This window comes from Parasphingorhabdus sp., assembly GCF_036963705.1.
Lineage (GTDB): Bacteria > Pseudomonadota > Alphaproteobacteria > Sphingomonadales > Sphingomonadaceae > Parasphingorhabdus.
This window is the reverse complement of record NZ_JBALUT010000002.1, coordinates 57,672-103,730: the sequence shown is the minus strand read 5'-3', so window position 1 is coordinate 103,730 and position 46,059 is coordinate 57,672. Positions and strand designations below refer to the sequence as shown.

Annotated in this window: 46 protein-coding genes (1 of these 46 cut by a window edge); 34 read left to right on the top strand and 12 right to left on the bottom strand. The window is 57.2% G+C overall.

The features are described from left to right. The 6 genes from V7680_RS01040 to thiE form a co-directional block, all read left to right on the top strand. A partial coding sequence (locus V7680_RS01040) for a transketolase-like TK C-terminal-containing protein (RefSeq protein WP_442954950.1) occupies positions 1–250 on the top strand: 250 nt, incomplete at its 5' end. 38 nt (positions 251–288) lie between these two features. Further along, entirely contained in the window at positions 289–1,293 is a 1,005-nt protein-coding gene (gap, locus tag V7680_RS01035) for a type I glyceraldehyde-3-phosphate dehydrogenase (RefSeq protein ID WP_335651424.1), read from the top strand. A 19-nt stretch (positions 1,294–1,312) separates the two neighbouring features. Next, positions 1,313–2,518 (top strand): phosphoglycerate kinase, encoded by a 1,206-nt coding sequence (locus V7680_RS01030; RefSeq protein WP_335651423.1) that lies wholly within the window; start codon positions 1,313–1,315, stop codon positions 2,516–2,518. Between the two features lie 13 nt (positions 2,519–2,531). Continuing rightward, complete coding sequence (locus V7680_RS01025) at positions 2,532–3,419, top strand: fructose bisphosphate aldolase (protein WP_335651422.1); 888 nt, start codon at positions 2,532–2,534, stop codon at positions 3,417–3,419. 23 nt (positions 3,420–3,442) lie between these two features. Further along, positions 3,443–4,120, top strand: a complete 678-nt coding sequence (locus V7680_RS01020; RefSeq protein WP_335651421.1) for an O-methyltransferase — start codon at positions 3,443–3,445, stop codon at positions 4,118–4,120. Positions 4,121–4,126: 6 nt separating this feature from the next. Further along, positions 4,127–4,756, top strand: coding sequence for a thiamine phosphate synthase (thiE, locus tag V7680_RS01015; protein ID WP_335651420.1), 630 nt, complete (start codon positions 4,127–4,129; stop codon positions 4,754–4,756). 4 nt (positions 4,757–4,760) lie between these two features. Here the strand turns inward: thiE and V7680_RS01010 are convergent, their stop codons facing one another. Continuing rightward, positions 4,761–5,006, bottom strand: a complete 246-nt coding sequence (locus tag V7680_RS01010) for a hypothetical protein (protein WP_335651419.1) — start codon at positions 5,004–5,006, stop codon at positions 4,761–4,763. A gap of 165 nt (positions 5,007–5,171) precedes the next feature. Between V7680_RS01010 and efp the strand changes: the two genes are divergently transcribed. The 20 genes from efp (at position 5,172) to V7680_RS00910 (ending at position 25,323) form a co-directional block, all read left to right on the top strand. Then, complete coding sequence (gene efp / locus V7680_RS01005) at positions 5,172–5,735, top strand: elongation factor P (protein ID WP_335651418.1); 564 nt, start codon at positions 5,172–5,174, stop codon at positions 5,733–5,735. A 128-nt stretch (positions 5,736–5,863) separates the two neighbouring features. Beyond that, on the top strand, positions 5,864–6,682 hold the full coding sequence (locus tag V7680_RS01000; protein WP_335651417.1) for an inositol monophosphatase family protein: 819 nt from the start codon (positions 5,864–5,866) through the stop codon (positions 6,680–6,682). Positions 6,683–6,786: 104 nt separating this feature from the next. After that, positions 6,787–7,161: an NADH-quinone oxidoreductase subunit A gene (ndhC, locus tag V7680_RS00995; RefSeq protein WP_335651416.1), complete on the top strand. Its 375-nt coding sequence runs from the start codon at positions 6,787–6,789 to the stop codon at positions 7,159–7,161. 47 nt (positions 7,162–7,208) lie between these two features. After that, positions 7,209–7,724, top strand: a complete 516-nt coding sequence (locus V7680_RS00990) for a NuoB/complex I 20 kDa subunit family protein (RefSeq protein WP_176279511.1) — start codon at positions 7,209–7,211, stop codon at positions 7,722–7,724. A 1-nt stretch (position 7,725) separates the two neighbouring features. Continuing rightward, positions 7,726–8,508, top strand: a complete 783-nt coding sequence (locus V7680_RS00985) for an NADH-quinone oxidoreductase subunit C (RefSeq protein ID WP_335651415.1) — start codon at positions 7,726–7,728, stop codon at positions 8,506–8,508. A 108-nt stretch (positions 8,509–8,616) separates the two neighbouring features. Beyond that, positions 8,617–9,849, top strand: a complete 1,233-nt coding sequence (locus tag V7680_RS00980; protein ID WP_335651414.1) for an NADH-quinone oxidoreductase subunit D — start codon at positions 8,617–8,619, stop codon at positions 9,847–9,849. Then, on the top strand, positions 9,849–10,514 hold the full coding sequence (locus V7680_RS00975; RefSeq protein WP_335651413.1) for a complex I 24 kDa subunit family protein: 666 nt from the start codon (positions 9,849–9,851) through the stop codon (positions 10,512–10,514). Before V7680_RS00980 ends, V7680_RS00975 begins: the two co-directional genes overlap by 1 nt. A gap of 209 nt (positions 10,515–10,723) precedes the next feature. Beyond that, positions 10,724–12,058, top strand: a complete 1,335-nt coding sequence (nuoF, locus tag V7680_RS00970; protein ID WP_335651412.1) for an NADH-quinone oxidoreductase subunit NuoF — start codon at positions 10,724–10,726, stop codon at positions 12,056–12,058. A 2-nt stretch (positions 12,059–12,060) separates the two neighbouring features. After that, entirely contained in the window at positions 12,061–14,076 is a 2,016-nt protein-coding gene (gene nuoG / locus V7680_RS00965) for an NADH-quinone oxidoreductase subunit NuoG (RefSeq protein WP_335651411.1), read from the top strand. Between the two features lie 154 nt (positions 14,077–14,230). Next, positions 14,231–15,289, top strand: coding sequence for an NADH-quinone oxidoreductase subunit NuoH (gene nuoH / locus V7680_RS00960; protein ID WP_335651410.1), 1,059 nt, complete (start codon positions 14,231–14,233; stop codon positions 15,287–15,289). Further along, a complete protein-coding gene (gene nuoI / locus V7680_RS00955; RefSeq protein WP_176279037.1) occupies positions 15,286–15,771 on the top strand; it encodes an NADH-quinone oxidoreductase subunit NuoI in 486 nt (161 codons plus the stop codon). The genes nuoH and nuoI overlap by 4 nt, the downstream gene beginning before the upstream one ends. A gap of 187 nt (positions 15,772–15,958) precedes the next feature. Further along, the gene (locus V7680_RS00950; RefSeq protein ID WP_335651409.1) at positions 15,959–16,582 is read left to right on the top strand and encodes an NADH-quinone oxidoreductase subunit J; all 624 of its coding nucleotides are present in this window, start codon (positions 15,959–15,961) and stop codon (positions 16,580–16,582) included. Beyond that, positions 16,579–16,884, top strand: coding sequence for an NADH-quinone oxidoreductase subunit NuoK (nuoK, locus tag V7680_RS00945; protein ID WP_067198924.1), 306 nt, complete (start codon positions 16,579–16,581; stop codon positions 16,882–16,884). Before V7680_RS00950 ends, nuoK begins: the two co-directional genes overlap by 4 nt. A gap of 4 nt (positions 16,885–16,888) precedes the next feature. After that, positions 16,889–18,889 carry an NADH-quinone oxidoreductase subunit L gene (gene nuoL / locus V7680_RS00940; protein ID WP_335651408.1) on the top strand — a complete coding sequence of 667 codons (2,001 nt, stop codon included), beginning with the start codon at positions 16,889–16,891 and terminating at the stop codon, positions 18,887–18,889. Then, on the top strand, positions 18,889–20,427 hold the full coding sequence (locus V7680_RS00935; RefSeq protein WP_335651407.1) for an NADH-quinone oxidoreductase subunit M: 1,539 nt from the start codon (positions 18,889–18,891) through the stop codon (positions 20,425–20,427). The genes nuoL and V7680_RS00935 overlap by 1 nt, the downstream gene beginning before the upstream one ends. Continuing rightward, entirely contained in the window at positions 20,427–21,881 is a 1,455-nt protein-coding gene (gene nuoN / locus V7680_RS00930; RefSeq protein WP_335651406.1) for an NADH-quinone oxidoreductase subunit NuoN, read from the top strand. Before V7680_RS00935 ends, nuoN begins: the two co-directional genes overlap by 1 nt. Beyond that, positions 21,800–22,591, top strand: a complete 792-nt coding sequence (locus V7680_RS00925; RefSeq protein ID WP_335651429.1) for a biotin--[acetyl-CoA-carboxylase] ligase — start codon at positions 21,800–21,802, stop codon at positions 22,589–22,591. Before nuoN ends, V7680_RS00925 begins: the two co-directional genes overlap by 82 nt. A 15-nt stretch (positions 22,592–22,606) precedes the next feature. Beyond that, a complete protein-coding gene (locus tag V7680_RS00920; RefSeq protein ID WP_335651405.1) occupies positions 22,607–23,389 on the top strand; it encodes a type III pantothenate kinase in 783 nt (260 codons plus the stop codon). Beyond that, positions 23,386–25,026, top strand: a complete 1,641-nt coding sequence (locus V7680_RS00915) for a ribonuclease J (protein WP_335651404.1) — start codon at positions 23,386–23,388, stop codon at positions 25,024–25,026. Before V7680_RS00920 ends, V7680_RS00915 begins: the two co-directional genes overlap by 4 nt. A gap of 6 nt (positions 25,027–25,032) precedes the next feature. Beyond that, the gene (locus V7680_RS00910; RefSeq protein WP_335651403.1) at positions 25,033–25,323 is read left to right on the top strand and encodes a DUF1467 family protein; all 291 of its coding nucleotides are present in this window, start codon (positions 25,033–25,035) and stop codon (positions 25,321–25,323) included. Here V7680_RS00910 and V7680_RS00905 read toward each other — a convergent pair. Continuing rightward, positions 25,320–27,656, bottom strand: coding sequence for a hypothetical protein (locus tag V7680_RS00905; protein ID WP_335651402.1), 2,337 nt, complete (start codon positions 27,654–27,656; stop codon positions 25,320–25,322). The genes V7680_RS00910 and V7680_RS00905 overlap by 4 nt on opposite strands. 69 nt (positions 27,657–27,725) lie before the next feature. On the opposite strand from V7680_RS00905, the gene V7680_RS00900 reads away from it, so the two are divergent. From V7680_RS00900 to V7680_RS00885, 4 genes are all read left to right on the top strand, one after another. Beyond that, positions 27,726–28,034 carry an Hpt domain-containing protein gene (locus V7680_RS00900; protein ID WP_335651401.1) on the top strand — a complete coding sequence of 103 codons (309 nt, stop codon included), beginning with the start codon at positions 27,726–27,728 and terminating at the stop codon, positions 28,032–28,034. Between the two features lie 120 nt (positions 28,035–28,154). Further along, positions 28,155–29,360: a hypothetical protein gene (locus tag V7680_RS00895; RefSeq protein WP_335651400.1), complete on the top strand. Its 1,206-nt coding sequence runs from the start codon at positions 28,155–28,157 to the stop codon at positions 29,358–29,360. 51 nt (positions 29,361–29,411) lie between these two features. Further along, positions 29,412–30,473, top strand: a complete 1,062-nt coding sequence (locus tag V7680_RS00890) for a hypothetical protein (protein ID WP_335651399.1) — start codon at positions 29,412–29,414, stop codon at positions 30,471–30,473. Beyond that, positions 30,470–31,852 (top strand): sensor histidine kinase, encoded by a 1,383-nt coding sequence (locus tag V7680_RS00885; protein WP_335651398.1) that lies wholly within the window; start codon positions 30,470–30,472, stop codon positions 31,850–31,852. Before V7680_RS00890 ends, V7680_RS00885 begins: the two co-directional genes overlap by 4 nt. Positions 31,853–31,902: 50 nt before the next feature. Here the strand turns inward: V7680_RS00885 and V7680_RS00880 are convergent, their stop codons facing one another. Continuing rightward, a complete protein-coding gene (locus V7680_RS00880) occupies positions 31,903–33,186 on the bottom strand; it encodes a citrate synthase (RefSeq protein ID WP_335651397.1) in 1,284 nt (427 codons plus the stop codon). 27 nt (positions 33,187–33,213) lie between these two features. Beyond that, positions 33,214–34,617 (bottom strand): glutamate--tRNA ligase, encoded by a 1,404-nt coding sequence (gene gltX, locus V7680_RS00875; RefSeq protein WP_335651396.1) that lies wholly within the window; start codon positions 34,615–34,617, stop codon positions 33,214–33,216. 100 nt (positions 34,618–34,717) lie between these two features. Here gltX and V7680_RS00870 point away from each other — a divergent pair, with 100 nt between their 5' ends. Next, a complete protein-coding gene (locus tag V7680_RS00870) occupies positions 34,718–36,910 on the top strand; it encodes a ComEC/Rec2 family competence protein (RefSeq protein ID WP_335651395.1) in 2,193 nt (730 codons plus the stop codon). Here the strand turns inward: V7680_RS00870 and lexA are convergent. Then, positions 36,904–37,593: a transcriptional repressor LexA gene (gene lexA / locus V7680_RS00865; RefSeq protein ID WP_335651394.1), complete on the bottom strand. Its 690-nt coding sequence runs from the start codon at positions 37,591–37,593 to the stop codon at positions 36,904–36,906. The genes V7680_RS00870 and lexA overlap by 7 nt on opposite strands. Positions 37,594–37,899: 306 nt before the next feature. Between lexA and V7680_RS00860 the strand changes: the two genes are divergently transcribed. Together V7680_RS00860 and V7680_RS00855 are read left to right on the top strand one after the other, a co-directional pair. Then, complete coding sequence (locus tag V7680_RS00860) at positions 37,900–38,604, top strand: hypothetical protein (RefSeq protein ID WP_335651393.1); 705 nt, start codon at positions 37,900–37,902, stop codon at positions 38,602–38,604. Beyond that, positions 38,601–39,581, top strand: a complete 981-nt coding sequence (locus V7680_RS00855) for a hypothetical protein (protein WP_335651392.1) — start codon at positions 38,601–38,603, stop codon at positions 39,579–39,581. Before V7680_RS00860 ends, V7680_RS00855 begins: the two co-directional genes overlap by 4 nt. 114 nt (positions 39,582–39,695) lie before the next feature. Here V7680_RS00855 and V7680_RS00850 read toward each other — a convergent pair whose 3' ends face one another. The 5 genes from V7680_RS00850 to V7680_RS00830 are packed head-to-tail and all read right to left on the bottom strand — an operon-like array spanning position 39,696 to position 43,699. Further along, positions 39,696–40,880: a molybdopterin molybdotransferase MoeA gene (locus V7680_RS00850; protein WP_335651391.1), complete on the bottom strand. Its 1,185-nt coding sequence runs from the start codon at positions 40,878–40,880 to the stop codon at positions 39,696–39,698. Next, positions 40,877–41,347 carry a cyclic pyranopterin monophosphate synthase MoaC gene (gene moaC / locus V7680_RS00845; protein ID WP_335651390.1) on the bottom strand — a complete coding sequence of 157 codons (471 nt, stop codon included), beginning with the start codon at positions 41,345–41,347 and terminating at the stop codon, positions 40,877–40,879. Before moaC ends, V7680_RS00850 begins: the two co-directional genes overlap by 4 nt. Then, positions 41,344–42,135 (bottom strand): indole-3-glycerol phosphate synthase TrpC, encoded by a 792-nt coding sequence (trpC, locus tag V7680_RS00840; RefSeq protein ID WP_335651389.1) that lies wholly within the window; start codon positions 42,133–42,135, stop codon positions 41,344–41,346. Before trpC ends, moaC begins: the two co-directional genes overlap by 4 nt. Then, positions 42,132–43,118 (bottom strand): anthranilate phosphoribosyltransferase, encoded by a 987-nt coding sequence (trpD, locus tag V7680_RS00835; RefSeq protein ID WP_335651388.1) that lies wholly within the window; start codon positions 43,116–43,118, stop codon positions 42,132–42,134. The genes trpC and trpD overlap by 4 nt, the downstream gene beginning before the upstream one ends. Beyond that, positions 43,115–43,699 carry an anthranilate synthase component II gene (locus V7680_RS00830; RefSeq protein ID WP_335651387.1) on the bottom strand — a complete coding sequence of 195 codons (585 nt, stop codon included), beginning with the start codon at positions 43,697–43,699 and terminating at the stop codon, positions 43,115–43,117. Before V7680_RS00830 ends, trpD begins: the two co-directional genes overlap by 4 nt. A 199-nt stretch (positions 43,700–43,898) precedes the next feature. On the opposite strand from V7680_RS00830, the gene V7680_RS00825 reads away from it, so the two are divergent. Continuing rightward, on the top strand, positions 43,899–44,201 hold the full coding sequence (locus V7680_RS00825) for a polyhydroxyalkanoic acid system family protein (RefSeq protein WP_335651386.1): 303 nt from the start codon (positions 43,899–43,901) through the stop codon (positions 44,199–44,201). A 90-nt stretch (positions 44,202–44,291) separates the two neighbouring features. Here the strand turns inward: V7680_RS00825 and V7680_RS00820 are convergent, their stop codons facing one another. Then, complete coding sequence (locus tag V7680_RS00820) at positions 44,292–44,648, bottom strand: hypothetical protein (protein WP_335651385.1); 357 nt, start codon at positions 44,646–44,648, stop codon at positions 44,292–44,294. Positions 44,649–44,729: 81 nt separating this feature from the next. After that, positions 44,730–46,059 carry the 3' portion of an anthranilate synthase component I gene (trpE, locus tag V7680_RS00815; protein WP_335651384.1) on the bottom strand. Its footprint extends 221 nt past the window's final position, so only the last 1,330 of its 1,551 coding nucleotides appear in the window; the start codon falls outside the window, past its right edge — the gene reads right to left on this strand; its stop codon occupies positions 44,730–44,732.

The window sequence follows — 46,059 nt, the reverse complement described above, 5'->3', positions numbered from 1 at the left end:
GATGCCATGCGCTGAATTATTTGACGGGCAAAGCGATGCCTATCGCAGTGAACTGCTTGGCGGTGACGCTGTGCTGCGGGTCTCGATCGAAGCCGGCACGACTATCGGCTGGGAACGCTATACCGGCCTGAACGGAATGCGGTTCGGTATCGACTCTTTCGGAGCCTCGGCGCCGATCGACGACCTGTTCGCCCATTTCGGCTTGACCGTGGATGCGATTACCCCGCAGATATTAAAGAAAATTGGCTGAATTTCGCCGGTAAATTTGAATTCAAAGGAGCAAAATAGATGACGAAAGTAGCAATTAACGGATTTGGCCGGATCGGCCGCCTTGTGGCCCGCGCAATTCTCGAACGTGATGATGATGGCCTTGAGCTGGTCGCGATCAACGATCTCGCGGATGCCGAATCTAACGCGCTGCTTTTTGCCTATGACAGCGTTCATGGCCGCTTCCCCGGCGAAGTGACCGCCCATGGCGATCATATCATGGTCAATGGCCAGAAAATCGCCGTAACCTCCGAGCGCAATCCTGGTGATCTGCCGCACGCAGCGATGGGCGTGGATATCGTGCTCGAGTGTACCGGCTTCTTCCAGTCCAAGGATGCAGCGCAGCCGCATATCGATGCCGGCGCGAAGCGCGTATTGATCTCGGCACCGGCCAAGGGTGATCTGAAAACGGTTGTCTTCGGGGTCAACCATGACGTCCTGACGTCATCGGATGTCATTGTTTCTAATGCTTCTTGTACAACAAACTGCCTGGCGCCGGTCGCCAAGGTGCTCAACGATACCGTCGGCATCGAACGCGGTTTCATGACCACGATCCATAGCTATACCAATGACCAGCGGATGCTCGACCAGATCCACAGCGATATGCGTCGCGCCCGCGCCGGTGCGGTCAACATGATCCCGACGACCACGGGTGCAGCCCGGGCCGTTGGTCTGGTGTTGCCGGAACTGAACGGCAAGCTCGACGGCTCGTCGATCCGCGTCCCGACACCCAATGTCAGCCTGGTCGATCTGGTGTTCACGCCGGGCCGCGATACCAGCGTCGAGGAAATCAACGGAGCGCTGAAAGCCGCGGCAGACGGCCCGATGAAGGGCGTATTGGTGTTTGAAGACAAGCCGCTGGTTTCCAGCGATTTCAACCATCAGCCCGCGAGCAGTTCGGTCGACAGTCTCGAAACAACGGTGATGGACGGCAAGCTTGTCCGCGTCGTCAGCTGGTATGACAATGAATGGGGCTTCTCCAATCGCATGATCGATACCGCCAAAGTGATGGCCGGCTTGATCTAAATCATAAAGGCTCTCAATAATGTCTTCTAAAGACTTTAAAACGCTGGATGATATCGGTGACGTTCAGGGGAAGCGCGGCTTGGTCCGCGTCGACCTGAACGTCCCGATGGCGGACGGCAAGGTGACCGACGATACGCGGCTGCAGGCTTTGTTGCCGACGGTCATCGAATTGGCGGATAAGGGTGCAAAACTGCTGTTGCTGGCGCATTTCGGTCGCCCCAAGGGCGAATATAGGCCGGAATTTTCGCTCGAACCGGTGGTCGCTCCTTTGGCTGCGGTCCTCGGCCGGGATGTGGGTTTCATGCAACGCCCGGACGCGGACGCGATTGCCGCTCTGCCCAATGGCAGCATCACGGTGATCGAAAACAGCCGCTTTGCTGCGGGTGAAGAGAAAAATGATCCCGCCATGGCCAAGATGATCGCGTCCTTCGGCGACTTTTACGTCAATGATGCTTTCTCGACCGCGCATCGCGCTCATGTCACCACCGAGGGGATTGCCCATTATCTGCCGTCTTACGCCGGTCGTTCGATGGAACGCGAATTAACTGCGCTTGATAAAGCTCTGGGAAACCCCGAACATCCGGTCGCAGCAGTGGTCGGTGGCGCCAAGGTTTCGAGCAAGCTCGACGTCTTGCGGCAAATGGTTGAAATAGTGGACCATCTGATTATCGGCGGCGGCATGGCCAATACGTTTCTCGCCGCGCGCGGCGTGAATGTCGGCAAATCCTTGTGCGAGCATGATCTGGCGGATGTCGCGAATGAAATATTGGCAGCCGCTGACAAGGCCGATTGCACGGTTCATCTGCCTTATGATGTGGTGGTCGCCAAGGAATTCAGGGCCAATCCGCCAACCCGCACGGTCAATGTTCACGAGGTCGAGGCCGACGAAATGATCCTGGATATCGGTCCGGCTGCGGTTGAAGCTTTGTCCGACGTGCTCAAGACCTGCAAGACTCTGGTCTGGAATGGTCCGCTGGGTGCATTTGAAACACCGCCTTTTGATATGGCGACGGTTGCTCTGGCAAGAACAGCGGCGGCGCTGACCAAAGAAGGGCAATTGCTTTCGGTTGCCGGCGGTGGCGATACGGTGGCCGCGCTCAACCAGGCGGGCGTAGCGGACGACTTTAGCTTCGTGTCGACTGCCGGTGGCGCTTTCCTTGAATGGATGGAGGGCAAGGTGCTGCCCGGCGTGGAAGCACTGAAACAGTCCGATAAAAAAATATAATGGGAATCGAAAAATGGCGAATAGCGAAATGATGAAGAAAATTGAAAATGGTCAGGGCTTTATCGCCGCGCTGGACCAGAGCGGTGGCTCGACGCCAAAAGCACTGGCCGGCTACGGCATTGGCGAAGATGCGTTTTCGAATGATGACGAAATGTTCGGGCTGATCCACAAGATGCGCAGCCGCATCATCACCGCGCCAAGCTTTGGCAGCGGCAAGGTTATCGGTGCGATTCTGTTCGAGAAAACCATGAACGGTGAAGCCGACGGCAAGCCGGTTCCGGAAGCTTTGTGGGATCGCGGCGTTGTGCCTTTTCTGAAGGTCGACAAAGGACTGGCCGACGAAGAAAATGGCGTTCAGCTAATGAAGCCGATCCCCGATCTCGACGATCAGTGCAAGAAGGCCGTCGCCAAAGGCATGTTCGGGACCAAGATGCGTTCGGTCATCAACAAGGCGAATGCCAAGGGCATCGCCGCCAATGTCGCGCAGCAATTCGAATTCGGCAAACAGATATTGGCCAACGGACTTGTGCCGATCATCGAACCGGAAGTGAATATCAAGAGCGACGAACGCGCGGAATGCGACAAGATATTGCTCGGCGAACTGACCAAGCAGCTTGATGCCCTGGCCGACGACCAGCGGGTGATGCTGAAATTGTCGATCCCGGTCGAGCCCAATTTGTACAAATCCCTGGTCGACCATCCGAAAGTGGTCCGTCTGGTAGCGCTGTCGGGTGGTTTCTCGACCGATGACGCTTGCGAAGGACTGGCTCAGAATGAAGGCATGATCGCCAGCTTCAGCCGCGGATTGCTTCAGGATTTGCGCGTTTCGCAAAGCGATGAGGAATTTGATGCCGTGCTCGGAAGCGCGATCGACAAGATCTACCGGGCGTCGATTGCTTAATTGCCGAACCTGAGGAATTCACCTTGCAGAGCGCCGATCCCAGCTGGTCCGATGTTGACGATTATATCGTCAATCATTTGATTGGCGAGGATCCGGCGCTCGATGCTTGTCTGGCCGCCAATGCCGCCGCAGGACTGCCACCGATCGATGTCTCGATAACCCAGGGGCGGATGCTGGAATTGCTGGCGCGCGCCAATCGGGCGGAGAATATCCTCGAAATCGGGACTTTGGGTGGATTTTCGGCGATTAGCCTGGCGCGGGGTCTTGGTCACAGCGGGAAACTGGTCACGCTTGAGCTAGAGCCGGATTATGCCGCTGTAGCTCGTCGGAATCTGGACAATGCGGGACAGGGCGAAAAGGTCGATATCCTTGTTGGAGAAGCGCTGGCAACGTTGCACGGCCTGGTAGAGCAGAGGCGGGCGCCTTTTGATCTGGTCTTTGTTGACGCCGACAAGCAGAATTACGCTTCCTATCTTGACTATGCGCTAAAATTGGCGCGTCCCGGCGCTTTACTGATTTTCGATAATGTTGTCCGCGAAGGTCGTGTCCTTGACCCAAGCAGCGATGATCCGAAAGTCCCGGGCACGCGCAAACTGTATGAAATGCTGAAAAACCACCCGCAACTGGACGCCACGGCTATACAGACCGTCGGAGCCAAGAAATGGGATGGTTTCCTGATGGCCGTCGTCCGGGAAGAGTGAACGAACATGATTGATCCGCGTTGCCAACTTTATCTGATCTCGCCGCTCGAAACCGGCGGTGATTTTCCGCAACAGCTGAAAGAAGCGCTGGAAGCGGGACCGGTCGCTGCGTTCCAGTTTCGGGTGAAAGATATTGACCAGCAGGAAGCGGCCCGGCTTGCCGCGCCGCTAAAGGCCCTGTGTGATGAACATGATGTCGCCTTCATCGTCAACGACGATATCGCGCTGGCCAAACAATTGGGCGCGGATGGCGTGCATCTGGGGCAAAGTGACGAGAATCTGAAAAATGCCCGCGCCGAACTGGGGCTGGATGTCCAGATCGGCATCACCTGTCACGATAGCCGCCACCTTGCGATGGAAGCGGGCGAGGGCGGTGCCAATTATGTGGCTTTCGGCGCATTTTTTCCAACCGAGACCAAGGAAACATTCCACACGCCGGACCTGGATATCCTCAAATGGTGGACGGCGATGATGGAAATTCCCAGCGTAGCAATCGGCGGGATCACGCCGGAAAACTGCCAGCCGCTGATCGAGGCCGGCGCTGATTTCCTCGCAATATGCGGCGCGGTCTGGAATGACCCTGAAGGTCCGGCCCACGCTGTCCGCGGTTTCAACGAGATTCTGGAAAGCAGCTAGCTTGCTAGGAAGAGCTGCGGGTCTTGCCGATGTTCGATGACAGATATTGGGCGACGAAACTGCTGACCGATGGCAGTGGAAAGCTGGGCATCTGTTCCATGTCGCGCAGATAGCCTTCAGTTGGCTTGAACGAACGCATCTCGCCGTTGCAAATCGAATAGCCGAACAGGCCAGCAGCCAGTACTCTTCCTTCGCGGGGAGCCACTTTTGTAAGATCTCCCGGGGATCGGACGATTTCTCTTTGCGTCATGATTCGGTAATAGCTCGCGAGCCTTTGGTCGTATTGTATGAAAAAGACCTGTGCCGGAATCTTGAAGCCTTTCCCGAAAGTCTTTCAGTGTCACCGGGCTTGCCTATTATCGGCCAGCAGATTACAGCGCCGCTCAATCAAACAAACGATCGAGCGAGACAAGCGATGAAAATCAGCGGTGTGGATATCCGTCCGGGCAATATATTGGAATATGAAGGTGGCTTGTGGAAGGTCGCCAAGATCCAGCATACCCAACCGGGCAAAGGCGGCGCCTATATGCAGGTCGAGATGAAAAATCTCATCGATGGCCGCAAGACCAATGTCCGTTTCCGCAGCGCGGATACGGTCGAGAAGGTCCGGCTTGATACCAAGACCTTTCAATATCTGTTCGCAGATGGCGACATGCTGACCTTCATGGACAAGGAAAATTACGAACAGCTGACATTGCCAGCCGATTTGCTTGGCGATGCGGTCGAGTTTTTGCAGGATGGCATGGATGTGCAACTAGAGCTTTACGACGAGAAGCCGATCTCCGTACAGCTGCCCGACCAGATCGAGGCATTGATTGTCGAAGCCGATGGCGTGGTCAAGGGCCAGACGGCTTCTTCCAGCTACAAGCCCGCTGTTCTCGACAATGGCGTCCGCGTGATGGTGCCACCGTTCATTTCGGCAGGAACCCGGATCATCGTTGACGTTTATGCCCGCGAATATGTTGGCAAGGTTTCCTAGGAATAATTCCCCTTCCCGGTTGCGGGAGGGGGCAGGGGCGGGCATGACTATGTTGCTCACCCGCTCTTTGAAAAATAGATAGACCCACCCACAGCCCCTCCCGTAAGCAGGAGGGGGGAGATAATTAAATGCCAGCACATTCCGCCCTTATCACCGTCATGGAGCGCGCTGCGCGCAAGGCGGGTTCGCGCCTGCGCCGGGACTTTGGTGAAGTCGAGCATCTCCAGGTGTCTAAAAAAGGCCCCACCGATTTCGTGTCCAAGGCGCATATGCACGCCGAGCGTATTCTCTATGACGAATTGTTGAATGTTCGACCCGGCTGGGGCTTCGTTCTCGAAGAGGGGGGCATGATTGAAGGCGAAGAAGGCAAGCCGCGCTGGATCATCGATCCGCTCAACGGCACGACCAATTTTCTCCACGGCATTCCGCATTTCGCGATTTCGATCGCGGTACAGGAGCCCTCGCTCGACGGGCGTGGCTGGGGCAAGATTACCAGCGGCCTGATCTACGAACCGCTCAGCGACCAGACATGGTGGGCGGAAATGGACAAGGGCGCGTGGCTCGGCGAGCGCCGTTTGCGCGTGTCGGCCCGTCGCGATATGTCAGAAGCCCTTATTGCCACCGGCATTCCCTTCAAGGGCCATGGCGATCTTAGCGAATGGGCGCGCATTTTCGGTGCCGTGGCACCACAGGTGGCGGGTATCCGGCGCAACGGTTCGGCCGCGCTCGATCTCGCCTGGCTGGCAGCCGGTCGTTATGACGGCTTTTTTGAAGCGGGGCTAAAAGTCTGGGACGTTGCTGCGGGCATTTTGATGGTTCGCGAAGCCGGTGGTTTTGTCACCGACTATACCGGCGGCGATCAGCCAATCGGTCAGGGTGAAATATTGGCATCGAATGAAGCGCTGCACAGCAAGCTGCACCGGATATTGGCGAAGTCGCTGCTGTAAGTGCGAATGGCTCGCAAATGGCCGCAAATTTAAGCCATTTCGACCTTGCGGCATGGGGAACCACTGCCTAAAAGCAGCCCGAATATTAGCGAAACGAGTCTATTGTGGTCGATCTTTCCGAATATGCACCTATTTTGTTGTTCCTGTTCGTAGCCGTTGGCTTGTCGACAGCCTTCGTGTTTCTGCCAATGGGCGTCTCGCGATTGACCGGAACCCATAATCCCAGCGCTGAAAAGCTCTCGGAATATGAATGCGGCTTTCCCGCCTTCGAAGATTCGCGCAGCCAGTTTGACGTGCGCTTCTATCTGGTCGCGATCCTCTTTATCATTTTTGACCTCGAAGCGGCGTTTCTATTCCCGTGGGCAGTGTCGCTTGATCTGACCGGCTGGGTTGGCTGGTCGACGATGATGGTGTTCCTCGCGGAATTGATCATCGGTTATATATATGCTTGGAAAATGGGAGCGCTGGAGTGGGATTAGAGGCTAGCACCACGGGTTCGGCGATACTCAACGCCGACGGTACGCCGATGCGGCCGAATACCGATCCCGACGAGGGGTTTTTCAAGGACCTGAATTCGGAAGTGAATGACAAGGGTTTCCTTGTCACGTCGACCGAAGAATTGTTCCAATGGGCGCGCACCGGCTCTTTATGGTGGATGACTTTCGGTCTCGCTTGCTGTGCGGTCGAGATGATCCACGTCAATATGCCGCGCTACGACATGGAGCGCTTTGGCGCTGCGCCGCGCGCCAGTCCGCGCCAGTCGGACGTGATGATTGTTGCCGGAACGCTCTGCAACAAAATGGCACCGGCTCTGCGCAAGGTCTATGACCAGATGTCCGATCCGAAATATGTAATCTCGATGGGCAGTTGCGCCAATGGCGGCGGCTATTATCACTACAGCTATTCGGTTGTCCGTGGTTGCGACCGGATCGTTCCGGTTGATATTTACGTACCTGGATGCCCGCCGACCGCCGAAGCCTTGCTCTACGGTGTGATGCAGTTGCAGCGGAAGATCCGCCGCATCGGGACGTTCGAGCGTTAATATGGCAAATTCCGCACCCACAATTTCCAGCAACACCGGCGTTGCTGCAAAGCTTGGCAAAGCCATTGGCGCTGCCTTGATCGATACGGTCGAGGCTTATGGCGAAATCAGCTTTACCGTCGAGCGCAGCAAGCTGGCTTCGGTGCTGGACAAGCTGCGCGACAAGCATGAATATCAGCAGCTGATGGAAATCGCCGGCGTCGACTATCCGGATCGTCCGGAACGGTTCGAAGTCTGCTATCATCTGCTCAGCCTGACCAAGAATCACCGCATCCGCGTCAAGGTTTCGACTGACGAGGATACGCCGGTGCCAAGCGTCACCCATATCTGGGAAGTCGCCGGCTGGCTCGAGCGCGAAGTGTTCGACATGTACGGCGTCTTGTTTGACGGCAATACCGATTTGCGCCGCATCCTGACCGACTATGGTTTCCAGGGCCACCCGTTCCGCAAGGATTTCCCGCTGACCGGCTATGTCGAGATGCGCTATTCCGAAGAAGCCAAGCGCGTGGTTTACGAACCGGTCAAGCTGGCACAGGATTTCCGCAGCTTTGATTTCATGTCGCCATGGGAAGGCGCGGATTATATTCTGCCCGGCGACGAAAAAGTGGGTGGCGTTGCGCCCCCGCCAACACCCAAAACAACAGACGACAAGAATGATACCGGCGCTGGCGACAAGGCCAACAAAGCAGCCGCCAAGCCGTCAAAGCGCAAAGAGTCGAAAGCAAAGAAGCCGGCTCCGAAACGGACCAAGTCGGGTACGCAAAAGAAGGGGGAGGGCAAGTGAGTTTCCGGCCCGCCAACCCGTTCGTCCTGAGCTTGTCGAAGGACATGGTCTGTCACAAGCCGGGCTTCGACAAGCTCAGCCCGAACGGCATTGAATCGGAGATATCAAATGTCTGACTATCTCGACGAAATGGACCATATCGCCGATGGCGCCGACCCGACGGTTGGCGATCTGGAAATCCAGAATTTCACGATCAACTTCGGTCCCCAGCATCCGGCCGCCCATGGCGTGCTGCGGATGGTGATGGAGCTGGACGGCGAAGTGGTCGAGCGGGTTGATCCGCATATCGGCCTGCTGCACCGCGGCACCGAGAAGCTGATCGAGCACAAAACCTATTTGCAGGCTTTGCCCTATTTTGACCGGCTCGATTATTGCTCACCGCTGGCGATGGAGCACAGCTATGTGCTGGCGATCGAGAAATTGCTCGATCTCGAAGTGCCTTTGCGCGGTCAATATCTGCGGGTGCTGTTCGCCGAACTGACCCGGATCTGCAATCACATGCTCAACATCGGCGCCCATGTCATGGACGTCGGCGCGATGACCCCGAATATCTGGGTGTTCGAAATCCGCGAGCAGTGCCTGGAATTTTTTGAACGGGCCAGCGGCGCCCGCATGCACAGCGCCTGGTTCCGGCCCGGCGGCGTGCATCAGGATGTGCCGCTGAAGCTGCTCACCGACATCGCCGACTGGCTGGATGAATTTCCGGTCCTGTTCAACGATGCGATGAGCCTGGTGGTCGACAACCGTATCTTCAAGCAGCGCAATGTCGATATTGCAGTCGTGTCGAAAGAAGATGCCGTGCGCTGGGGCTTCTCCGGTCCGGTATTGCGCGGCAGCGGTGTCGCCTGGGACCTGCGCAAGTCGCAGCCTTATGATGTCTACGACCGGATGGAATTTGACGTTCCGGTAGGCACGCGCGGCGATTGCTATGATCGCTTCATGGTCCGGGTCGAGGAAGTGAAGCAAAGCGCGCGGATCATGCGCCAGTGCCTCAACGAAATGCCCGACGGACCCGTTGCCTCCACCGACCGCAAGATCGTCCCGCCCAAGCGCGCCGAGATGAAACAGTCGATGGAAGCCTTGATCCATCATTTCAAATTGTACACTGAGGGCTTCCACGTCCCCGCCGGCGAAGTCTATGTCGCGACCGAAAGCCCCAAGGGCGAATTCGGCGTATATCTGGTCAGCGACGGCAGCAACAAGCCTTACCGCTGCAAGATCCGCCCGACTGCTTTCTCGCATCTGCAGGCGATGGACTTCATGACAAAGGGTCACATGCTGCCCGACGCCACCGCGATCTTGGGCGCGATTGATATCGTATTTGGAGAGTGTGACCGATAATGGCTGAGGCACCAACAATCCCCGACGAAATCGAAACCCGTGCCAAATGGGGCGATTTTGCGTTTACGCCTGCGAACGAGAAGCTGGCCAAATGGCAGATTGCGAAATATCCGGCTGGCCGCCAGAAATCGGCGGTCATGGCGTTGCTCGACCTTGCCCAGCGGCAGGTCGGCGCGGACACCAAGACGCAGGGCTGGCTACCGGTCCCGGTGATCGAATATGTCGCCGCCTATCTCGATATGCCCTATATGCGGGCCTATGAGGTCGCGACTTTCTACACCATGTATAATCTCGCGCCGGTTGGCCGTTTCCACGTCCAGGTTTGCGGCACCACGCCCTGCATGTTGCGCGGCAGTGACGATGTGATGGCCGCCTGCGCGAACAAGGGCCTCAACAAGGGCAAGACCACGCCCGACGGTCTGTTCACGCTGACCGAAGTCGAGTGCATGGGCAATTGCTCCAACGCGCCGATGGTGCAGATCAACGATGATAATTACGAAGACCTCGACTATGACATCATGACCCGGATCCTAGAGGATCTCGCGGCAGGCAAGGATATCAAGGTCGGTTCGCAGATCGGTCGCAAGACCAGCGAAGCCGAAGGTGGTCCGACGAATTTGAAGGCGATGGTTAAAGAAAATCACGATTACCGGGGGGAATGGTGATGGGATTTTCTGTGAACCGTTTTCCGTTCGTGTCGAGCATAGTCGAGACACATTGCGCGACAATCGGTCTCTCGACTTCGCTCGAGACGAACGGTGTCGGAAGGGAGCTCTAATGCCATGCAAGTCGACGGATATGCAGGCTGGATCGGGCTCGCGGTGGTCATCATCGGTATCGTTGGCGGCCTCTGGGGTCGTTGGAGGAAAAAATAATGGCGTTTGATTTCCTTCAGGACAAAGACCGTATCTTCACCAATGTCTATGGGTTCCAGTCATGGGACCTGAAGGCGTCTCAGAAGCGCGGCGACTGGGACAATACTGCCGATATCATCAAGCGCGGCAATGACAAGATTATCGAGGAAATGAAGGCCAGCGGCCTGCGTGGCCGCGGCGGGGCGGGTTTTCCGACCGGTCTGAAATGGTCGTTTATGCCGAAAGAAGCGCCGAAGGATAGCCAGGGCAATCCGCGGCCGAGCTTTCTCGTCATCAACGCCGATGAATCCGAGCCGGGCAGCTGCAAGGACCGCGAAATCCTGCGTAACGATCCGCACAAGCTGATCGAGGGCGCGCTGATCGCCGGTTTCGCGATGCGCGCGCGCGCCGCCTATATCTATATTCGCGGCGAATATATCATGGAAGCCAAGGTCATGGAGGCTGCCGTCAAGGAAGCCTATGACGCTGGCTTGATCGGCAAGAATGCCGCCAAATCCGGCTATGATTTCGACGTCTTCGTCCACCGCGGCGCCGGCGCATACATCTGCGGCGAAGAAACCGCGATGATCGAAAGCCTGGAAGGCAAGAAGGGCCAGCCGCGCCTGAAGCCGCCATTTCCTGCCGGTGCTGGTCTCTATGGTTGCCCGACTACGGTCAACAACGTCGAGTCTATTGCAGTCGTTCCGACGATCCTTCGGCGCGGCGCTGCCTGGTTCTCCAGCTTTGGCCGCGAAGGCAATCACGGGACAAAACTGTTCCAGGTTTCCGGCCATGTTGAAAAGCCGGCGGTGTTCGAGGAAGCGATGTCGATCCCGTTCAAGGATATGATCGAGAAACATTGCGGCGGTATCACCGGCGGCTGGGACAATCTGCTTGCAGTTATCCCGGGCGGTTCGTCTGTGCCTTTGGTGCCGGCCCATGAGATCATGGACGCGCCGATGGACTTTGACGGCCTCAAGGATGTCGGCTCCGGCCTCGGTACCGCTGCGGTCATCGTGATGGACAAGTCGACCGACATCGTCCGCGCGATCTCGCGGCTCAGCTATTTCTACAAGCACGAAAGCTGCGGCCAGTGCACGCCGTGCCGCGAAGGCACCGGCTGGATGTGGCGCGTGATGGAAAAAATGCGCGATGGCGACGCTGAAATCGGCGATATCGATACGCTCTACGAAGTCACCAAACAGGTCGAAGGCCATACCATCTGCGCGCTTGGTGATGCGGCTGCCTGGCCAATCCAGGGCCTGATCAAGCATTTCCGTCCCGAGATGGAGCGGCGCATTCGCGAGCACAAGGGCGAAGAGATGGCGCCCGAAATCATGGAGGCTGCGGAGTAGTTATGCCTAAAGTCACCGTAGATGGCATCGAAATCGAAGTGCCGCAAGGCGCGACCGTGCTGCAGGCCGCCGAGCTTGCGGGCAAGGAAATCCCGCGTTTCTGCTACCACGAACGCCTGAGCATCGCCGGCAACTGCCGCATGTGTCTGGTGGAGGTTAAGCCCGGACCACCGAAGCCTCAGGCGAGCTGCGCTCTGCCGGCTGCCGAAGGTCAGGAAATCCGCACCGACAGCGAAATGGTCAAGAAAGCGCGCGAAGGAGTGATGGAATTTCTCCTGATCAACCATCCGCTCGATTGCCCGATTTGCGATCAGGGCGGCGAATGCGATCTGCAGGATCAGGCGATGGCCTATGGCAAGGGCGGCTCGCGCTACGAAGAGAATAAGCGCGCGGTCACCGAGAAATATATGGGGCCGATCATCAAGACGGTGATGACCCGCTGCATCCACTGCACCCGCTGCGTGCGGTTCAGCGAGGAAGTCGCTGGCGTCGAGGAAATCGGCGCTATTGGCCGTGGCGAAGGTATGGAGATTACCTCTTATCTAGAAGGCGCTGTGCACAGCGAACTGAGCGGCAATGTCGTCGATCTCTGCCCGGTTGGCGCATTGACAAGCAAGCCTTATGCTTTTGAAGCGCGTCCTTGGGAATTGACCAAGACGCTTGGCATCGACGTGATGGACGGTGTCGGCACCAATATCCGCATCGACAGCCGTGGCCGCGAAGTGTTGCGCGCTCTGCCTCGCGTCAATGATGACGTGAACGAGGAGTGGGCGACCGACAAGACTCGCCACGCGATTGACGGGCTGATTAAGCGCCGTCTCGACAAGCCTTATGTGCGCAAGAACGGCAAGCTGGAAGAAGCAAGCTGGAACGAAGCATTCCAGGCGATTGCCGATGTGAACGCAGGCAGCTCGGTTGCCGCTATTGCCGGTGATCTGGTTGACTGCGAAACCATGTATGCGGCGAAAAAGCTGCTCAAGTCGATGAAGTCGGACATGCTGGAGGGCCGTCAGACCGGTCTTTCCTATGATGTCTCCAGTCTCGCTGCGGTGAACTTCAACTCTACCATCGCCGGTATCGAGGAAGCGGATGTGATCTTGCTGGTCTCGACCAACCCGCGCTGGGAAGCATCTCTGGTCAACACCCGCATCCGCAAGGCTGTCCGCAAGGGCGGCGCGAAGGTTTATGGCATCGGTCCCGAAGCGGACCAAACTTATCCGGTCGAATGGCTGGGCGACGATATGGGCTTGCTGGCGAAGCTGCCCAAGGCTCTTGCCGACGCGCTGAAGGGCGCTGAACGGCCGGCCATCATTCTCGGTGGCGGTGCGCTCAGCATCGAAGGCGCGCATGGCGCAGCGCTCAAGCTGGCGAGCAAATATAAGCTGATTCGTGATGGCTGGAACGGCTTTAACGTCCTCCACATCGGTGCTTCGCGCACCGGTGGCCTGATGCTCGGCTATGCCACTGACGGCGGGATCAAGGCGATTGCGGCGAAGAAACCGAAATTGCTGTTGGCGCTCGGCGCGGATGAAATGAATTACGAAGCGTTCAAGGACAGCTTCAAGGTCTTCATCGGCCATCATGGCGATGCCGGTGCCCATGCGGCGGACGTGATCCTGCCTGGCGCTGCCTATACCGAGAAGAACGGCACTTATGTCAATCTCGAAGGTCGAGTGCAGCGTTCGAACAAGGCGATCTTCGCGCCCGGTGACGCGCGCGAAGACTGGAGCATCTTGCGGGCGCTGTCCGATGTGATGGGCAAGACTTTGCCATTTGACAGTTTCGCGGAATTGCGCGCCAATATGGCGAAGGATCATCCGGAACTGGCGCAGGAAGGTCTGGTGACGCTCGAATGGTCGCCGCCAACCGGCTTGCCCGACAAGCCAACGGGGCAGGGCGTCCATCCGATCAAGGATTTCTACCTTACCAACAGCATTGCCCGCGCGAGTGCGACGATGCAGCGCTGTTCCGCGGAATTGCTGCATGCCGATGACGAGATTATGGAGGCGGCGGAATGATGCAAACTGCTACCTTTTTTCCTCCTTGTGCGAAGCACGGGGAGGGGGACCGCGCGAAGCGTGGTGGAGGGGCCTTAGCCTCGACCAGTTGCCCCTCCGTCGCGCCTTCGGCACGCCACCTCCCCAAAGCTGCGCTTCAGGGAGGAAATATTAAATGACCGAATATCTCCAGACCACATTCCTGGGTGCCGAGCTCGGCTGGTTCGTCGCTACGCTCGCACTGATACTCTTGATCGCGCTGCCGCTGATGCTGGCCGTCGCGATGATCATCTATGTCGACCGGAAAATCTGGGCGGCGATGGCGCTGCGCCGCGGCCCCAATGTGGTTGGTCCCTTCGGCTTGCTCCAGAGCTTCGCCGATGGCCTGAAAGTATTCCTGCAGGAAACCATCATTCCTTCTGGCGCCAACAAGGGTCTTTTCCTGCTCGCGCCGATCATCACCTTCACCGTTGCTTTGCTCGCATGGGCGGTTATCCCGTTCGGCGAAGGCATGGTTTTGGCCAACATCAATATCGGCTTGCTCTACATTCTCGCGATCAGTTCGCTGGGCGTGTACGGCGTGGTTATCGCCGGTTGGGCGAGTAACTCGAAATATCCGTTTTTCTCAGCCATGCGCGCCGCCGCGCAGATGATCTCTTATGAAGTCTCAATCGGCTTCATCCTGATTTCGGTGGTGCTGTTCGCCGGAACCTTCAATCTTACCGATATCGTGCTTTCGCAAGAAGGACATCTTTTCGGGATGATCAACGCTTATGGTCTGAACCCGCTGCTGTTCCCGATGGCGGTGGTGTTCCTGATCGCCTCGATGGCGGAAACCGCGCGTCACCCGTTCGATCTGACCGAAGCGGAGAGCGAGCTGGTTGCCGGTTACCAGACCGAATATAGCTCGATGTCCTTCGCCCTGTTCTGGCTTGGCGAATATGCCAATATCCTGCTGATGTGCGCGCTCAACGTCATCCTGTTCTGGGGTGGCTGGTTGCCGCCGCTCGATGTCGACTGGATTCCGTGGTTCGATATCCCGGGCATCATCTGGCTGTTCGGCAAGATGTTCTTTTTCTTCTTCATCTTCAGCTGGGTGATGGCGACGGTACCGCGCTACCGCTATGACCAGCTGATGCGTCTGGGCTGGAAAATATTCCTGCCGCTGAGCCTGCTGTGGGTTGTTCTCGTCAGCGGATATGTGATGATCGACAAGTTTGGATTGCCGCTATGAGTATCGCACAACATATCAAAGCCTTCACCCTTTGGGAATTTCTCGGCGCGCATATGCTGACGCTGAAATATTTCTTCAAGGCGAAGAAGACGATCAACTATCCCTATGAGAAGAACCCGATTTCGCCGCGGTTCCGGGGAGAGCATGCTTTGCGCCGCTATGCCAATGGCGAGGAACGCTGCATCGCGTGCAAGCTGTGCGAAGCGGTCTGCCCGGCTCAGGCAATCACTATCGAGGCCGAACCGCGCGAAGATGGCTCGCGCCGTACCACGCGCTATGACATCGACATGACCAAGTGCATTTACTGCGGCTTCTGTCAGGAAGCCTGCCCGGTTGATGCGATTGTCGAAGGTCCGAATTTCGAATATGCGACGGAAACGCGCGAAGAGCTGATTTACGACAAATCGAAACTGCTGGAAAACGGCGACAAATGGGAGCGGGCAATCGCGGCAAATCTTGCTGCCGATGCGCCCTACCGGTAATGGGCGCTGTGGTGATTCCAATGGGGGAAAATGTGCAAAAATATGCTGAACTTTTCCTCCTTGTGCGTAGCACGGGGAGGGGGACCATCCGCAGGATGGTGGAGGGGCCACGCGCCGTCCTCACTTCGTTCGGCCCCTCCGTCGCGCATTCTGCGCGCCACCTCCCCAAAGCTTCGCCTCAGGGAGGATGTGTGTAATGCAAATATTTGCTTTCTATCTATTCGCATCCATCGTGCTTGCCAGCGGTGCTTTCTGCATCTTTGCGCGCAATCCGGTGCATAGTGTTTTGTGGCTGATCCTGGCGTTTTTCAACGCTGCGGGCCTGATGGTTCTGGTCGGCGCGGAATTTATCGCGGCGCTTCTGGTCATCGTCTATGTCGGTGCCGTGGCGGTATTGTTCCTGTTCGTTGTGATGATGCTCGACATTGATTTTGCCGAACTGCGGGCCGGTTTCATGAAGCACCTGCCGCTCGGACTGTTGCTCGCCGTCATATTGGCGGCAGAGCTGATTATTTTTGGTGTCATGTCCTGGTCATCTGCCGGAATGGGCGATGCCAATGCGGTTGTCGGCCTGCCGGAAGGCGCGCCTTCGAATATCGAGCAACTGGGCGCTTTGCTCTACACCAAATATGTTTTCCTGTTTGAAGCCGCGGGCATGATCCTGCTGGTCGCCATGGTTGGCGCAATCGTTCTGACCCACCGCACACGCAGTGGCGTGAGAAAACAGAATATTGCCCATCAGGTCGCTCGTCGGCCCGAAGACGCAACCCGCAACACGCAGCCTGAAGTCGGTAAAGGGGTCGAGCTATGATCGGTATCGAACATTATCTCGTCGTCAGCTCAATCCTGTTCGTGATGGGCATGCTCGGCATATTTCTCAACCGCAAGAATATCATCATCATCCTGATGGCGATCGAATTGATCCTGCTCGCGGTGAACCTCAATTTTGTCGCGTTCAGCGCCTTTCTCGGCGACATGACCGGGCAGGTTTTCGCCATGTTCATCCTGACCGTGGCCGCAGGCGAGGCCGCCATCGGGCTGGCTATTCTCGTGATTTATTTCCGTCAGCGCGGTACCATTGCCGTCGATGATGTCAACCGGATGAAGGGATAAGGCTTTGGCTATCCAGCTAATCGTATTCCTGCCCCTGCTGGCAGCGATAGTCGCAGGTTTTGGTAACCGCATCATCGGCAATGTACCCGCCAAGGTCATCACCACCGGCGCGTTGTTTACCGCTTGTGCGCTGAGCTGGCCGATATTCATCGGTTTTGTCAGCGGAACCAGCACCGCCGAAGTCGTGCCCATTATGACCTGGATCATTTCGGGCGATCTGAATTTCGACTGGTCCTTGCGCGTTGATACGCTGACCGCAGTGATGCTGGTGGTCGTGACCACCGTCTCCGCGCTCGTCCATCTCTATTCATGGGGCTATATGGATGAAGATCCGGACCAGCCGCGTTTCTTCGCCTATCTGTCGCTGTTCACTTTTGCCATGCTGATGCTGGTGACCGCCAATAATCTGGTCCAGATGTTTTTTGGCTGGGAAGGCGTTGGTCTGGCGTCCTATCTGCTGATCGGTTTCTGGTTCAAGAAGCCCAGCGCCAATGCCGCCGCAATCAAGGCCTTTGTCGTCAACCGCGTTGGTGACCTCGGCTTCATGCTCGGTATCTTCGGTACTTTCCTGGTGTTCGGCACGGTGTCGATCCCCGAAATTCTCGAAGCCGCTCCTGCGATGGCCGGTTCGTCCATCACTTTCGCTGGCATGCGCCTCGATACCATGACCATCCTCTGCTTGCTGCTGTTCATCGGCGCGATGGGCAAGTCGGCGCAGCTCGGCCTGCACACATGGCTGCCGGACGCGATGGAAGGCCCGACACCGGTTTCGGCCTTGATCCACGCCGCCACCATGGTCACCGCAGGCGTGTTCATGGTTTGCCGGCTGTCGCCAATGTTCGAAACCAGCCCCGTCGCCTTGACCGTTGTAACCGTGGTCGGCGCTGCCACCGCGATATTCGCCGCGACCGTCGGTCTGGTCCAGAATGACATCAAACGGGTGATCGCTTATTCGACCTGCTCTCAGCTCGGCTATATGTTCTTCGCTGCTGGTGTTGGCGCATATAATGTTGCGATGTTCCACCTGTTCACCCACGCCTTCTTCAAGGCGCTTTTGTTCCTCGGCGCCGGTTCGGTCATCCACGCCATGCACCACGAGCAGGATATGCGCTATTATGGCGGGCTGCGGAAAGAAATTCCACTGACCTTCTGGGCGATGATGGCCGGTACGCTGGCGATCACCGGGGTCGGTATCTATTGGCTACACGCCGGTTTTGCCGGTTTCCATTCCAAGGATGCGATCATCGAGGCGGCGTTCGCTTCGGGTAGCCAGGTTGGCCAATTTGCCTTCTTCATTGGCGTACTCGCCGCCTTGCTCACCAGCTTCTACAGCTGGCGGCTGATGTTCCTGACCTTCTGGGGCAAGCCGCGCTGGATCCAGTCCGAACATATCCAGCATAGCGTCCACAAGACGCCAGAGCAGGCTGGCGATGACACGACCGGTGGCTATCATCCGCATGAAAGTCCTTTGACGATGCTGGTGCCGCTGGGTCTCTTGTCGATCGGCGCAGTGTTCGCAGGCTTTGTCTTCAGCCACGCGTTCATTGACGACGGCAATTTCTGGAACGGCGCGATCGCTTATGATGCCGGACTGATGCACGCGATGCATGAAGTGCCTTTATGGGTTAAACTGTCGGCTACCGCCGCGATGCTAACCGGTCTCGCAACCGCCTATTTCATGTATTTCCGTGGAACCGACCGTCCGGCGCGTCTCGCCGCGACCTTCAGCCCGCTCTATGCATTTTTCTTCAACAAATGGTATTTCGATGAGCTTTATGACCGGATATTCATCCGCCCCGCATTCTGGTTCGGACGACTGTTCTGGAAGAAGGGTGACGAAGGCACGATTGACCGCTTTGGCCCCAATGGCATTGCAGCGGTTATCGCTAGCGGTTCCGGCGTGATGAAGCGCTTCCAGAGCGGATATCTCTATACTTATGCGCTCGTCATGTTGCTCGGCCTCGCTGCCGCCGCGACGTGGATTATCGTGCAGGGAGCCAGCTAATGAACCAGCTTGATTTCCCGATCCTGTCCCTGATGATGGGGCTGCCCATGCTGGCAGCGATTATCTGTCTGTTCCTCAACGCGCAGGCGGCACGCTGGCTGGCACTAGTTACAACGCTGGTGCTGTTCGTGCTTGGTGTGGTCCTCTGGGCCAATTACGATATCGGTGGTCCGCAGTGGCAATATGTTGAGCGGGCAGAACCGTTCGGTAGTTTTGCCTGGGCACTGGGTATCGACGGCATTTCTATGATGCTGATCATGCTCACCGTCTTCCTGATGCCGATCTGTATCGGTGCCAGCTGGGAAACGATCCAGACGCGGGTCGGCGAATATATGGCGGCCTTCCTGTTCATGGAAGTGCTGATGATCGGCGTGTTTGCAGCGCAGGACATCTTCCTGTTCTACATCCTGTTCGAGGCAGGCCTGATCCCGATGTATCTGATCATCGGTATCTGGGGCGGTGCCAACCGGATTTACGCCAGCTACAAATTCTTCCTCTACACCTTGTTTGGTTCGGTGGTGATGCTGATCGCGATGCTGTGGATGGTGCAGGATGCCGGAACCAGCGACATTCCGACCTTGCTCAACTATGATTTCGCACCCGAGGCGCAAACATGGCTGTGGCTGGCCTTCTTCGCCAGCTTCGCGGTCAAGATGCCGATGTGGCCGGTCCACACCTGGCTGCCGGATGCCCACGTTCAGGCGCCGACCGCCGGTTCGGTGATTCTGGCTGGTGTGCTGCTGAAAATGGGCGGCTACGGCTTCCTGCGTTTCTCTCTGCCGATGTTCCCAGAAGCGTCCGAGCAGTTCATCTGGCTGATCTTCGGCCTGTCGATGGTCGCTGTGGTCTACACATCTCTGGTTGCACTGGTGCAACAGGATATGAAGAAGCTGATCGCATATTCGTCGGTTGCCCATATGGCGATCGTCACGCTTGGACTGTTCGCGTTCAACCGGCAGGGTATCGAGGGCTCGATCATTGTGATGCTGAGCCACGGTCTTGTATCTGCAGCACTCTTCCTCTGTGTTGGCGTCATTTACGACCGCCTGCATACACGGGAAATCAGCCGTTACGGCGGGCTCGCGATCAACATGCCTAAATATGCGATCCTGTTCCTGTTGTTCACCATGGCTTCGATCGGCCTGCCGGGCACCAGCGGTTTCGTCGGCGAATTTCTATCGCTGATCGGCCTCTACGAGGTCAACAGCTGGGTCACGCTTGTAGCGACAACGGGGATCATCCTCGGCGCAGGCTATATGCTCTATCTCTATCGCCGGGTTGCTTTCGGTGAACTTGTTCACGAGGATGTCAAAGCGATGCCGGATCTGTCTGCACGGGAAATGGCGCTGCTTGCGCCGATCGCCGCTGCTGTAATGTGGATGGGTGTCTATCCCGAAAGCTTCATGGCTCCGATCCGCGGTGACGTTGGCGCGCTCGTTGCGCGTATCGACCGCGCGGCTCCTGAAGGCGACGCGCATCTTAAAATGGGCGAGGCCAAGGCCGTCGCCAAAGACCATGCCCAAGGGGAGGCACACTGATGGATATCGGAAATTCCCTTTGGCTGGTTTCGCCGGAAGTCTTTCTCTCGGCTTCCAGTCTGATCCTGCTGATGATTGCCGCATGGGGCGGCGACAAATCGGCTCGTCTGGTCACCATATTGTCGGCAGCCGCGCTTGTCGGCGCGTCAATCCTTTTGATGGTGCTGGCGCACGAGCCTGATTTCAAAGGCGGCGTTTACGCATTCTCTGAACAATATCGCATGGATGCCTTTGGCAGTTCTGCGAAATTCCTTATCTATCTTGCAGCGATTATCTCGCTGATGATTGCACCGCGTTTCTTCCAGGCCGGCGGCAAATATCGCGCTGAATATCCGATCCTGATTCTGTTTGCCTGTATCGGCATGGGGATGATGGTCTCGGCGACCGACATGATGACCCTCTATATCGGTCTGGAGCTGAACAGCCTGTCAGCTTATGTTCTGGCCAGCTTCATCCGCACCGACGTACGCTCTTCGGAAGCCGGTTTGAAATATTTCGTTCTTGGAGCGCTGGCCAGCGGCATGCTGCTGTTCGGTATCTCTCTGGTCTACGGTTTTGCCGGATCGACCAGCTTCGCCGTTATCGGTGATGCTCTGACCGGTGATCTTGCTACCGGCCCGCTGATTGGACTGGTTCTCGTCCTGTCGGGACTGGCGTTCAAGATCAGCGCCGTACCTTTCCATATGTGGACGCCGGATGTTTACGAAGGCGCGCCGACACCGGTCAGTGCTTTCTTCGCCAGTGCCCCGAAAGTGGCCGCCGTGGCTTTGACGACACGGGTGATCATCGATGCCTTTGGTGGCCAGACTTCTGCCTGGCAGCAGATCATCGTGTTCGTTGCTCTGGCTTCGATCATTCTCGGCGCGGTAGCCGCGATCGGTCAACAGAATATCAAGAGGCTGCTCGCTTATAGTTCGATCAACAATGTCGGCTTCCTGCTGATCGGTCTCGCGACCGGCACGGCGCAGGGCATTTCGGCGATGATGTTCTATCTGGTCGTCTATGTCGCGATGACTCTGGGCAGCTTTATCTGCGTACTGGAAATGCGTGACAAGGATGGCAAGCCGCTGGAAAGCCTGTCCAGCCTCGCTGGCCTGTCGCAAACCCGTCCGGGCCTTGCTGCGGCATTTGCGGTCTTCATGTTCTCGCTTGCCGGAATCCCGCCCCTGTTCGGTTTCTGGGGCAAGTTTCTGGTATTTGATGCTGCGGTCGCTGCGGGCATGTTGCCGCTCGCGGTCATCGGTATTGCTGCTTCGGTGATTGGTGCTTTCTACTATATCAAGGTCGTCAAGATCATCTATTTTGATGATCCTGCCAGCGAGATTGTTGCCACCGGCCACAAGACCGAAAATATCCTGATTGCGGTTCTGGCATTGTTCGTCTCGCCGCTGGGCTATCTGGCGATACCGTTCATGGCCCCGATCGCCAACGCAGCCGCGGCGTCGCTTTTCTGACTGTCCGCATAGAAACCGTCAAGCAAACCGCATCCACCAATGCGGACCTGAAGGCGCTTGCTGCACAGGGCAGCGCCATCGAAGGCTATTGGCTGCGGGCAGAGACGCAATCGGGCGGTATCGGACGTCTTGGCCGCAAATGGGAGAGTCCACAGGGCAATCTCTATTGCAGCACTGTAGTCGATATCCGGCCCGGTGATCCGTCGCCGTCATCTCTGTCCTTTGTCGCAGGACTGGCTGTATATACGGTGATACGTTCCTGTCTCCCGGGTACCGAGATGATCCTGAAATGGCCCAATGACATATTGGTCTCGCAAGCGAAAATCTGCGGCATCCTGCTGGAGCGGGTGAAGGATCAGGTAGTAGTCGGCATTGGCGTGAATGTCGCGGTGACGCCGGAAGTGGAAGGCCGGATATTGACCAGCCTGGCGGGCGAGGGCGCTACCATCGACGCCGCCGGATTTCTGGACCGTCTATCCGGTACATTCGCTGCTTTCGTTAAAGACTGGCGCGAGCTGGGAATTCCGCATATCCTGTCGGAATGGCAAAAGCTGGCCCATCCGGTTGGCAGCACCGTCACGACCAGCGATGAACGCGGCGAGAAAACCACCGGGGAATATGCCGGACTCACCGCGGATGGCGCACTCTGCTTGAGAAAAGCCGATGGAACGCTTATCGAAATACGCGCCGGTGATATTTCCATCGGATAGAAAGAAGAGTCGCTCATGCTGTTGGCAATAGATGCCGGAAATACCAATGTAGTGTTCGCCCTTTTTGACGGCGATGACATTCGCGCGCGCTGGCGGATCGCAACCGATGCCCGCCGCACCGCGGATGAATATGTCGTCTGGCTCCGACAGCTGCTGGAACTCGAGGGTCTCGAACTCTCCACCGTCGACGCAGTGATTATTGGCACAGTGGTTCCCCGTGCTCTTCACAATCTGACGGTGCTTTCGGAAAAATATTTCGGTGTAACCCCGCTTGTCGCTGGCCGTGGCGCAGCGGAATGGGGCGTCGCTTTGGATGTCGAGCAGCCCGATACCGTCGGTGCCGACCGCGTCCTCAATGTCATTGCGGCGCATCAGAAATATAAGCAGGATATCGTAATCATCGATTTCGGTACCGCCACCACATTCGACGTCGCCGACTATGAAGGCGCCTATAAGGGCGGTGTCATCGCTCCGGGGATCAACCTTTCGCTTGATGCTCTGGTCGGAAAGACCGCGCAGCTGCCGCGTATCGCATTGGAATCGCCCGAAAGTGACAATGTCATCGGCACCACCACCGAAAGCCAGATGCTGATTGGCATTTTCTGGGGTTATGTTGCGATGATTGAGGGGCTAGTAGCACGGACCAAGGCCCAAATCGGCCGTCCGACCAAAATCATTGCCACCGGCGGCTTAGCCGTACTTTTTGACGAACATACAGACGTATTTGACCATCTAGAATCAGACCTGACTCTTCAGGGCCTGCATTTCCTCTATCAGCGAGCAACACACGCTAAATGACAAAACCTAAAAAAGAACTTCTTTTCCTGGCCCTTGGCGGGTCGGGCGAAATCGGCATGAATGTCAATCTATACGGCTGTGACGGCAAATGGGTGATGGTCGATCTCGGCATGACCTTTGCCGACCCGAGCTATCCGGGGATCGACCTGATTCTCCCCGATCTTGAATTTATCGAGAAGAACCGCAAAGATCTTCTCGGCATAGTGCTGACCCACGGTCATGAAGATCATATCGGCGCGGTCCCCTATTTCGCTGCCGACCTCGATGTTCCGCTGTTCGCGACCCCGTTTACCGCAGGATTGATCCGCCGCAAGCTGGAAGAAGTCGGGCTGGAGCATCAGGTCAAGCTCAACATCATCCCCAACGAGGGCAGTTTTGATCTCGGGCCGTTCGGGTTTCGCTATCTGCCGATCGCGCACTCTATTGCCGAGGGCAATGCGATGCTGATCGACACGCCATATGGCAAGATTTTCCACACCGGTGACTGGAAGCTCGATGACGAACCAGTGCTCGGTGTCCCGTCTTCCCCGGAAACGCTCAAACAGATTGGCGATGACGGCATTTTGGCGATGGTCTGCGATTCAACCAACGTCTTCAATGAAAAGGCATCCGGTTCAGAAGGAGAAGTGCGCCGCAACCTGATGCGGGTGGTCGAGGATATTGACACGCGCATCGTGGTGACGACCTTCGCTTCTAACGCTGCCCGGCTCCAGACGCTTGGCGAAGTTGCTATCCATGCAGGCCGCAAGCTCTGTGTGGCCGGCCGTTCGCTCGACCGGATTATCGAGAATTGCCGCGAGAACGGCTATCTCAAGGATTTTCCGCCGACCGTGGATTTTCAGGAAGCGATGAGCCTGCCGCGCGACAAGGTCATGATCATCGCCACCGGCGGTCAGGGAGAGGCGAGGGCCGCTCTCGGACGGATCGCTGGCGACAGCCACCAGATCAAGCTCTCCGAAGGCGACCATGTGCTCTTTTCGTCAAAGCAGATTCCCGGCAACGAAATCGCGATTGGCCGGATCCAGAACCAGCTCGCGTCCAAGGGCGTGGTCATGATTACCGAGCGTCAGGAGCATATCCATGTTTCCGGTCACCCGGGGCAACCCGAGCTCGCGCAGATGTATGACTGGATCCGACCCGAGATTTTGGTCCCGGTTCACGGCGAAATCCGTCACATGAAAACCCAGAAGCGCTTCGCTCTGGAACATGGCGTTCCGAAAGCGATATTCCAGCAGAATGGCGATGTCGTGCGACTGGCTCCCAATGGTCCGAAAATATTGGGCCAGGAACGCACCGGACGGCTTGTTGTTGATGGCGATGTGATCATCCCGGCTGACGGCAGGACATTGAATGACCGGCGCAAAACCGCTCATAACGGCATGATCTCGGTTGCCATCGGTCTCGACCGCAAGGGCAATATCTTCGGACAACTGGTGCTGAAAATGCACGGCGTGCCGCTCGAGGAAGACGAAGAAGATTTTCTCGACGAAGTGGTCGACAAGATAGTCGCCAAATATTCCAGGCCGGTTGGGGATATAGCCAAGTTCAACGAAGCGATTCGCTTGCTTGTCCGTCGCAGTGCTACCGAGTGGACGGGCAAAAAACCTATCGTTTCGGTGCTCACAGTGGAAGCTTAGCAGGTCATGGAACTCTACTCTATTTTCGCAATCTACGTTCTGTTCTGGGTGACCGCTGCGTTCATCATCCTGCCAATCGGCATCCGCAGCCACCATGAAACCGGCGAGAAAATGGTGGAAGGGCAGTCGGACGGCGCGCCGGTCAATTTCCGGCCCCTGCGGATTTTGTTGCTGACCACGCTGCTGGCGACGGCGATGTTCGGCTTATTCTATCTCAACTATGTCTATGGCTGGATCGGCATAGACAGCATTGATTTCTTCGACAGCCGCGAACGGATGAAAGGCATTCGTTCCTAGCTGCGAAGCCGTTCGATCGCCTGAGCCAGCGCGACATATAATTTGCCGACATCCGAGGACAGCAAGGTTACGCTGATCGCGCTGCCGTCGCGGGTAGCGAGCACGCCGCGGAGCATCGCTTCGAAGTCATGGATGTACCGGTTCACATGCTCGCGGAATTCGTCATTGGCTGAATATTGCGCCAGAACTTCGCGCACTTCCCGATTGTCGAGCAAGCGTACGGCCCGCCGCGTGAAGATACCGCGATCGCCTTTCAGATAGGCTGCCCATTCGGTGTCGGTGACGTCGTTCGACAGAATCTTTCCGACGTCGATCGAGATCGAATTGAGGGATTCTGTCAGCTGCGCCACTCGCCGGGTGAAATTCTCGTCGCTGCTCTGTTCCGACTTTTCTCTGGCAAACAGGATGCGCTGCTCGAGATTGGTCGTCATATCCTCGATTGCCGTCAATTGGTCCGTAAGATGGGCTGCGGTCGACTGGGTTGTCGCAACCGCGCTCGATACCGCTTTCTCCAGCTTTGGTGCGATCGAGCCGATCTTGTCGTCGATGATCCGGTTCAGCGCTTCTTCGCTTACTCTTTCAAAAGCTTCGGTCGAACCGGCAATCGACTTTTCGAGTACTTCCCGCGAATGTTCTGAAGCCTGTTTCGCCGTGTCCTTGACCCGCAACAGAGCGCTGATCAATTTCTCGCCAGCACTTTCGGCCAGAGATTCATTCTGCTGGCGGACTTCTTCGAGCGATTTTGAAATTTCGCTTATCTGGTCAACGATCGACTTGCTGGTAACATCTCCCTCGTCCCGTACTTTGCGCAACAATTGCTGTTGCTGGCTGATCGACTGGTCTGTCTGGGCGATCTGTTGCGCTACTTTGCCAGCGTCTTCCTGCGCCTTGCTGGCGCCGCTGGCGATCTGATCATATAGCGCCAGACTTTCTTTGGATTTTTCGGATACCCGATCGAAAGCAAGGGGCAGGGTCTCGTCCATTTCCCGCGCGCTGCTGTCTAGCGCGACGAGCAATCTCTCCATCCGCTCGATCATCCCGTCGGCGACTCCGTGGCCATTTTCCAGCGACGTCTGCAGAGCGGCACTATTCTGTTCCATCGCATTCAATGCAAAGGCCAGTTTTGCGGTTTTTTCTCCGCTTTCATTATCGAGATTCTTGAGATTCTCCGCGATCTCGGAGATCGTCTGGTTGAGCGTCGTCGCCAGCAATTTCAGACGGATTTCTTCGTCGTCGGCGACTTTTCCAGCGGCGGCCAGACTTGATTCGAGAGCATCCAGATCAGCGCGCATCGCCAATGCCGATTCGGACGTTTCGGTCGCGAGTTCGGATCTTGTTTTGCGGAGCGCTTCGATGGTTTCTTCTGTCGTTCTTTTCAACATGTTCGCCAGCTGGGTCGATCCGGTTCCGGCGTCATCGAGCTGTTTGGTCAAACTGGATTTGATTCTTTCGGCTTCTGCGGCGAGGCTTTCGACCGACAGGACCGATTTATTCGTTAGCTCATCGAGGCTCTTTTTTGCTGCAGAACCAACTTCCCCGATTCTTCTGAGGGTCGAAACCATGGCCGTCATTTCGGTCTGGGCCGTGCGTCCGGAATTGCCGATCTGATTGGTCACATCCTTGGCGGTGTTGATGACCACGGGTAGATGTTTGCGCAATTGCTCGAGATTCTTATAGGCGGCTTCACCGACCTTATCGAGCTTCTCCATTTTCCCAAGACCATCGGTCAAAGATGTCTTGATCATTTCGGCAGCGGTGGTCAGCTTGCTGGAAGACTGGTCTCCGAGGAATTCCAGTTCGCGGCTTTCCTGACTCAGAAATTCGCGTGCCACGCTCAGTTCATTGTTAACGGTCTTCAGCCGCATCTCGAGCATCGTCGATTCCGCGCGTAGCGAAGAGGATACATCGGCAAACCGATTCGCTTCTTTCGTGCTGTTGCGCATGTAGAGCAGATAGGCGATGCCGAGCGTCGCCATTGGCAAACACCATTGGGTCAGCAGGTCAATTCCGGCCTTGGGCGTCGGTATTGCGGTAAAAATGTCGCGATTTGCCCAGACAAAAAAGCCGGTCCATCCGATCACTGAAAGGCCAAGCAAAAACACCGGAATATATCGGGATTTGGACGGTGCACTTGCCACATCTTCCGAATAATGGCTCCAACTTTCCTCCGACAAATTGTCGCTATCAAGCTGACTTTCTTCAGAAAATTCCTGAAAATCCGTGTCTGGATCAGGCGCGTCGCTGTCGACGCCCATGGTTGCCTCTATCTGGTCGTCAACAGGAGTTTCATCCCGATCGCGCCACATCCCGATTATCTTATTATCACCTGCCATGGAGACTATTTAACACAATATTGGATCATAGAAACCATAAGTTAACCATATCAGGTGTAATGGAAGGAAATGTCATTTGATTACGGGGCTTTGGATGCCGCTTTAGCGGCCGCAGTGGGAGACGATCAGTCGCTTATAGCGGAACTGCGTGAGGCGTTTCTGGAAAGTGCAAAACGGCAGGTAGACTTATTGGGTAGAGCACGCTGCGATGCCAATTGGGAATATGCTGCTTGGCGTCTCAAAGGACTGGCCGCCAGCTTTGCAGCTACCAAAATCCTGCAACTGGCTGATGAAGCTGCCCATTCCGCACCCGGCGATCCGGTAATATTGCGGAAACTGGAGCTCGCCGTTTCCGAAGTCGAGGTCCATCGGGACTGACTCGTCGCTTTTGGCGCCCGGACCGCGCCTGCTTCACCAGAATATCGGTTGGCATGTTTGCACGTCACCATCTATGGATAGGAACGACCTCCCCATTCATCGATCAGGACCCCTATATTCGTGAAACTGGCACTGATTTCTCTCGCTAAAGACGATCTCGACGGCAACGGACCGATTGCCTTGCTCCCTTTATTCGATGGCACATTGCTCGATTTGCAGATTCGTGCCGCGCAACGCTTTGGCTGCGAGAAATTCATATTCCTTTGCCCGGTTACCCACGGCGCCCTGTTGCAGAAAATCGATGCGATGAAGCAGGAGGGGCTGGATGCGGAATATGTCCGTAGCCCCAGCGATCTCGTGCAATATGCCAGCGATCAGGATCATCTGATCTATATCGCCGATGGCATCCTCCCGAATGAAGAAATCGTCGATCAGCTGAGCGGGCCGCCGCAGGAATTGCTTTTCACCGTTCTCCATGGCGATGAATATCAGGAATTTGAACGGATTGATCTCAACCAGCGCTGGCTTGGCATCGTTTCGCTCAGCGCCTTTCGTCTGAGCGCAATGATCGATATCCCGGACGAATGGGAAGTCGGCTCCGCCTTGCTGAGGACTGCCGTTCAAGCCGAATGCCCGCGTGCGATTATCTCGGATCGCAGGATGGGTTCGGGAGCGATCGCTCATGTGCAAAGCGAAGTCAGTGCGGAGCAATTTACCCGCCGCCAATTGAAAGGCATGTCCGCGCCAGAGGGCAATTTCCTGAACCGCTTTCTGTTGCAGCCATTGATAAAGCGCAGCCTACCGAGGCTCTGGAAGAAAAAAGCTGCGCCGCAATATCTCGGAATCTTCACGCTAACCGCCGGAATCGCGGCGGTTGTCACGGCAGTACTGAGCTACGCCGTAGCATCGCTGGTTCTGCTTTTCTTCGGCAGCGCAGCGCATTTTGCCCGGGCAGCAATGATGCAGTTTGGCAGCGTGATAAAAATACGCGACTGGATCGGCTCGGCACTGGATTTGCTCGCGGCAGCGGTGGTGGCAATCCTTCTTGTACAGGTGTCTGACGGGACGACATTGGCTCCAAATCTGGTGATTGCGGTGATATTGCTGGCCCATTTGCTAATATTAAAGACAGGAACCTTGGACAGGCGTCTGGCGCTGGTCAAACCGGATATGCGATTGGTTCTGCTGGCCTTGTTTCTTGCAGCCGTATTCGGACAATTTGCCATCGGCCTCTACGGAGCATCGCTTTATTCCGGTCTGATTCTCGTCCTCGATCGCTATTTCACGAAAGATTTGTCGGAAAAGACGATCTTGCAAGACGAATAATGGAACAGCCCGCTTAGCGGCTTGTTAACCACATTAGGTTACGGCCAAGCTATGGCACAGCGAGTTTTTTCGATGAACGAGACGATGAATAACGATATCATCCGGCATGCTTCTGCAATGGCCGGTAAAGCCTCGTTCATTGCCGATGATTTTGCTCAGGCCCTGTTTCCCAAAACCGATGTGCATTTCAACGACCGCATGCGGTCCAATGCGCGGCAATATCTGCGCGCCACGATCGGCCAGATCGAACAGCGCATCTGCCAGATTGCAACACAGGAACTCGGGGTCACGCATGAAACGCTCGTCAAGATCGGGCAGGGTGGAGGAGGCCAGAGCTTTCGCCTGCTCGAGAATAGCGGCCTGCTCAAGACGGTCGAAATCGTCCAGCATCTATTTATCAAAGCGCAGCAAGGCGAACTGGCGGCGCGGCTATTGCAGAAAATTTCGCAGCAAGATCTCGAAGCGACCCTTACCCGCCATCTGGATCATGCTGATCCGGCGGTTGCCGAGGCGGCGATGGGATTGCTGGTTGCCCAATCCAAGGCCACCGGAGCGGTGGGAGAAATATCGGCGAGCCTCGCAGATTTGCCAGCGGAAATTGCATTTGCTCTGGCCTGGCCGGTAACCGCTGCGCTTGCCCGGCTATCCGATTTACCCGGATCGCAATTGCAGCAAGCCACAGAGCGCTTGCTCGCCTCGCACGACGAGAGCGCCAGCGTAGCGCGTAAATCCGACCGTCTGGCCCAGTTGCTCGAGCAGGCCGATATGACAGAAGACCGTATTCCGCATCCGATGAGAGATGGCTTGTCATTGTTCATCGCCCGGCTTGCACGGCAATCCGGTCTGACCAGTGATCAGATCATTGGTTTTACCGCCGAACCCAATATGGTGCGTTTCGTCGTGGCGATGCGCGCAGCCAATTTCCCTACACAAGAAGCATTGTCGGTATTTGCCGCGCTCGATGGGGACGATCATATCCTCACCGCAGCAACCTATGGCGAAGCCGATCAGGACCGGTCAGCGGCTCTGGTATCGAGCTGGGCAGCGCCCAGCGCCTATCAGAATGCCGAACGCATTCTTGCCGACGACAGTTTGAGTGATCGAGCAAAATGACGGCAGCGGGCAAATTGGCCGAACCGGTGCGCGGGCAGGTTAACGCCGACGGCATATTGCTGTCTGCTGATCCGCGGCTGATGCGGCTGCATTTGCGCAGTGGCGGCGCCGAAGGCGGGCCGCTGGCCGTGCCCGAACTGGCAGAATTGTGCCGGCTCAGCCGACGGTTGGGGATGAACCTGTCGCGCCCGGCCCAAGCGTCTGATGACGAGTGCCGGATCGATATGTGGGTCGAGACGCGCTTTGCTTCTCCGGAAAAAGGCGAGCGGCTCAGCCTCGAAATTATCGACTGGAAAGAGCGACCGCATGAGGAGCCGCGCCAGATGGATCCGGCTCGCGCTCGCGATTTTGACCGGTTGGAAGGCCGGGGTGTGATCAGGACCGATGCGGCATTGCGGATCATTGCCCAGCAAATGCCGGGTGACGCCGACCAGGCCAGTGATGCTATCGGCCAGTCTCTGCTTGATATATATGATGTCATTCCGCCCTCGGGTCATGCAAGATTGCTCGAGGCGGTGGCCGAACGGCAACCGATCCGCAATCAGCGGGTGCAGGAAAAATTTGGCAGCCAGCATCTATATGTGCTGCAAGGGCAGCCGCTGATCGACAAGGTCGGCATTTTCGCCGGCTATCGTTTCGCGGCAACGCCGGATATTCCGGAAACTAGCGATAATGACAACAAGCCTGTCGCAACCAAGCTGATCAGCGACAGTCTGTTCGGCTTTCAGCTGGGACCCGCATTGCGCCAGCCGCTTGGCAAGATCATCGCCAATGCCGAAACCATCAGCAGCAAGCTGGAAGGCCCTTTGCGCGGTGATTATGCCAGCTATGCCAAGGATATCGCCTCTGCGGGCCGCCATTTGCTGGAACTGGTCAACGATCTTTCCGATCTCGAGGCAATCGAACGACCGGAATTTACGGTTGCTGCGGATGATATCGACCTTGTCGATCTCGCTCACCGCGCAGCCGGCTTGCTCGCGGTAAAGGCTTCCGATCACCAGATACGGATCGATCTTCCCAAAGAGGGCGAGAAATTACCGGCTCGCGGCGAATTCCGTCGGTCGCTACAGATTATCGTCAATCTGATCGGCAACGCGATCCGCTATTCACCCGATGGTTCGGTGATCAAGCTGCGTGTTTCAACCGATCAGGAATTTGCCCGAATTTCGGTAACCGACCAGGGCGACGGTATTGCTGTGGAAGACCAGGACCGGATTTTCGAGAAATTCGAGCGACTGGGGCGCTCGGGCGATGGCGGCAGCGGACTGGGTCTGTTCATTTCACGTCGGCTCGCAGGTGCAATGGGCGGAAGCCTCACCGTTACGAGTTCAGCCGGCAAAGGCTCGACCTTCACTCTGGCACTTCCCGAACGGGAATAGGCAAAAAAGGGGAGCATGAAGCCCCCCTTTCTCTGAAATCTTTAATGTCTCTAGCGCTTGTCGATCGGGACAAAGTCGCGCTTGGCCGGACCAGTGTAGAGCTGGCGCGGACGGCCGATGCGCTGGCCTGGATCGGAAATCATTTCGTTCCACTGCGCGACCCAGCCGACGGTGCGGGCAAGAGCGAACAACACGGTGAACATAGATGTCGGGAAACCGATCGCCGAGAGGATGATACCCGAGTAGAAATCGACGTTCGGGAAGAGTTTCTTGTCGATGAAATATGGATCGTTGAGCGCCATTTCTTCAAGTTGCAGCGCCACTTCAAAGACTGGATCCTTGACCTTCAGCGTTTCAAACACTTCACGCACCGTTTCCTGCATCACCGATGCACGCGGGTCGTAATTTTTGTAAACGCGGTGACCAAAGCCCATCAGACGGAACGGATCGTCCTTGTCCTTGGCGCGTTTGATATATTCCGGAATGCGGTCGGGATGACCGATTTCCTTGAGCATGTTGAGCGCTGCTTCATTGGCGCCGCCATGGGCAGGGCCCCAGAGGCAAGCAATGCCGGCAGCGATGCAGGCAAACGGGTTGGCGCCGGAAGAACCGGCCAGGCGGACCGTCGAGGTCGACGCGTTCTGCTCGTGATCGGCATGGAGGATGAAGATCCGGTCCATGGCTTTTTCAATCGCCGGGTTCACTTCATATTCTTCAGCCGGAACTCCGAATGTCATGCGCAGGAAATTGCCAGTGTAGGACAATTCATTGTCCGGATAAACGAATGGCTGACCGATCGAATATTTATAGGCCATCGCCGCAATCGTCGGCATTTTCGCGACTAGACGGTGGCTTGCGATCATCCGCTGGGCGGGATCGTTGATGTCGGTGCTGTCATGATAGAAAGCCGACAATGCGCCGACCACACCGCACATGATTGCCATCGGGTGGGCATCGCGACGGAAGCCCTGATAGAAACCGCGCAACTGCTCGTGCACCATGGTGTGACGGGTGATCGTGTTGTTGAAATCGGCATATTCATCCGACGTCGGCAGTTCGCCGCGCAGGAGAAGATGGGCAACTTCCATGAAGCTGCTGTTCTCGGCGAGCTGTTCGATCGGATAGCCGCGGTGCAACAAGACGCCTTCGCCGCCGTCGATGAAGGTCAGCTCGGATTCGCAGCTGGCGGTCGAGGTAAAGCCGGGGTCATAGGTGAAGGCACCGGTCTGGCCGTATAATTTGCGAATATCTACGACATCGGGGCCAATTGTGCCCGTCAGAACCGGATATTCGTGATTTTCGCCGTTGATGCTGAATTTTGCGTTATCGCCCACGATATTGTCCTTTCTGCTCCTGAAAAATCAGGTTTTTTCTATTTGATCTGCAAGACGGCCCAGTGATTCTTCTCTACCAAGAAGTATCAGGACGTCAAAAATTCCGGGTGAACTGGTACTTCCTGTCAAGGCGGCGCGCATAGGTTGTGCGAGCTTCCCCAATCCCAATTCGGCAGACTCCGCGATCGCTTTTATGACTTCTTCCGTTGCCTCGAGTGTCCAGTCTTCCAGATCAGTCAAGCCAAGGTGAATCGATTTAAGCAGCGTCCGTGCATCATCGTCTAGCAGGGTTTCTGCCCGTTCGTCGAGGCCAAGTGGCCTCTTTTTAAACAGAAAAAGACTGGATTCGCTCAATTCTATCAGATTTTTTGCCCGGCTTTTCAAAACCGGCATCGCCTGACCGAGCAATTGCTTGTCCGATGACTCCAGGGATTGGCCCAAATCCTGCTCGATCCAGGGTGTTGCGAGACGAACCAGATCACTATCGGCGGCATCGCGCATATAATGACCGTTCAGATTTTGCAGCTTTTTGGTGTCAAAACGCGAAGGTGATTTGCCGACGCCAGAAAGGTCGAACCATTCGATGGCCTGTTCGCGCGATATAATCTCGTCGTCGCCATGGCCCCAGCCGAGCCGCAACAGATAGTTGAACATCGCGTCGGGCAATATGCCCATGTCGCGATAGGCTTCAACGCCCAGCGCGCCGTGGCGTTTGGACAATTTCGCTCCGTCATTGCCGTGGATCAGCGGGATATGGGCATAGGCCGGTTCGGCCCAGCCCATCGCGCGGATCAGGGCAAGCTGGCGGAAAGCATTGTTGAGATGGTCATCGCCGCGGATAAGGTGGGTGACGCCCATATCATGATCGTCGACCACGACCGCGAGCATATAGGTTGGCGTGCCGTCGGAGCGCAGCAGGATGAAATCGTCAATCTCGCTATTTTGAACCGAAACATCACCTTGCACCATGTCGGCAATGGTCACTTTTCCGGCCATCTCTGTCTTCAGCCGGATCGCATATGGCGCGCCTTCGGGCGCTTCCGATGGGTCGCGGTCACGCCAGCGGCCGTCATAGCGCATCGGCTTTTTCTCGGCCTTTTGCTTTTCGCGCATTTCGGTCAGTTCTTCGGGGGTCGCGAAACATTTATAAGCGTTGCCCGATGCCACCAGTTCATTGGCGACCTCGGCATGACGCGCTGCGCGTTCGGACTGGAAGACGGTTTCGCTGTCCCAGTCGAGCCCGAGCCAGTCGAGGCCTTCGGAAATGGCATCAATCGCTTCCTGGGTCGAGCGGGCCTTGTCGGTGTCCTCGATCCGCAGCAGCGCTTTGCCGCCGTGATGGCGGGCGAACAGCCAGTTGAACATAGCGGTACGAGCGCCGCCGATATGCAGGAACCCGGTCGGGGAGGGCGCAAAACGGGTTACGACCATATTTGTCTGTTTCGGCTGATTAGCATCATTTGAATTCACGCTTGCTTGGCCCCTGTGATAGGTTTGGAAAATGCGGGATGGATTGAGCCCGAATGGTACCATGAGCACCGGTTCCGGTTCGATCAGTCTCGCCCTTAGCATGCTGTTTCATCCGCGACAATTGATTGAATTGCTGCGGCGAGAAAGGCCTCTCGAAAAGCCCGAACGGCTGTTCGAAAAGGAGCGCGACCAATTGCCCTTGTGGTTGCCGGTGGCGCTGGGCTGCGGGATCGCCGCATGGTTCAATCTGGCTTCTCCGTCATGGTGGCTTGCCTTCATCTGCATTTGCGCTTCGGTCGCCATGTTCGCGGTGATGCGGGGACGAGAAAGCCGGACAGCGAGCGCTCTTTTCTGGTTCTGTCTGTTCGCCGCTTTGGGTTGCATTCTCATCTGGTTCCGGTCCTCTCAGGTCGCAGCGCCGGTATTGGAACGGCCCGTCGTCACCAGTTTCAACGCTGAGATCGAACGGGTGGAGCCGGTATTGGCGAGGGACATGGTGCGGCTTGTGCTGGTGACCGGAGAAGATTCACAGCTTCCACCGCGCGTCCGGGTGAATGTCCCGCTCGAACGGGCAACTGCCGAACTGCAAAATGGTGCAGTGATCCAGTTGCGCGCGCGGTTGATGCCACCGGCGATGCCCGCGCTGCCGGGGGCTTATGATTTTTCCGAGAGGGCGTGGTTTCTAGGGCTCGGTGCTACCGGTCAGGCGCTGGGAGATATCCGGATATTGCGTCCAGCCGATCCTCTGTTCGCGCTTTCCCGTTATCGGCAGCAGTTGTCCGCGCATGTCCAGTCGCAAATGCCCGGCGCTGCCGGTGCGATCGGAGCGACATTGGCCACGGGAGATCGCGGGGCGATCGATGAAGCCGATGCCGAAGCGATGCGGCGCAGCGGTCTGGCGCATCTGCTCTCGATCAGCGGGTTGCATGTGACCGCCGTGGTCGGGGCGGTCTATGTGCTGGTGTTGAAGACACTCGCCTTGTCGCCACCTCTGGCGCTCCGGTTCCGGCTGCCGATCGTTGCCGCAGCATGCGCGGCGCTGGCGGCGGTCGGCTATACGCTGATGACCGGCGCACAGGTCCCGACGATCCGCGCCTGTGTCGCTGCCTTGCTGGTTCTGGTTGCCCTGATGATGGGGCGCAGCGCGATCACCTTGCGGATGGTTGCAGCGGGAGCGCTGTTCGTATTGGTCTTCTGGCCCGAATCTCTGGTCGGCCCCAGCTTTCAACTCAGCTTCGCGGCGGTAACCGCGATCATCGCGCTGCACGAACATCCGTGGATCAAGGCACTGGTGATGCTGCGCGAAGAACATTTTATCCGCCGGGTTGGGCGTTTCATCTTCTCGCTCTTCCTGACCGGTCTGGTGGTCGAAGTCGCCCTGATGCCGATTGCATTATATCATTTCCACAAGGCAGGACTTTACGGCGCTTTGGCCAATATCATCGCTATTCCTTTGACAACATTCGTTATCATGCCGCTGGAGGCGCTGGCGTTATGGCTGGATGGCGTCGGACTGGGCGCGCCGGTCTGGTGGCTTTGCGGCAAGGCGCTGGGCAGTCTGATCGCGCTCGCCCATTTCGTGTCCAGTCGTCCCGGCGCGGTGACCATGTTGCCGTCGATGCCGGTGATGGCCTTCGGATTGGTGCTATTTGGAGGGCTGTGGATTTGTCTGTGGCGGGAGCGGTGGCGCTATTGGGGGCTGTTTTCGGTCTTGCTCGGCGCGCTGATGATCACGGCGAACCGCGCGCCGGACATTTATATCACCGGCGACGGACGTCATGTCGGCATCCGCAATGATAGCGGGGAACTGGCGATGTTGCGCACCGGCGGCGGCGATTTCATCCGTGATATCATGCTGGAAAATGCCGGTGTTGAGGGGAAATCTCAGGTGCTAGAAGACTGGCCCGACGCGCAGTGTAATGTCGATTCATGTCTGGTTATCTTGACCGGAAGCGACCGTAAATGGGTGCTGCTGGCCACCCGCAGCTCGCATTATATCTCCGCTCTGGCTTTGTCGGCTGCGTGTCGCCGGGCCGATATCGTGGTCAGCGACCGGCGATTGCCGGCCAGCTGTCAGCCGCGATGGATCAAGGCCGACCGCAATTTGCTATCGCAGGTCGGCGGCATGACGATTGATCTGGAGCAGCAGAAAATCTCGACTGCAGTGGAATGGACCGGCGGGCATATATGGACCCGCTACCGGTCCGCCAAAGAAACCGCCGAGCGCAAGCCGCTCCGTCGCGCCAATCAGTAGCGGCGCAGCAATCCGGCCATCTTGCCCTGGATACGGACTTCGCCTTCGCCATATATTTGTGGTTCATAGGCGGCATTGGCGGGATCGAGACGGATGCTTCTGCCTTCTTTGCGCAGATATTTCAAAGTCGCTTCTTCTTCGTGGATCAAGGCCACAACAATCTCGCCATCGCGCGCCACTTCGGTTTTCTGGATCAGTGCATAATCGCCATCAAGAATACCGGCGTCGATCATCGAATCGCCCGATACTTCCAGCGCATAATGTTCGCCGGGGCCAAGCAAAGCGGCAGGAACGCTGAGCGCCGTCTGGCCTTCCATCGCCTCGATCGGAGCGCCAGCGGCGATCCGTCCGTGCAGCGGAATTTCCAGAACATCATTATTGGCAGGCGCAGGATTGGATACCACTTCGCGGACCGGATTTTCGGGATGCAGGGTGATCACGTTGGATGCTGCGATCGCCGACACGCCACCTTCCGGCAATTTCAGCACTTCCAGTGCCCGCGCCCGGTTGGGCAGGCGGCGAATGAAGTGCCGCTCCTCGAGCGCGCTGATCAGCCGGTGAATGCCGGATTTCGACTTCAGGCCGAGCGCCTCCTTCATTTCCTCGAACGAGGGAGAGACGCCGCTATCCTTGAGCCTGTCATCAATGAAACAGAGGAGTTCATGTTGCTTTTGCGTGAGCATGTCCAGTTTCCTGTTCTGGGAACGAATAAGGAACAATTATGAAACAAAACGGGGGAAGTCAAGCGGGAAGTGGTTAATTTATTGGCAGAACGGTAGCGGTCATGGATCAAATTGATCCGTTGCCCCGATGGCGGCTATTCGCGTTTTTGATCAAAAAGCTCTCGTTCTGGATACGCCTCAGTTGCGGACGTTTGGCCATTTCTCTTGTAAACCTGTTAGCTGACATTATGAAAAGACGCTTAAATACAGGGAAAGGCGGTAACTGAGATGAGACCAAAGCCGCTGCGCAGAATATACTGTCCCATTATGGCGGGCAGTTCCGCCCTTGCGGCGATAGCCCTTGCTCACGCGGCTCCCGCCCTTGCTAACGAAGCGCCAGACATCTCCATTTGCGACGACCTGCCGAGTGATCCGTATATCACGGTCGACCGCGTAGATCCCATCTCCCTGCCAGCCGATTGGGAGGGCGTCGCCACATCTTCGCGCAACTGGATCGCGATATGGACCGAGCATAGCAGGACCTATTGCGTGGAAACCGCATGGATGTTCGAGGCCACCAATCTCGAGCGATTTGGCGAGCGTTTCCTCGGCTTCGACTGGATCGGTCTTGAGGCCTTTGGCTACGTACTGATTGACCGGGCCCGCCAAGGCCGCGAGATCGATACGGGCTCCAGACCGATTTTTTCACCCGACGGCAGCAAATTTGCCACGTTGCAAAGGTCCGATGCAAATTATGGCGGTTTTGAAGGCTTCGCGATCTGGCAAACCCACGGAAACATGCTCGAGCCCTATATTGTCAATGCCGGGCCGCCGCTCTATCCGATGTACGATTGGCGGATAGACCGCTGGGAAGGGGAGCATTGCCTGCATATTTCAGCGGTCCCCTATGACCGTTTTGAAGGCAAGTGGGAAATCCTTCCGGGCGTCACAAGAGACCACTATGTGTCCAGTGCTTCCAATGACTGGCGTATCCTTGAAGGCGTGGAATGTAAAATGGGGAATCGACCTTGAACGCTGCGCTGACGGTTCGCAGCTGGTTCATCGCCAGTGCCGCCGCAGCAGCGCTATCGGGTGGAGCAGTGTCGGCTAGCAAGCCTGCGCCGCTTGACTGGAAAACTGCCACAGCCGGCTTCGCTGAAGGCGAGCAGAGGACTCCGATGGTCTTCAACATGAAGGACGCTGCGCGCTGCAGCGGTCGCTGGATGGTCCACGCGGGGGCGTTGGGTTACGGCACCTTCCCGGAACCCGCTGCGGATGCCTTCACAGAGCAGTTGCAGCTCCCCGCCGCTATGAATGCGGTCGATTTTTTCATCACGGAGGATCGCGACCATCCCGCCTCTCGCGATGGTGCTGACGAGGCCGATCGCCTGCTGGGGCTCGCATTAGCGGGCGATGCGGCGGCAGCGCGGACCTATTTCGACAATCTCGGCCTGTGTTCGACCCGGCCTGAAATGGTGCAAGATGTGACCGCCATGGCGGTAGATGCGGCAGCGACGACCCAGCAGCAGACAGACGCATCGCCAGTCGAGCTTCCATCGGATGATTTCGACGAGCCTGTAAACCAGCAAAGGCTCGCCTTTGTCGAAATGTTTGCGGGGCGATTGCGCGACGGCGCGCCAGTTGCCGACCTGCTGAAGCCACAAATATTCTTCGTCTATCTGGTCGAAAGCGAGTGCTCAGCCGTCACGACCGGGCATGTTGACCTGTTGCCCGCCAGCGATGTCGACTCCGGGTTTCCTTTTGAAGCCACGTACACTTGGGAAAACCCGGATTGCACAGTACCGCCTGAGCTCGATTCAATTGAAGCCTTCAATCTGAGGGCAATAATGTCCCGCTGGAATACAATAAAAATCCAGGTCGAGGACCATAATTTTGATGTTTTCTACTTCAAGGATGAAGGGAGGGACGATTATCTCCTGATCAGCATCGAGCCTCATGGCGATACCTATGCAGTCTCGCAGATCGAATATCGTTTGGAAATGTTCTAAGAGCCGGGATGAGCTCACATTGATAGCGAACGGCACTCAGGAAACTATAGCAAAAGGTCGAAGAATATACGTGTAAGTTGCTGATATAGAGCATCTTCTCGGGATTCTTGATAACTATATCGCAATATAAGGAACCATCTCACCGACATCCGCCGCGTCCGCATTGGCCGGCCGACAGAGCAGCGCATTCGCCGCCGCTAGTACCGAAAGCTTGGCGCTATCCTGGCTGTTGAACGGTGTAATCCCGGTCTGATCGACCTTCGCCCGCAAAAACTGGGCGCGGGGGCCGGTGGCGGGGAGGGCTTCGCTGGTCGGGGCGCTTTGATAATCAGGGAGATAGTGGGCGGCTCCGGCCATGAAGCGGACCAGCGGCAGCAGAAACAGGGTCGCCGAGACAAAGGCGGACGCCGGATTGCCGGGCAGAGCCAAGATCACGGTCGATCCGATCTTGCCCGCCATCACCGGCTTGCCCGGCTGCATCGCGATCTTGTAGAAATCAATCTCCGCGCAGAGCTTGCGAAAGGCCGGTCCGACCAGATCATGGTCGCCGACCGATGCGCCGCCGATAGTGACAATGACGTCACAATCCCGCGCGCTTTCCAGCGCCGCGCACAATGTTTCCATATCGTCGGCGATGCGGCTCAGGCTGCGGGTTTCGGCTGTCATTCCCGATAATAGGCTTGCCACCATGACGTCATTGCTGGCGGGTATCTGGTGGGGTAGACTGTCCTGGCCGGGGGCAACCAGTTCGTCTCCGGTCGAGACCACCGCGACCCTTGGCCGCTTGCCGACCAAAAGCTCGCCATAGCCTGCGATTACCGCCTGGCCCAATGCGGCGGGGTTGAGCAAGCTGCCTGCAGGCAAACCGCGATCGCCGCGTTCGAAATCGCCGCCCTTGTGCCTGACATGACGGCCTCTGCTCGGCGATGGTTCTTCGGTCAGGCGGATGGTCTGGCCGTCGGCCGCGACATTTTCCTGCATGACCACGGTATCGGCGCCCTCGGGCAGCAGGGCTCCAGTGAAGATACGGGCGGTCTCTCCGGGCTGCAACGCGCGGCAGGGCGGGCTTCCGGCCTTGCACTCGCCGACCAATGTCCATGGGCCGTCCCTATCTTCAAAGCGGATCGCATAGCCATCCATCGCCGACATATCGGCCGCCGGCTGGTCGCGCTTGGCAATCAGATTCTCGGCAAGATAGTGATTCCATGCGTTATGCACGGGAAGGCTTTCGGAGGGCAGGCGGGTTGCCAAGGCTATCAGCCGTTTCTGGGCTTCGTCCAGAGGCAACAGGCCGCTCATGGCGCGACCCAGTCTCCCGATTTTCCTCCGCTTTTGGAGATTAGCCGGATATCGCCGATCACCATGTCTTTCTGCATCGCTTTCGACATATCATATATTGTTAGGAGTGCGACAGAACAAGCTGTTAATGCTTCCATTTCAACGCCGGTTTTTCCGGTCAGTCGCGCCATGGATGATATCTTGATGCCGTCATCGAGGAAGGTGAAATCCACCGCCACCTTGGTCAGCGCCAGCGGGTGGCACAAGGGGATCAGATCGCTGGTTTTCTTGGCCGCCATGATCCCGGCGATCCTTGCGGTGGCGAGCACGTCACCCTTCTTGATTGCATTGGTCTTTATCGCTTCCAATGTTTCCGGTGCCAGGGTGATCCGGCCCTCGGCGCGGGCTTCGCGGACGGTGTTGGCCTTACCGCCGACATCGACCATATGGGCTGCGCCATCGCCGTCGATATGGGTCAATTTGCTCATGCTGTTCCCGTCAATAGCTGCCGCGTCGCCGCTTCGACATCATCCTGCCGCATCAGGGATTCACCGACCAGAAACGTGCGCGCGCCGGATCCGGACAGGCGCTGGCAATCCTCGTGGGTGAAGATGCCGCTCTCGGAGACCATGATCCGGTCATCCGGGACCAGCTTGGACAGGCGCTCGGTCTGCTCGATGCTGGTCTCGAATGTCTTCAAATTGCGGTTGTTGATCCCGAGCAATGGCGATTGCAGTTTCAGCGCCCGCTCCAGCTCGATTTCATCATGAACCTCGATCAGCACGTCCATGCCGTGCGATATCGCCTTGGCTTCGATCTCGGCTGCCAGCCCATCGTCCAGCGCCGCCATGATGATCAATATCGCATCGGCACCAAGCGCCCGCGATTCGGCGACCTGCCACGGGTCGACCATGAAATCCTTGCGCAAGCAGGGCAGGTCGACAGCGGCGCGAGCAGAGACGAGATATTCGTCCGCGCCCTGAAAATAGGGAATGTCGGTCAAAACCGACAGGCAGGCTGCGCCACCCGCCTGATAGGCCCGCGCATGGGCCGGGGGATCGAAATCCTCGCGGATCAGCCCCTTGGACGGGCTGGCTTTCTTGATTTCGGCGATCAGTGCAAAGCCATTGGCAGACTTTTCCTTGATAGCGGCAACAAAACCGCGCGGTGGAGTCTGTTGCTGGATGTCGTCGCGCAGTGTCGAGGCCGACACAACGGCTTGCCGCTGCCGGACATGGTCGCGCTTGGCTGCGCAGATTTCGTCGAGCTTGTTCATTGATTGGCTATCCAGCAGTCGAGCATCGCTTTGGCAAGTCCCTTGTCGAGCGCTTCCGCCGCTTCTTCGACACCTTCTTCCCAGCTGTCGACTTCTCCGGCAACCATCAGCGCAGCGGCGCTGTTGAGCAATACCGCATCGCGATAAGCGGATTTTTCACCCAGCAGCAACGCCCGCAAGGCCGCTGCATTATATTGCGCGTCACCGCCCTTGATAGCTTCGGCAGCATGGCGGGGCAGGCCCGCGTCTTCCGGCGTGATGCGGCTCAATGTGACGCTTCCGTTTTCGATCATCGCAACCCGGCTAGGACCGGAAATGCTGAGCTCGTCGAGGCCTTCCTCGCCGGAGACGATCATCGCCTTGTCATAGCCCAGTTGCGCTGCCGCTTCGGCATAGAGTTCCACCAGATCGGGCGATGCAACGCCGATCAGCTGGCGTTTGACCCGCGCCGGATTGCAAAGAGGGCCGAGCAGATTGAAGATCGTCCGCCGTCCGATTGCCTTGCGGATCGGAGCGAGCGGGCCCAGTGCCGGATGGTGGTTGGGGGCAAAGAAAAAGGCGATACCGATCTCGCGCAGGCTTTGTTCGCCATTGGTCGCTGCTTTGGCAAGGTCGAGCCCTAGCGCTTCCAGTGTATCGGCTGCGCCCGACTTGCTGGAGGCGGCGCGATTGCCGTGCTTTGCCATTGGTATGTCGCAGGCGGCAACCACCAGCGCGGTGGCGGTGGAGATATTCAGACTGTGGCTGCCGTCGCCGCCGGTGCCGCAGACATCAATCGCGTTTTCGGGCGCATCAACGCCGATCATCCGGGCGCGCATTTCGCTGGCCGCCGCTGCTATTTCGCTGGCGGTCTCGCCGCGGTCGGCGATGCCAATCAGGAATGTCGTGATCTCTTCCGCCGAACAGCCGCCGTCCAGTATCGCGGCAAATGTCTCTCGGGCAGCTGGTTCGGATAGCGGATGCGCGGGATCGGGCAATCTCATGCCAGTGCCTTTGCTTCGATCCCCGCAATCGCCATGAAATTGGCCAGCAGCGCATGGCCATGTTCGGTAGCGATGCTTTCCGGGTGGAATTGCACCCCGTGGATCGGCAGACTTTGATGACGAAAACCCATGACCGAGCCGTCTTCGGCGGTCGCATTAACGTGCAGGCTATCGGGAATATCGTTGACGATCAGCGAGTGATAGCGGGTCGCGGTATAAGGCGAAGGCAATCCTGCAAACACACCGCTATTGTCGTGGTTCACTGCGGAAGTCTTGCCGTGCATCAATCCGCCGCGAACAACCTTGCCGCCGAAATGCTGGCCGATGCTCTGGTGGCCGAGACACACGCCGAGCAAGGGTTTCTCCGCATCCGCGCAGGCAGCTACGAGATCGAGCGATATGCCCGCTTGATCGGGCGTGCGGGGGCCAGGAGAGATCAGGAAGGCCTGCGCGTTGGTCCTGAGGGCTTCGGTGGCGGTGAGCGCGTCGTTACGCTCCACCCGCACCTCTGCACCCAATTCCATCAGATAATGGACCAGGTTGAAGGTGAAGCTGTCATAATTGTCGATAACGAGGATCATGCAAAGCTGCCTAATCGGAAATTATCGGCAGGCCAAGTGTTTCCGCGAAGGCTTTGACCTACGCGCATGCGGTGATAGAGAAATTGCCAAGCACCTGCCGTTAGCACCGAGCTTGTCCAAGCGCGCCCTCCGTCTATAGGCGTCCTTCGACAGGCTCGGGACTAGCGGCTTTAGTAACATGTCTGTTTGGAGAATCATCATGGGCGAACCGGTCACCGTCAATATTCCGCATAAATTGGGTCTCGCCGAAGCCAAAAGCCGGATCGGTAGCGGCATTCACACCCTGAGCGATATCATCCCGGGCGCCAGCCTGACCGATCATCACTGGGAAGAGGATCATCTCCATTTCACCCTGGAAGCGGTCGGCCAGCGCATCGTCAGCGACATGCACGTCCGCGAAGACGAGGTTTACGCCGTTCTCGAACTGCCGCCAATGCTGGCGATGTTCGCCAACAAGATTAAAGCGAAGCTGCAGAAGGAAGCGCCGAAGATGCTGGAATAAAGTGCCAGCGATCAAAACTTGCTATGGCCTATGACGGGCACTGTCTCTGGAAGTTTTGTGGAAAGGCGCGTTCTAGTCGCGGTTCCGGATCTAGCTGCCCTGATCGTCGACAGCGGAGGCGAGGCGATCCAGCCAGGCCCGTGCCTGTTTCGGTTCGCCTACGGCTTGCGGAGCGACCGGACCGCGTGAGGCGAGAAACTGCTGTTGCAGTTCGAAGGGCGGCATGAAGAGAATTTCCCGTGCCCGGTCTATTTCCTCGCCCAATTCCTGCAGTTCATTGATTGTCGGAGCGATGGCGGCGCGGGTGGCGCGATCACCATTGTGGTCAAACAGGCCCCACTTGCCAGCGGCTGCTGTTCGCAACGCATCGAGAAGCACGGCCTCATAGTCCGTTTCGAGACCGGAACGGCGGGCATCTAGGCGGTCAAGACGATCAGCTTTTGACATTCGCTGGCATTACAGCGCACGGGTCCCGTTGGCAATCCAAGCCGGACACGACATTTTCGCGGCGGAAGCAGACATTCCGGCTTACTGCCCGAACCCCACATCCCGCGCCCGCTTCACGGCCTCTTTCGCTGCCGCCAGCAAAGCACCAGCCTTGGCCCGGCATTCGGCTAACTCATAAGCCGGATCGCTGTCCGCCACGATTCCCGCGCCTGCCTGCACATGCAGAATGCCGTCCTTCACGATCCCGGTTCTCAGCACGATACAGCTGTCCATGCTGCCATCGGGGGAGAAATAGCCGACGCCGCCGGCATAGGCGCCGCGGGTTTCGGGTTCGAGCTCGGCGATGATTTCGCAGGCGCGGACTTTGGGCGCGCCGCTGACGGTGCCGGCGGGGAAACCCGCGAACAGGGCGTCTAGCGCGTCTTTGTCCGGAGCAAGTTTTCCGACTACGTTGGAGACGATATGCATCACGTGGCTGTAAAATTCGACGGTATAGCTGTCGGTGACCTCGACGCTGCTCGCGGCTGCTACCCGGCCAACGTCATTTCTGCCTAGATCGAGCAGCATCAAATGTTCGGCCCGCTCCTTGGGATCGGCGAGCAGGCTTTCCTTATTGGCTTTATCCTCCGCCGCATTGGCTCCACGCGGCCGGGTTCCGGCGATCGGTCGGATGGTGACTTCGCCATCGCGCGCCCGGACCAATATTTCCGGACTGGAGCCGGTCAGGGCAAAGCCTGGCAGATCGAGGAAGAACAGGAAAGGAGACGGATTGATCCGGCGCAATGCGCGATATAATTCTATCGGCGGCAGAGTGAAGGGCGTGGTAAAACGCTGCGCCAGCACCACCTGGAAGATATCACCGGCCTCGATATAATCTTTGGCCCGCAGCACCATCTCGCCATATTTTTCCGCAGAGATTTGTGGCGTAAACTCCGGTCCGTTCGGGCTCAGCTTGTCGAAGTCAGCCTGTGCGTCGTCCGACAACCGTCCTTCAACAAGCTCCGGACGCACGGCGGTGGACAGGCCCCGCTGCGCTTCATCCAGCCGTTCTTCTGCCGAAGCGATCTTCGTTTCGCTATCGCCTTGCGTCTCCGGCCATACCGGTGCCACCAGAAACAGTTCATCGGCGAGCCGGTCAAAGATCAGGATGACCGTCGGCCGGACGAACAGCATGTCGGGCAAATTCAGCTCGGACTGCGGCGCCCGGGGCAACTTCTCGACGAGACCGATTGTCTCATAGCCAAAATAGCCGACCAGACAGGCGAGGGCGCGGGGCAGTTCTTCCGGCACGTCCATCTGGCAGGCCTTGACCAGTCTGCGCAAGGCGGAGAGGCTGTCGCCGCTTTCCGGAGCAAATGTCTCGCGATCCTGCAACCAGCTGCGATTGATCGCTGCCTGCTTGCCATCGGCC

Bases quoted from the DNA above. Each gene is read 5' to 3' on its own strand.
- thiE (WP_335651420.1), top strand. From the start codon at position 4,127: ATGATTGATCCGCGTTGCCAACTTTATCTGATCTCGCCGCTCGAAACC.
- V7680_RS00900 (WP_335651401.1), top strand. From the start codon at position 27,726: ATGTCATTTGATTACGGGGCTTTGGATGCCGCTTTAGCGGCCGCAGTG.
- V7680_RS00890 (WP_335651399.1), top strand. From the start codon at position 29,412: ATGGCACAGCGAGTTTTTTCGATGAACGAGACGATGAATAACGATATC.
- trpD (WP_335651388.1), bottom strand. From the start codon at position 43,118: ATGAGATTGCCCGATCCCGCGCATCCGCTATCCGAACCAGCTGCCCGA.
- nuoK (WP_067198924.1), top strand. From the start codon at position 16,579: ATGATCGGTATCGAACATTATCTCGTCGTCAGCTCAATCCTGTTCGTG.
- V7680_RS01010 (WP_335651419.1), bottom strand. From the start codon at position 5,006: ATGACGCAAAGAGAAATCGTCCGATCCCCGGGAGATCTTACAAAAGTG.
- V7680_RS00935 (WP_335651407.1), top strand. From the start codon at position 18,889: ATGAACCAGCTTGATTTCCCGATCCTGTCCCTGATGATGGGGCTGCCC.
- gap (WP_335651424.1), top strand. From the start codon at position 289: ATGACGAAAGTAGCAATTAACGGATTTGGCCGGATCGGCCGCCTTGTG.
- V7680_RS00830 (WP_335651387.1), bottom strand. From the start codon at position 43,699: ATGATCCTCGTTATCGACAATTATGACAGCTTCACCTTCAACCTGGTC.
- V7680_RS01025 (WP_335651422.1), top strand. From the start codon at position 2,532: ATGGCGAATAGCGAAATGATGAAGAAAATTGAAAATGGTCAGGGCTTT.
- trpC (WP_335651389.1), bottom strand. From the start codon at position 42,135: ATGAACAAGCTCGACGAAATCTGCGCAGCCAAGCGCGACCATGTCCGG.
- V7680_RS00990 (WP_176279511.1), top strand. From the start codon at position 7,209: ATGCGGCCGAATACCGATCCCGACGAGGGGTTTTTCAAGGACCTGAAT.
- nuoG (WP_335651411.1), top strand. From the start codon at position 12,061: ATGCCTAAAGTCACCGTAGATGGCATCGAAATCGAAGTGCCGCAAGGC.
- V7680_RS00825 (WP_335651386.1), top strand. From the start codon at position 43,899: ATGGGCGAACCGGTCACCGTCAATATTCCGCATAAATTGGGTCTCGCC.
- V7680_RS00985 (WP_335651415.1), top strand. From the start codon at position 7,726: ATGGCAAATTCCGCACCCACAATTTCCAGCAACACCGGCGTTGCTGCA.
- V7680_RS00915 (WP_335651404.1), top strand. From the start codon at position 23,386: ATGACAAAACCTAAAAAAGAACTTCTTTTCCTGGCCCTTGGCGGGTCG.
- gltX (WP_335651396.1), bottom strand. From the start codon at position 34,617: ATGGTCGTAACCCGTTTTGCGCCCTCCCCGACCGGGTTCCTGCATATC.
- V7680_RS00850 (WP_335651391.1), bottom strand. From the start codon at position 40,880: ATGAGCGGCCTGTTGCCTCTGGACGAAGCCCAGAAACGGCTGATAGCC.
- efp (WP_335651418.1), top strand. From the start codon at position 5,172: ATGAAAATCAGCGGTGTGGATATCCGTCCGGGCAATATATTGGAATAT.
- V7680_RS00920 (WP_335651405.1), top strand. From the start codon at position 22,607: ATGCTGTTGGCAATAGATGCCGGAAATACCAATGTAGTGTTCGCCCTT.
- V7680_RS00870 (WP_335651395.1), top strand. From the start codon at position 34,718: ATGAGCACCGGTTCCGGTTCGATCAGTCTCGCCCTTAGCATGCTGTTT.
- V7680_RS00820 (WP_335651385.1), bottom strand. From the start codon at position 44,648: ATGTCAAAAGCTGATCGTCTTGACCGCCTAGATGCCCGCCGTTCCGGT.
- V7680_RS01030 (WP_335651423.1), top strand. From the start codon at position 1,313: ATGTCTTCTAAAGACTTTAAAACGCTGGATGATATCGGTGACGTTCAG.
- V7680_RS00950 (WP_335651409.1), top strand. From the start codon at position 15,959: ATGTGTGTAATGCAAATATTTGCTTTCTATCTATTCGCATCCATCGTG.
- nuoI (WP_176279037.1), top strand. From the start codon at position 15,286: ATGAGTATCGCACAACATATCAAAGCCTTCACCCTTTGGGAATTTCTC.
- V7680_RS00910 (WP_335651403.1), top strand. From the start codon at position 25,033: ATGGAACTCTACTCTATTTTCGCAATCTACGTTCTGTTCTGGGTGACC.
- V7680_RS00885 (WP_335651398.1), top strand. From the start codon at position 30,470: ATGACGGCAGCGGGCAAATTGGCCGAACCGGTGCGCGGGCAGGTTAAC.
- nuoN (WP_335651406.1), top strand. From the start codon at position 20,427: ATGGATATCGGAAATTCCCTTTGGCTGGTTTCGCCGGAAGTCTTTCTC.
- nuoF (WP_335651412.1), top strand. From the start codon at position 10,724: ATGGCGTTTGATTTCCTTCAGGACAAAGACCGTATCTTCACCAATGTC.
- V7680_RS01000 (WP_335651417.1), top strand. From the start codon at position 5,864: ATGCCAGCACATTCCGCCCTTATCACCGTCATGGAGCGCGCTGCGCGC.
- V7680_RS00975 (WP_335651413.1), top strand. From the start codon at position 9,849: ATGGCTGAGGCACCAACAATCCCCGACGAAATCGAAACCCGTGCCAAA.
- V7680_RS00905 (WP_335651402.1), bottom strand. From the start codon at position 27,656: ATGGCAGGTGATAATAAGATAATCGGGATGTGGCGCGATCGGGATGAA.
- lexA (WP_335651394.1), bottom strand. From the start codon at position 37,593: ATGCTCACGCAAAAGCAACATGAACTCCTCTGTTTCATTGATGACAGG.
- moaC (WP_335651390.1), bottom strand. From the start codon at position 41,347: ATGAGCAAATTGACCCATATCGACGGCGATGGCGCAGCCCATATGGTC.
- V7680_RS00980 (WP_335651414.1), top strand. From the start codon at position 8,617: ATGTCTGACTATCTCGACGAAATGGACCATATCGCCGATGGCGCCGAC.
- V7680_RS00860 (WP_335651393.1), top strand. From the start codon at position 37,900: ATGGCGGGCAGTTCCGCCCTTGCGGCGATAGCCCTTGCTCACGCGGCT.
- nuoH (WP_335651410.1), top strand. From the start codon at position 14,231: ATGACCGAATATCTCCAGACCACATTCCTGGGTGCCGAGCTCGGCTGG.